This is a genomic window from Pseudooceanicola aestuariicola (assembly GCF_045763785.1).
Lineage (GTDB): Bacteria > Pseudomonadota > Alphaproteobacteria > Rhodobacterales > Rhodobacteraceae > Pseudooceanicola.
In genome coordinates, this window is the sequence record NZ_JBJGSF010000001.1 from 1,589,182 (window position 1) to 1,642,976 (window position 53,795).

A 53,795-nucleotide genomic window follows, 5' to 3' on the forward strand; every position below is an offset into this window, starting at 1 on the left:
CTCGAACCGGAGAGGTATCAAGCGGAAACCGGGGCAACTGTGGGCGTGCAGCTTTTCAACGGTCAGGACTTTGACGGCACCGAACTTAGCTGGTTCGACCGCCGGATCGACCAAGTCACCGTCCATAACGGCGATGAAGCCAAAGATTACAAAGGCTTGCCGGGCGACCTTCCGGGGATCAGCGTTGAGGTTCAGGATGGACTAACCACCATCGCCTACGCGTCAACCATGTCACGGCTGACCTACGACTCTTGGGAAAAAACTCTTTTGTTTGCGGAACATAAAGACTTCCCTTGGTTCCAGAACGCGCATTCCGAACGCGGTCTACCGCAGGAAAACGTCACAGAAGGCTACTGGCGCTTTTCAAAAACCCTGATCGGCAGCAGCAACAGCGATGGTCAGGATGTTGAGGTTGGGATGCCGACGGAATTCGTGTTGCAAACCAACCCCTTCGCCGATGATATTGATACCGTATCGGCCGTTCTGCTTTACAAAGGTACGCCGCGCGCCGACGTGCAGGTGGAGATGTGGGAAAAGGCGGATGACGCCGTCACACGCACCTTGCACCGCACCGACGCTGACGGGGTTGTGACCCTGCCGGTCAAGCCGGGCCACTCCTATCAGATCGATTCAGTCGTGTTGCGCGAACCGGAAAGCGACGCCGCGATCAAGGCAGATGTGATGTGGGAAAGCCTTTGGGCCAACACGACCTTCGCCATCCCCGGCTGACCCGGCGATATCTCTTGCCCCGTCCCGACGGGACGGGCACATAGGTCGCATGACAAAGACCCCGGATATCCTGTGCATCGGATCGGTCCTTTGGGACATCATCGGACGTTCTGCCAGCGTCATGCGGCAGGGCTCTGACGTGCCGGGGCGCATCACCCGTCTACCCGGCGGCGTGGCCATGAATATTGCCATGGCCGTCGCGCGGTTTGGCCTGACCCCCGCGCTGCTGACCGCCGTTGGTCGCGACGCCGAGGGCGAAGAACTGGTCAAAGCCTGCGCCGATATGGGGATGGTGACGGATCACATCTATCGCTCTGACGATTTGCCAACCGATCGCTACATGGCGGTCGAAGGGGCGAACGGCCTGATCGCCGCCATCGCAGACGCGCATTCGCTTGAGGCTGCGGGCGATAAGATATTGAAACCGCTGACAAATGGTGATTTCGGAACGGACGTTTCGCCGTATCAGGGCAAGATCGCGCTAGATGGTAACCTTACCCGGCAATTGCTTGATAAGATTGCAACTTCGCCCGCCTTTGCGGCCGCCGATCTGCGCGTCGCCCCTGCCTCTCCGGGCAAAGCAGAACGATTGATTCCCTTCCTCGATCACGGGCGTGCCATGCTCTACGTGAACCTAGAAGAGGCCGGGATCCTGTGCCAGAACACCTTTTCAGATGCGCCTAAGGCTGCGGAAGCATTGATAAAACGCGGTGCGCGGCGAGTGATCGTCACCGACGGCGGCAAATGCGCCGCCGAAGCGGACGCGACAGGCACCGTTATCGGAACCCCGCCCGAAGTGCTGGTTACCCGCGTCACCGGCGCAGGCGATACCTTTATGGCCGCCCATATTGCCGCCGAAGGCGACGGCGCCAGCCGGCAAGACGCGCTGGACCGCGCGCTGACCGCAGCCGCACGGTATGTTTCTGGCGACAACGCCCTTTGATTTTTGCCCTCTGACGAACGAAAGACCCCCGATGCAAATGACCATGTCCCCAGAGGTGCGCGACGCGCTGGACCAGAACCGCGCCGTCGTCGCGTTGGAAAGCACGATCATCACCCATGGGATGCCATACCCACAGAACCTAGAAACCGCGCGGCAGGTCGAAGACGACGTGCGTCAGGCCGGAGCCACGCCCGCCACCATCGCGGTGCTGAACGGGACATTGCACATCGGCCTGACGGATGACGAATTGGCGACGCTGGCGCAGGCCAAGGACGTCGCCAAGCTGTCCCGCGCAGACATGGCCGTTTGCATGGCCATGGGCGGCACTGGCGCCACGACCGTCGCCGCCACGATGATCGCCGCACGGCAGGCAGGGATCGAAGTCTTTGCTACGGGCGGCATCGGCGGTGTGCACCGCGGCGCGGAAACCACGATGGACATTTCGGCCGACCTGCAAGAGCTGGCGCAAACCCCGGTGACGGTCGTCTGTGCCGGAGCCAAAGCAATCCTTGATATCCCCCGCACGCTGGAGGTTCTTGAAACGCTTGGCGTGCCGGTCATCACCTTCGGCCAACCTGCCCTGCCCGCATTCTGGAGCCGCGACAGCGGCCTGCCTTCGCCCCTGCAGATCGACACTGCGGGCCAGATCGCCGCCGCGCATCGCACCCGCGCCGCGCTTGGCCTGTCGGGCGGTCAGCTGATTGCCAACCCGATCCCCGAAAGCGATGAAATCCCTAAGGACGAAATCGACCCGATCATCGAACAGGCGCTGAGCGATGCAGAGGCGCAGGGGATCACCGCCAAAGAGGTCACGCCCTTCCTGCTGGACCGTATTTTCCGGCTGACGACGGGCCGTTCTCTTAGCAGCAATATCGCGCTGGTACGCAACAACGCGCGGCTGGCCGCAGAGATTGCCCAAGAATTGGTCCAATTGCCTGTCAAAACGGCAAAATAAACGGGGGGTGCCATTGCTGTCGCGCCTGTGACCCCATAGATTTCGGTGACCCCGATGCTCGGGGCGCATGCACACGGACCTTACATGAACGACCCCCTGATTGATCAGCCAACACCGCGACGCGGCCTTTTTACCCGTTTGCGGTCCAGTTTTCTGACCGGGATCGTCGTCATTCTGCCGGTGGGCCTGACGATCTGGCTGCTGTGGACGCTGGCCGGTTGGGTCGATGGCGTTGTGCTGCCGCTGGTGCCGCAGACGTTCCAGCCGGAAAAATACATTGGCATCAATCTGCGCGGCGTGGGCATCATCTTTTTCCTGATCTTCACGATCATCGTCGGCTGGATCGCCAAAGGGCTGATCGGGCGGTCGCTGATCCGCTATGCCGAAAGCCTGATCGTGCGGATGCCCGTCGTCCGGTCGATCTACAACGGCGCGAAACAGATCGCCGAAACGGTCTTTGCCCAGACCGAACGCAGCTTTGAAAAGGCCTGCCTGATCCAATACCCGCGCAAAGGCATCTGGGCCATTGGCTTCGTCTCGACCGAGGCGAAAGGAGAGGTCGCGCGCCGGGCTGAAACCGGGTCGGACCTGATGTCGGTCTTTGTGCCCACGACGCCCAACCCGACGTCAGGGTTCCTGCTGTTCTTCCCCAAGGAAGATGTGATTGAGCTGGACATGAGCGTGGAAGACGCCGCCAAGCTCGTCATCTCGGCCGGGCTGGTTTATCCCAACGCCAAGGACCCCAAGCAGCCACCCCTGCCGCTGGAGTCCTGAGCCTTAGTTCAGCATGGCCTGCAGATCGATGGTCGAGGCCTTGCCAAGCGACGCATGGTGATCGGCCAGAAACTGGTCCGCCGCCTTCTGACCGGCCAGCTTCAGCGATTGCAGGATCACCGGATTGGGCACCATCTTGGTCGCCACGGACAATTCGCGCATCAGGTCGTCATCTGCGATCATATGCACCAGAACGTTCTTCATCGCGCCCTTCTTGACCTGACCGGCCCCGATCAGCCGCTGCACAAAGGCGATGGCCCGCAACTCGCGCAAAAGCGATGAGTTGAAGCTGATCTCGTTCACGCGGTTTTCAATCTGCTGCGGGGTAAAGGGCACCTCATCCCGTTCCAGCGGATTGATGTTTACGATGACCACGTCATCCGGCAGGTCCGGTTCAAACAGCGGAAACAGCGCCGGGTTGCCCGAATAGCCGCCATCCCAGTATGCCTCGCGGCGTCCGGTCTTGGGATCGTCGATTTCAACCGCTTGGAACAGCGACGGCAGACAGGCAGACGCAAGGATGGCGTCGGTGGTGATTTCGTCCTTGGTGAAGATGCGGACCTTGCCGGTGCGCACGTTGGTCGCGCAGACAAAGAGGCGTGGTCCCTCGGCAGAACAGACGCTGTCATAATCAAAGCCTTCGACGACCGATTCCAGCGGATTGCGGTACAGTGGGCCGTAGTAATACGGCGAAGTAACCTGATCCAGCATCGACGCCGCAACAAAGGGCGGCGCGTATTCCATCAGCGTGGCGACATCACGGGTGGGCGGGGTAAAGAACTTCTCCATCGCGGTGAAGGGTCCGGCCATCCACCCCGGCAGACGCATGTCGTTGACAGCACCCATGCGGTTCCAAAGCTCGTTCAGCGTTTCCCGCGCGCCTTCACGCCCGCCACGCAGCCAGCCCGCCTTATAGGCCGCGCCGTTCAGCGCCCCGGCAGAGGTGCCGGAAATTCCCGCCACCTCGATCGTTTCGTCGTCCAGCAGCCGATCCAGCACGCCCCAGGTAAAGGCCCCGTGCGCACCACCGCCCTGCAGTGCAAGGTTGATCTTGGTGACCATGGCCTTAGGCCGCCGTCCAGCCACCATCCATGGCAATGGCCTGCCCGGTCAGCTGCTCTGCCGCGTCAGAGGAGAGGAACAGCGCCATATCGCCCAGTTGTTCGACCGTGACGAATTCCTTGGACGGCTGCTTGGCCAGGATCACCTTCTCGATCACCTCGTCCTCGGACATGTCGTATTCCTTGGCGGTGTCGGGGATCTGCGATTCCACCAGCGGGGTCAGCACGTAGCCGGGGCAGATAGCGTTGCAGGTGATCGGTTCCTTGGCCGTCTCAAGCGCGACGGTCTTGGTCATACCGACGATCCCGTGCTTGGCCGTCACATAGGCCGATTTGTAGGGCGAGGCGCGCAAACCATGGGCCGAGGCGATATTGATCACCCGGCCCCAGCCTGCCTTGCGCATCATCGGCAGCGCGACGGCGGTGGTGTGGAAGGCCGAGGACATGTTGATCGCGATAATCGCATTCCACTTGTCCACCGGGAAGTCGTTGATCGGCGCCACGTGCTGGATCCCTGCGTTGTTCACCAGAATATCGCATGCGCCTGCCTTTTCGATCAGCGCCCGCGCATCGTCGCCTTTGGACATGTCGGCCTGAATGTAGCGCACGTCTGTGTCGAACTCTTTGGCCAGATCGGCGGCAAGGCTGTGATCTTCTTCGTTGTCGGAGAAGGAATTCAGGACGACGGACGCCCCGGCCCCCGCAAAGGCCCGCGCCACCCCAAGGCCAATGCCCGAGTTCGATCCGGTGACGACGACAGTTTTTCCAGTGAGTGACATGACAGCCTCTTAAGTAATCTCTGGGTGCCAGCATACGTGCTGCACCTGCGAAATAAACTCATTCATTTAACCCCGGTTCCAAGTCCGGGTCGAAAGGTCGCGAAGGCCGATAAGACCGTCCCGCAAGCCACGGTGATTCTTGGACTTATGAAAGCCGGGTTAAGGAATGGGCGGTTTTGCGTAAAACCCAACATGCGTTGACTTTCCGCAAAAAAAAACGCCAGCACGAAGCTGGCGTTAAGTTATTGAGGCAGGTTTCATACAGGCAAGAAACCTATCGAGCAGTGACTTCTTTATAATCCCAACACGGTCACGTTCCAAGCTAAAAGTTTGATAAGACGTAAAAGCCTCGGTACCGTTAGGGCCAACAAAGACAGGCAAGACAGGGATTGTTGCCAATATGAGGCCAGTATTTTTCATCACTCGAGTTCAGAAATTCGCGATGATCGCGGCGCTGCTTTGCGGCACCGGGGCCATGGCAGAGCCTCAGCATGGTCTTGCCATGTACGGAGAGCCCGCCCTTCCCCCTGATTTTGCTGCACTTCCCTATGTAAATCCCGATGCGCCCAAGGGCGGCCGGTTAATTTCCGGCAATGAAGGCGCGTTCGACAGTCTGAACCCTTACGTCATCACGGGCAATCCGCCATGGCAGTTAAGGTTCCTGATCTCCGAAAGCCTGATGTACCGCAGTCAGGACGAACCCTTCACCGTCTATGGCTTGCTGGCCGAATCGATTGAAGTGCCCGAAGACCGATCCTGGGCGGAATTCACCCTGCGCGAAGGGGCCCGATTCTCTGACGGTAGCCCGGTGACCATCGAAGACGTCATGTGGTCCTACGAGGTGCTGGGGACCGAAGGCAACGCGCGCTACCGCGGCATATGGGGCCTGATCGACAAGATGGAACAGACCGGCCCCCGGTCGGTGCGGTTTACCTTCAATAAGGAAGACCGTGAATTGCCGCTGATCGTCGGCATGCGCCCAATCCTGAAGAAAGCGCAGTTCGCGGACCGCAGCTTTACCGGCCTCAGCCTAGAAGAGGCGCCGATTGGATCGGCCCCCTATTCCGTCACCGCGTTTGAGCCGGCGCGCTCTGTCACCCTGACCCGCAACCCGGATTATTGGGGCAAGGACCTGCCGATCCGTCAGGGCACCAACAACTTTGATGAGATCAAGATCGAATTCTACGGCGACAGCGCGGTGTTGTTCGAGGCCTTCAAGGGCGGCGAGCTTAGCTACCTGCGCGAATTCAACGCCGAAAAATGGGCGCGCGATTACAACTTCCCCGCCGTCCAGAATGGCGAGATTGAGTTGAGCGAGATTCCCACCGGCCGCCCGTCGGGCATCACCGGGTTCGCCATGAACACCCGCCGTCCGCCGTTTGACGATATCCGCGTGCGGGATGCGATGATCCATGCGTTCAACTTCGAATACATCAACGAAACGCTGACCGGTGGTCGTCAGAATCGGATCACGTCGTATTTCTCTGGCACACCGCTGGGGATGCAGGACGGCCCCGCCACAGGCCGCGTGCGCGACATTCTTGAACCCTTTGCGGACGCCCTGCCCTATGGCGCGCTCGACGGCTACACCCTGCCCGTGTCGGATGGATCGCCCCGCAACCGCGCGAACATCCGCAAGGCACTGGCCCTGCTGGAAGACGCGGGCTGGACCGTGCAGGACGGCATGTTGAAGAACGCGGATGGCGTACCGTTCCGCTTTAAGATCCTGCTGCGTCAGGGCGCGACCGAACTGCAGACCATCGCTGATCTCTACCTCAAGGCGTTGGAGCGGCTGGGCATGGACGTGGAGCTCGAGGTCGTGGACAACGCCCAATACCAGCTGCGCATGACCAGCTTTGACTATGACATGACCGATATCCGGCGTCAGTTTTCCCTGTCGCCCGGCAATGATCAGCGCACTTACTGGGGGTCTGACAACGCGGATATCCTTGGGTCGCGCAATATCATCGGCGTGAACAGCCCCGCCATCGACGCCAGCATCGATGCCATGCTGGCCAGCGAGACGACCGAGGATTTCAATGCCGCCACCCGCGCGCTGGATCGTCTGCTGACCGCGGGGCGCTACGTGATCCCGACCTACAGCTATGACGTGGGTCGGATCGCCCATGTGGCCGACATCACCTACGCAGAAGACCGGACACCGATCTACGGCGACTCGGTCTATTTCCTGCCAGAGGTCTGGTGGCACGAGCCTGAATGATGGGCTGCAACCGGGCGCGCCAACCGGTAGAATGGAACTGATCTGGGCTTGGCTCCGTTGGTCTGACAACAAGACTGACGGAGTATCCCATGCAATGGACTGATATCGCCCGCGACTGGGCGGCTTTTACCCCCGCCATCCAAGACCGCTGGCCCGAGGCCGAAGAAGAGGACCTGCTGGCCCTGAACCCGACCGAAGATGCGCTGGCAGGCTACCTGTCGCAGCAAACCGGCGAAGAATTTCGGGACGTCAAAGCGCAGGTGCGCGAATGGCAGATGGGTCAGATACCCACGGATGTTGCCATGGATCCACTGCGCGACAACGCCAACATTTCGGACTCGCACCGACACTTGGCCCCGGGCGAAGACCCGTCCGATCGTGACGACCTTTTTGGTGACGACGATCAGGCAGAAAACCCGGTGGGTCGCGACGTCTGATCTGCGCTTTTGCACCGACGATTGACCTGACAATGGCCCTTGCGCACGCCCGCGCAGGGGCCTACCCCTTGGCCCATGCTGTCGATCTTTGACCACGGGGCCTACCCCGACTGCCCCACACCCTTTAATCTGGCCGCCTATGTGATGGCCCATGCGGACCGTCTGTCCGACAAGGTCGCGCTTTCGATTGTCGGCCTCTCCGGCGCGGAACGCTGGTCTTATGCCAAGCTGGAACAAGCGATCCGTGGTACCGGTACCGGGCTGCTGAACGCGGGCTTCAAACCCGGCGACATTCTGTTGATGCGCCTTGGCAATAGCGTTGAATTCCCGATTGCTTATCTGGGCGCCATCGCCGCCGGACTGGTGCCTGTGCCCACCTCATCACAGCTGACCGCACGCGAGGTCGGCAAGATGGTGGACAGCCTGAAGCCCGCTGGCATCCTGCATGACCCAAGCGTCGCGAGCGCCGATACTGACCTGCCCGTTGTGACGACGGACCAACTGGAACAGATGCGCGACCTGCCGCCCGTGGACTACCACATGGGCGATCCGAACCGGCTCGCCTACCTCGTCTATACCTCTGGCACCTCTGGCAACCCGCGGGCGGTCATGCACGCCCATCGCGCCATCTGGGCGCGTCAGATGATGCATGACGGCTGGTACGGGCTGGGTGAAGACGACCGCCTGATGCACGCAGGCGCGTTCAACTGGACCTATACACTGGGCACCGGATTGATGGATCCGTGGTCCGTTGGCGCCACCGCCGTGATCCCCGCCGAAGGCGTCGATCCCGAAGCATTGCCCCTGCTGATGAAACGCCATGAGGCGACGATTTTCGCCGCAGCACCCGGTGTGTTCCGCAAAATCCTGACCAAACATGACCGCATCGACCTGCCCAAACTGCGCCACGGCCTGACCGCTGGCGAAAAGGTGTCCGACCAGATCCGTAACGATTGGCGCGACGCTGGCGGGGGCGAGATGTACGAGGCCTTCGGCATGTCCGAATGTTCGACCTTCATTTCGGGCTCTCCATCCACGCCCGCGAAACCCGGGGCGCTTGGCAAGCCGCAAGAAGGCCGGCGGGTCGCCATCGTTGGCCCCGACGGCCCCGTGCCACTGGGCGAAGAAGGCGTGATCGCCGTGCATCGCGACGACCCCGGCCTGATGCTGGGTTACATGGGGGCCGAGGATGAAGCAGCCGCCCGGATGCAGGGCGATTGGTTCCTGACCGGGGACCACGGGCGCATGGATGAAGACGGCCAGATCACCTATATGGCCCGCGCCGATGACATGATGAACGCTGGCGGTTATCGCGTGTCCCCGATCGAGGTCGAAGGCGCGCTGTCCGACATCCCCGGCATCACCGAAATCGGCGTCACGGATTGCGAAGTAAAGGCAGACACCCGCCTGATCATCGCCTTCTATACCGGCCCCGAAGAACTTGACGAAGCCGCGCTGCTGGCACAGGCCCAAGACCGTCTGGCCCGCTACAAACAGCCGCGGTCCTTCGTCTACCTGCCGCAGATGCCGCGCAACCCCAATGGCAAACTGTTGCGCAAGGCCCTGCGCGACCACTGGCCCAAGAGCTAACCAAGGGACTGGACCACCCGGTCCACCCCTAGGAGAGGAGACCCCGATGGAAACCGGAAACGCCGTGAAACTCGACATTGTGTCGGACCCGATCTGCCCATGGTGCTATATCGGCAAGACACAACTGGATCGCGCCTTGGCGCAGCGGCCCGACCATCCCTTTGTGATCGAATGGCACCCCTTCCAGCTGAACCCCGACATGCCCCGCGAAGGGGCCGACCGCAAAGCTTATCTGGCATCCAAGTTCGGCGACCGCGCCGATGAAATCTACGGCCAGATCGCCAAGCATTTCAGAGACATCGACCTAGAAGCTGATCTGGATGCAATCACCCGCACGCCCAACACGCTGGACGCGCACCGCATGATCCACTGGGCCGGGATCGAAGGCAAACAGGGTGCGATGGTCAACGCGCTGTTCCGCGCGAATTTCGTCGAAGGCCGTGATATCGGCGCGCATGATGTTCTGGCAGACTTGGCCGACAGCATCGGTATGGACGCCTCGGTCGTGCTGCGCCTGCTGTCCACGGACGAGGACGAGGCAATGATCCGCGACCGCGACACCCATTCGCGCGAAATGGGCATCAACGCCGTGCCGACCTTTATCGTCGCCTCGCAACACGCGGTTCCCGGCGCGCAGCCCCCCGAATTGTGGCTGAAGGTCATCGACGAGATCATGGATCAGACCAAAGACGCCTGAACTTAAGTCACGCGCCTTGGGCAAAACAGGGCTTGAGCCGATGCGCGTCGCTTATGCCGTGGTGCAGCACATCTTGCCGTGCTAGCGAACAGGCATCCCGACCGGAGCGCCGATGTCCACCCGCATATCCCAGTACGAATTCGTGGCCATGATGGCGATGATGGTGGCCACGGTCGCCTTTTCCATCGACTCTATGCTGCCCGCGATGCCCGAAATCGCCGACGACCTGTCGCCGGATGATCCCAACAACGTGCAGTTGATCCTGTCGGCCTTCATGGTGGGCATGGGGCTGGGTACGCTGTTTGCCGGGCCGCTGTCGGACTCATTCGGGCGCAAGACGATGATCAACCTTGCGGCTGCGCTCTACGTTCTGGGCGCGGCGCTGGCTTGGTCTGCCCCGACGCTGGAACTGATGATCGCCGCCCGCCTGATCCAAGGCATCGGCGCAGCGGGGCCCCGCATCATATCGCTGGCTATCGTACGCGACCTTTATTCCGGCCGCGAGATGGCGCGCATCGTGTCGTTCATCATGATCGTCTTCACCATCATCCCGGCGCTGGCGCCCCTGATGGGGTCTGGCATCATGGCTTTGGGCGGCTGGCGGTCGATTTTTCTGGCGTTTCTGATGTTTTCCGTAGTCTCGGTCCTGTGGCTGAACCTGCGGCTTGACGAACCCCTGCCCGAAGACCGCCGCCGCGCCTTCCGCCCCGCCATGTTCCGCAGCGCGGTGAAAGAGATGTTCGCCATCCCCATGGTTCGTAATTCGATCTACGTGCAGACGATGATCTTCGCGGTGCTCTTTACCTCAATCTCTCTGATCCAGCCCACCTTCGACCTGATCTTCGATAAATCCGACGCCTTTGCGCTGTATTTCTTCGTCATCGGCGCGTTCTGCATGACCTCATCGATGGTCAACGCGACGTTCGTGATGAAGTTCGGGATGCGCGCGATCATTTCGCTGTCGGTCATGGTGACTTTCGGGCTGACGATCCTTGTCCTGATCCTGCAACTGACCGGCCTGTCTGAAAACGCGTATTTCTGGATCTACGTGCTGTGGCAGACCGCGCTCTTCTACCAGATGGGCCTGACCGTCGGAAACCTGAACGCCTTGGGGATGGAGCCGTTGGGCCATATCGCGGGCTTTGCCGCATCCATCATCGGGGCCATCGCCACGATCATCGCCGGCATCGTCGCCACCGTCATCGCCCAGTTCTTCAATGAAACCACCCTGCCGCAGATCGGCGGCACGCTGGTGCTTCTGGGCCTCTGTCTGCCGCCTTTGATCCGGATGCGTCGCTTGGATCGCCCCAAAGCGGAGAAAACGGTGGAAAATTGACGTCCTCGTTACGATTCACCCGTAATGAGACACCAGCCGCCGCACAGCCCCTATGCCGCTTGGGCCGAATGGGCTAGCACAGGACGTAACAGACCAAAGACAGGTAAGCGTGATGAGCAAGATCAAGGTAGAGAACCCCATCGTCGAAATGGACGGGGACGAGATGACCCGCATCATGTGGGACTTCATCAAACAAAAGCTGATCCTGCCCTACCTCGACATTGACCTGCTCTATTACGATCTGGGCATCGAAGAACGCGACCGCACCAACGACCAGATCACCACCGACGCCGCCGAAAAGACCAAAGAGGTCGGCGTTGCCGTCAAATGCGCTACCATCACCCCGGACGAAGCACGGGTTGAGGAATTCGGCCTGAAAAAGATGTGGAAATCGCCCAACGGCACGATCCGCAACATCCTTGGTGGCGTCGTCTTTCGCCAGCCCATCATCTGCCGCAACGTCCCCCGCCTTGTTCCCGGCTGGACCAAGCCCATCGTGATCGGCCGCCACGCCTTTGGCGACCAGTACAAAGCGACGGACATGAAATTCCCCGGGCCCGGCAAGCTGACGATGAAATTTGTCGGCGACGACGGGACGGAGATTGAGCATGAGGTCTATCAAGCCCCGTCCTCCGGCGTCTACATGGGCATGTACAACCTTGACGAGTCCATCCGCGACTTCGCCCGCGCGTCACTGAACTATGGCTTGCAACTGGGCTGGCCGGTTTACCTCTCGACCAAGAATACCATTCTGAAACAATACGATGGCCAGTTCCTGCAAACCTTCCAAGAGGTCTACGAACAGGAGTTCGAGGAAAAGTTTAAAGCCGCGAAAATCTGGTACGAACACCGTCTGATCGACGACATGGTCGCCTGCTGTATGAAGTGGAACGGCGGCTTCGTCTGGGCCTGCAAGAACTACGACGGCGACGTTCAATCCGACACCGTGGCGCAGGGCTTCGGCTCTCTCGGCCTGATGACGTCGCAGCTAATGACCCCTGACGGCAAAATCGTCGAAGCCGAAGCCGCCCACGGCACCGTCACCCGCCACTACCGCCAGCATCAGGCCGGAGAGGCGACGTCCACCAACTCCATCGCCTCGATCTACGCCTGGACCGGCGGGCTCAAGCACCGCGCCAAGCTGGACGATAATGCTAAGCTGATGGAGTTCGCGACGACGCTGGAACAGGTCATCGTGTCAACTGTGGAAAGCGGCCATATGACCAAGGATCTGGCGCTGCTCGTCGGGCCGGATCAGGGCTGGCTGACAACCATGGGATTCTTGGAAAAGATCGACGAAAACCTGAACAAGGCCCTCGCCGGATAGAAAAAAGGCAGCCCCGCAAGGCTGCCTTTTCTTTTGTCTCGAAAGGCTTACGCCGCCTTGCGGTCGTGTTCGCCTTCTTCGATCTCTTCGATGATCTTGGCGACAAACGCGTCCAGATCACCGGGGTTGCGCGACGTCACGATGCCCTGATCCGCCACCACTTCGCTGTCTTCCCACTTGCCGCCTGCATTCTTCACATCGGTGCTGATCGACGGATAGGACGTCACAGCACGACCCTTCACGATCCCGGCCTCGACCAGCATCCAAGGCGCGTGACAGATCGCGGCAATCACCTTGCCCGCATCATGCATGTCTTGGACAAATTTCACAGCCTCAGGCTTGGTGCGCAGAATGTCCGGGTTGATCTGACCGCCGGGCAGGACGATCGCGTCGTAGTCGCCGATCTTCACATCGCCAAGCGCGTGATCCACTGCGGCCTCGCGACCCCAATCGCTTTCATCCCAGCCTTTGATGGCCTTGCCATCGGGCGACACGACGTGGACCTCGGCGCCAGCCTCGCGCAGCTTGTCGCGGGGCACTTCCAGTTCGCTCTGCTCGAACCCATTGGTGGCGAGGATAATGATTTTGGCGTTTCCGATCTTGGGCATCGGTCTCTCCTTTCGAATTGGGTGATAAGGCGTCTGCCTCTTGTGGCATCAACCCGCGCGCCCATCGCCCGGTTCCTAGGCATAGCGGGAAATCGCCAACGCTGACGCGGCTTCCCGCTCGACAGGTCACCACTTGTGACCTATCTCAGAGATATGCCCGCACCGATCCCGATACCGACCTTCTACCGCCACAAGCATACGTGGATTGAGGATGTCCAAGGCCTCAGCATCTCATTGCTGGCGGCGGCGGTGGGCGTGTCTTTCCTGACATCGCTGGGATTTCTCACCGGGCAAACGGCCGGCATCGCGCTGCTGATCGCCTATGTCACAGGCTATAGCTTCGGCACCGTGTTCTTTCTGGTGAACCTGCCCTTCTACATCTTCTCGTGGCGGCGTCTGGGGGCAGAGTTCACGATCAAGTCGGCGTTCTGCGTCACCGTCCTGTCAGTGGCCGTCGATTACATCCCGCTTGGCATGACCTTCGAATACCTGAACCCCTTCCTTGGCACGGCCATATTCGGCGTTCTGACGGGCTTCGGCCTTTTGGGCGTGTTCCGCCACAAGGGGTCGCTTGGCGGTCTGGGCGTCATCGCGCTGCTGATCCAAGACCGTACCGGGTTCCGCGCGGGCTATGTTCAACTGATGGTCGACGGGGTGATCTTCGCGATCGCCTTTTTCCTCTTCGACCTCGACATCGTGCTATATTCGCTCTTCGGCGCGGCCGTGCTGAACGGCGTGATCGCATTCAACCACGACAAAGACCGCTACATCGCGGACTGACCCGCGCCCCTGTCTTCTTCTGGTCGATAAATACCCTCGGGGGAGTCCGAAGGACGGGGGCAGCGCACCCAAATCCGCGCAACCTTCAAGGCCGCGACACCTGCCCGCCCCCAACGGCCATCTTCACCCCAGTCGTCGTCGGACAGGAGGTCGGCAGCCCCCGCGCCACCCGCACCGCCAGATAGGCAAAGGCCTGCGCTTCCAGCATATCCCCGTCCAGCCCGACCTCTTCGACAGGGTGGACCGGACAGTCCAGCGACACGCGCAACATCTCCATCAACACCGGGTTCCGCCGGCCGCCTCCGGTCACCAAAAGCTGCGTCGGCGGCTCGGGGCAATGTTCCATCCCGCGCAACACGCTCGCCGCCGCCATGCCCGTCAACGTGGCCGCCGCATCCTGATCGGCCAACTCGCCCACAAGCGACATCATCTCTGGAAAAGCGTTCCGGTCCAATGACTTCGGCGGAATGCGCGAAAAATACGGATCGTCCAGAAACAGCTCCAGCGCGCCGGTTTCGACTTTACCTGTCATCGCCAGCTTACCGTCCTCATCGTAATCCAACCCGCGCCGCGCCTGCATCAGATCGTTGATCGGCGCATTCGCAGGCCCGGTGTCGAAGGCCAACAACGCCCCCTCGCCCTCTGGCCTCGCAACCCGAGGGTCCACCCACGTCAGGTTCCCCACACCGCCCATGTTCAGAAAGGCCACCGGCTCGGTCGCGCCGATCCAGCGCGCACAGGCATGGTGAAAGAACGGGGCCAAAGGCGCGCCCTCGCCGCCTAATTCCACATCAGTGGACCGGAAATCCCACACCACCGGCACGCCAAGCGCACCAGCCAGCATATCCCCATCCCCCACCTGATGCGTCCCCCGTCCGCGCGGATCATGCGCCAGTGTCTGGCCGTGAAGGCCCACGATCTCCACATCGCGAAACTTGGACAACAGCGCCTGATGCGCCTCCATCACCACGCGGGTTGCAGGCGCCACATCGGGATCATTGGGCCATTGCCCAAGCGCCCGGTGCAGCACGCTCCGCTCATCCGCCGTATAGGCCCGATAATCGGTTTCCCCGAACCCAAGAATGTCCACGCCGTCCGTCACGACCAGCGCCGCATCGACGCCATCCAGCGAGGTCCCCGACATGGCCCCCAAGGCGCGCACGGGGCCTTTCTTTGCAACTGCCTTCGACATGGTCTTTTCCTTCGCCCGCCTGCCCCATATAGATGCCCTGCAGAATTAACCGGAACAAGTGATATGACATACCATCCTAAGTCAGAGTTCATGGCAACGATCATGCAGCGCGGCTTCATCGCCGACTGCACCGATTATCAGGCCCTCGACGACGCGCTGAACACGGGGATGGTGACCGCCTATATCGGCTATGACGCCACCGCCAAATCGCTGCACGTCGGCCACCTGATGAACGTGATGATGCTGCGCTGGCTGCAAAAGACCGGCCACCAGCCGATCACGCTGATGGGCGGCGGCACGACCAAGGTGGGCGATCCCTCCTTCCGCGCCGACGAACGCCCCCTGCTGACGCCCGCGCAGATCGACGACAATATCGCCGGTATGCAGCGCGTCTTCTCGTCGTTCCTTGATTACGAAAAAGCCGGCAATCCAGCCCTGATGCTGAACAACGCGGAATGGCTGGACAACCTGAACTACCTTGAGTTTCTGCGCGACATCGGCCGCCACTTCAGCGTCAACCGGATGCTGTCGTTTGAATCGGTGAAATCGCGTTTGGACCGCGAACAATCGCTGTCCTTCCTCGAATTCAACTACATGATCCTGCAGGCCTATGACTTCATGGAGCTGAACAACCGCTACGGCTGTCTGCTGCAGATGGGCGGGTCTGACCAATGGGGCAACATCGTCAACGGCATCGACCTGACGCGCCGCGTGCTGGATCATGAAATCTACGGGCTGACCACGCCGCTGCTGACCACTTCTGATGGGCGCAAGATGGGCAAATCCGCCAATGGCGCGGTCTGGTTGAACGACGAAATGCTAAGCCCTTATGAATACTGGCAGTTCTGGCGCAACTCGACCGATGCGGACGTGGGCCGGTTCCTCAAGATTTTCACCGAACTTCCCGTGGACGAATGCGACCGCCTTGGCGCGCTTGGCGGGTCGGAAATCAACGATGCCAAAGCCATCCTCGCCAACGAGGCGACCACCCTGCTCCACGGGGCCGAGGCCGCGCGCACCGCGGAACAGACCGCGCGCGAGGTATTTGAAAAAGGCGGTGTCGGCGATGACCTTCCCACGTTGGAGCTGACCGCAGCCGAGGTCGCCGACGGTATCTCTGTCGCGCAGCTGATCGTGCGCACAGGGCTTGCCAAATCCGGCAAAGAAGCCAAACGCCTCATCGCTGACAACGGCGCCCGCATCGACGACGCGCCCCTGACCGACGCCGGGCTGATGCTGGACGCCGCGGCGCTGGCTTCTCCGGTGAAACTTTCTGCCGGTAAGAAGCGCCACGCTTTGGTGAAACTCACCGACTAAGGCTTCTTTGGTCCCATAAATATTCCCGGGGGAATTGAGCCGCAGGCTCAAGGGGGCAGCGCCCCCCTCCACCGCCGTCTTTTGCACTGTCTCAGGACTTAGGGATCAATGGCTCATCAGGCCGCCGCGTCTTTCGTAGGGGGCACTGCAATCAATGGTTGGATTGGGCCCCCAATTCCCCCGTTGAAACCCGGTACAACCCCACCTATATCTTCCCTGTCGGGAAACCGACTATGGACATAAACGCGCTCGTAATAAGCGGATCGGACCCGGGGGCGGTACCCGGCGGCTCCACCAAACCTTCCGGCGTCATCCTTCGTTTGGGGATGTCATCAGAACAGAGGGGCCGAAATAGGATCGACGAACGTCTAAAGGGGTTTTGCTTTGTCCCGGTGAGATACCACCGTTATCGGTTCAAACAGTACAATTGCAAACGACAATCGTGCTCCGGTTGCTCTGGCTGCGTAAGCAGTTCGAGGAATCGAAACTTTAAGTCCTTAGGCCTAGCCGTCTAAGGCGGGGTCCGCAGGAACCTGGCAACAGAATCCTGCATTTCCTCCCCTGTTCATTCCCCTGCCAACACCCCCTCCGCGACCGGAAACGCCGCATCAAACGCGCGTCGTCCTTGGGCCGAAAACCGGATCGCCCGGCTGTCCGGGTCGCGCACAGCCCAGCCTTTCGTTAGCACGAACGTCAGCACGGCCTTGCCCAATGGCCCGGCCAGATGCATTCGCCGTTCGGACCAATCCAGACATTCACGGCACAGCGGACCCTTGGCTTGCGACAGGTCGATGCCCATGGCTGTCAGCGCCTCGGCACCCTCACGGCTCAGCCCGATGCCGTCACCGTCCAAGTGGATCCAGCCCTTCGCCCGCAGGCTGTCGTACAACTGCACGCCCAACTCTCCGGCCAGATGGTGATAGCAACTGCGCGCCAGCCTAAGGTCCGCATCGCGCGGGCCGGTGCGCAGGCGTTTGCGCCCCCGGGTTTCCGACAGCGCCAGCAAGGCCGACAGGGCGTCGGCCACGTCCTCTCCGGCCAATCGGAAATAGCGGTGCCGCCCCTGCTGCCCGACCTCTAGCAGCCCACCGTCCAGCAATCGCGCCAGATGGCCGCTGGCGGTCTGCAGGCTGACCCCGGCCTCGCCCGCCAGTTCTCCGGCGGTCAGTGCGCGCCCATCCATCAGCGCCAACAACATGTTCGCCCGCCCCGGAACACCGATCAGCGCGCCCAACTCGGATATATCTGGTCCTTCCTTCATCCCGCCACCTTAGCACCAGCCTGCGCAGAATACTTCGGCCCCGACCGTAACACTTTTGCGGCCCCCCGACCTACTCAAAGGCAGCAAGAAGGAGAGACCATGCTGACCTGTATCATCCGCTACGACATCGACCCGACCAAGCGCGCGCAATTCGAAGAGTATGCCCGCAGATGGGGCCAGTGCATCCCCCGCAACGGGGCCGATCTGGTGGGCTATTTTTCGCCCCGCGAAGGGTCATCCACACTCGCCTACGGTATCTATCACATTGAAAACCTTGCCGCATACGAAGCCTACCGCGCCCGCCTTGCTGCCGACCCTTTGGGCAAGCAGAACTATGACTTTGCCATGTCCCAAGGCTTTATCCGGTCCGAGGATCGCACATGGCTGCAACGCGTCGATCAGGGCGAAGCGCCTTGACATCGCGCTGACATATCCGTCAATTTGACCTCATGGGGACCACCGCGAACGCCCCGTGAGGCGCCAGCCCAAGGTTCGCATGTTTGCCTAATTGCAGGAGACATGCCCATGGCTGCCCCAACAGAAATCACGCCCTCTCAACTGCTGCGGCTGATCGGAACCCCCGATGCGCCGACGATCATCGATGTCACGACCGACGAAGATCACGCGCTGGACCCGGCGCTGATCCCCGGCGCAATCCGATTGCCCCACGATGACCTGCCCCTGATCCACGACCACGCCGGGCCGCGCACGGTCGTCGTATGCCAGAAGGGTCGGAAATTGTCCCATGGTGTCGCCGCGTGGCTGCGAACCGACGGGATTGCTGCCGAGGTGTTGGAGGGCGGCATGATCGGCTGGCGACAGGCAGAGGGACCGGCCGTGCCTGATGCGGCCGTCCCAACCCGGCAGGGTGGCGCGACCCTTTGGGTCACCCGCCACCGACCCAAGATTGATCGCATCGCTTGCCCGTGGCTGATCCGCCGCTTTGTCGATCCGAACGCGCGGTTCCTCTTTGTCCCCCCGTCCGAGGTCACGCTGGTGGCCGAAAAATTCGCCGCCACCCCGTTCGACGTGCCCGATGTCCCCTTCTCTCACCAAGGTGAGGCCTGCACCTTCGACACGATGTGCGATCAATTTGGTCTGACTCTGCCCGCGCTCGATACGCTCTCTCGGGTGATCCGCGGGGCCGATACCAACCGCCACGACTTAGCCCCCGAAGCGGCGGGGCTTTTGGCGATCTCGGTCGGGCTGTCACGGATGTTTCGTAATGATCTGGAACAATTAGAGGCCGGACTGACGCTTTACGACGCGCTCTACCGTTGGGCACGCGATGGTCAGGGCGAAACCCACGATTGGCATCCGGAGGCCACCGCATGAGCCAGAGCTGGACCCAGATGTTCCGCGCCTACGGACGCATCGGCGCGCTGTCCTTCGGCGGGCCGGCAGCGCAGATCGCCCTGATGCACGAAGAACTTGTCACCCGCCGCAAAGCGATGAGCGAACAGGATTTCCTGGGCGCGCTATCCTTCTGCATGCTGCTGCCGGGGCCAGAGGCGATGCAGATGGCCACCTATGCTGGATGGAAGGAACGCGGCGTGCCCGGCGGGTTGTTGGCGGGGCTGCTGTTTACCCTGCCCGGCGCTGTGGTCATCGCCGCACTGGCCTTTGCCTATGCGTCTTTTGGCGACGTGCCGCTGGTGCAGGCTGGCTTTGCCGGTATCAAGGCACTCGTCGTTGTCATCGTGCTGCAAGCCCTGTGGCGGATTTCGAACAAGGCGCTGAAACGCCCCGCCGACTGGGGCCTTGCCGCAGCGGCGTTCATAGCGCTTTTCGCGCTAGGCCTGCCGTTTCCGCTGATCATTCTGGCGGCGGGCATCTTTGGCTATGTCACGGCCCCGCGCGACGCCCCCAAAACACCGCCCGCGCCCCCGGCGCAAAAGGCCAAAACCCTGCGGACGATCCTGATCTGGACCGCCCTCTGGGCCGCGCCGCTGATCCCCCTTCTGATCGCCCGCGACGGCTTTCTGCTGCAGCTCTCGCTTTTCTACGCCAAGCTGGCCGTGGTGACCTTTGGCGGGGCCTATGCGGTCCTGAGCTACATGGCGCAGGCGGTGGTCGAAACCTATGGCTGGCTTAGCGCGGAACAGATGATCGATGCCTTGGGGTTGGCGGAAACCACCCCCGGCCCGCTGATCCTTGTCACCCAGTTCACGGCCCATCTGGCAGGCATGACCCAAGGCGGTCCCCACCTTGCCGCCCTGGCCGGAGTTCTGGCGCTTTGGATGACCTTTGTGCCCTGTTTTCTATGGATTTTCGCCTTCGCCCCCCATGTGGATCGCCTTCTGGCGAACCCACGGCTCAAGGGCGCGCTGGCGGCTATCACAGCCGCCGTCGTCGGGGTGATCCTCAACCTGTGCGTCTGGTTCGCACTGCACGTGATCTTTGCCCAAGTCGACGACACCCGCGCCCTGCCCATTCCGGACCTCTCCAGCATTGATCCATGGGCGATCGCCCTGATCATTTTGGGTGCACTCTTATTGATCCGGTTTAAGTTCGGCCTGCTGCTAACGCTGGCTTTGATGGCATTGGCAGGGATCGGCCTGCACAGCGTGGTCTATAACACGATAGCACCTTCCGTTTCAGCACGAATCCCCTATGCTCAGGCTACGGAGTTCGGAAAGTCATATGTCGAGTTCAATTGATTACGGAAACCTCATGCATCGTGCGATGCGGGGTCTGATCCAAGAGGTTCTTGAGGATGTCGCGGAAAGCGGCCTTCCCGGTGCGCATCATTTCTTTATCACTTTCGACACGACGCATCCGGATGCCGCCTTGGCCGATTGGCTCAAGGACCGCTATCCCGAGGAAATGACCGTTGTTCTGCAACATTGGTACGACAACCTCGAGGTCGGCGACGACGGCTTTGGCATCACCCTGAATTTCGGCGACAGCCCCGAAAGCCTTTATATCCCCTACGATTCGATCCTGACCTTCGTTGACCCCTCGGTCGAGTTCGGGTTGCGCTTTGAAACCCAAGGCGACAAGGCGTCGAAATCCGATGGCGATCCCCTGCCCGAACCGCTGCGCGCGCTGCGGGACGAGGCCAAGGAAAAGTCCAAGGACAAGGGCGACGATGCGCCCGCCGCCGATAAAGAAGGCGAAGTGGTTCAGTTGGACAAGTTCCGCAAGTAACCGCCGCGCCCCTGCGTTCTGTGAAGTTTTGGTGAAATCTGATCCGGCCATCTTGTGGCTGGCGGCGGTTGGGATTTGATCCCTGCGACGCCAGTTGAAAGGGATCAGCACATGGCCAGCGAGTTCACCGTTTTCTTGGGCGAAATGATACGCCACCCCGGAGAGGTCCGCGCCATTGCGCCGTCATCGGCCCGGGTGGCCCGCATGATGACCGCGGGCGTCGAACGCGTCACCGGCCCCATCGTCGAAATCGGCCCCGGCACCGGCAGTTTCACCAAGGCGATCCTGGATCGCGGTATCGCCCCCGAACGTCTGATCCTGATGGAGCTGAACCCAAGGTTCTGCGACGCGCTTTCGCGCCGGTTCCCCGGCGTGACCGTGCTGAACAAACCTGCCCAAGAGATCGAGGCGTTAGGATTGCAGAACGTCGGGTCTGTCATTTCCGGTGTGCCGATCCTGGCGCAGGCTGATTTGCAGCGCGCGGTTGTCGGCAGCGCCTTTAAGGTACTGGCAGATCGGGGAAGTTTCGTGCAGATCACCTATTCCCCGAACTCCCCGATCTCGGCCGAGAGGCTGGCAGAGATGGGACTTAGCGTGCGGAAACGCGGCACAGTCTGGGCCAATCTGCCGCCCGCACGGGTGTTCGAATACCGCCGTAAACTTCAGTAACGTATCGGCCTGCGACTGTGCGGCGCGGAAGGGCAAAGCCCCGCCGCATAGTGCCGGGGTTCAGTCTAACACCATCCGGCGATACGTCCTACTTTACGCGGTTTTCCAGCATATCAAGGAAGACCGCCACATGCTGACGCAGGACCTCTGGGTTGTCCGTGCTGCGGGACGCGGTCCAGATACCCGCCGAAAAGATCGCGATGATCCGGGCCAGCGCCTTGCGATGGGCCAGCGGCAGGGTCGATTGCTTTTCCCGCTGCAGCGCCATGGTAAAGGCGTTTTCCAGCTTGGTGTTATGCTCTGCCACCTTCTTGGCGACCTCTGGATCGTGCGGCGCAGTTTCCGTCGCCGCATTAGCCACGAAACAGCCCGGCCCCGGCAGTCCGATCCCTTCGGCCATTTCAATCAGCCGTCCAAAATAGCTGGTGATCGACGCCAAGCCGTCCTGAGAGCTGAAGACAGGGTTCAGCACCGGCGCGACCACATGTTCATGATAACGCGGAAAACACGCCATATAGAGCGCATGCTTGCTGCCGTAATCGGTGTAAATGCCGTGACGGCTCACTCCGGTCTTCTTGACCAGAATATCCATCGACGTGGCCTCGTACCCCCCGTACCAGAACTGGGCAAGGGCACTGTCGGCCAGAGACTCGGGGGTATGTGAGGGCTTGCGTGGCATACTCCATATATGTCGGAACGCATATTCTGACACAAGATGTAAACATCTCCCATAGGCGCTTTTTCGCAAGATTGCACCAACAGCCCCAACCGCGTATAGCAAACCGCGACATCACCTAGGAAAGAGTGCCACGATGACCAACACCCGCACCGAAAGCGACAGTTTCGGCCCGCTGGAGGTTCCCGCCGACAAGTATTGGGGCGCGCAAACGCAGCGTTCCATCATGAACTTCCCCATTGGCTGGGAAAAGCAGCCCGTCGCCATCGTGCGCGCGCTAGGCGTCATCAAGAAAGCCTGCGCCATGGCCAACAAAGCCAACGGCGATCTGGACGCGAAACTGGCTGACGCGATCATTCAGGCTGCAGGCGAAGTGATCGACGGCAAGTTCGACGACAACTTCCCGCTGGTCGTCTGGCAGACCGGATCGGGCACGCAAACCAACATGAACTCGAACGAGGTCATCGCGAACCGCGCCATCGAAATCCTGGGCGGCACCATCGGCTCCAAGGACCCGGTGCACCCGAACGATCATTGCAACATGGGCCAGTCGTCCAACGACACCTTCCCGACCGCGATGCATATCGCCGCCGCGATGACCGTACGGGACGTTCTGCTTCCCGGTTTGAACAAGCTTCTCAGTGGCTTGGACGCCAAAGCGGAAGAATTCAAAGACATCATCAAGATCGGCCGGACCCACACACAGGACGCCACGCCGCTGACCCTTGGTCAGGAATTCTCGGGCTACGCCATGCAGATCCGCAACGGCATCAAGCGGATCGAGGCCGCTCTGCCCGGCATCTACGAACTGGCACAAGGCGGCACCGCCGTCGGTACTGGTCTGAACACCAACAAGGGCTGGGGCGAACAGGTGGCGGCGAACATGGCCGAGATCACCGACCTTCCCTTTGTCACCGCGCCCAACAAATTCGAAGCGCTGGCCGCCCATGACGCCATGGTCTTCATGTCCGGCGCTTTGGCCACCGTCGCAGGCGCGATGTACAAGATCGCCAACGACATCCGGTTCTTGGGCTCCGGCCCCCGTTCTGGTCTGGGCGAATTGATCCTGCCGGAGAATGAGCCCGGATCGTCCATCATGCCCGGCAAGGTCAACCCGACGCAGGCAGAGGCGATGACCCAAGTTGCGGCCCACGTCATGGGCAACGACGCAGCGATGAAGTTTGCAGGCTCTCAGGGTCACTTTGAACTGAACGTCTACAATCCCATGATGTCTTACAACCTGCTGCAATCCATGCAGCTTCTGGGCGACGTCGCCGACAGCTTCACCGAACGCATGCTGAACGGGATTGAGGCGAACAAGCCTCGTATCCAGAAGCTGATGCAGGAATCGCTGATGCTGGTGACCGCTCTGGCGCCGACGATCGGCTACGACAACGCGACCAAGGTGGCGAAGACCGCGCACAAGAACGGCACGACGCTGAAGGAAGAGGCGATTGCGCTTGGGTTTGTGGATGAAGAGACCTTTGACAAGGTCGTGCGTCCGGAACAGATGATCGGCCCGAAAGGCTGAAGTTTTTGATATGAATTAAAGAAAGGGCGGCCCTCGGGTCGCCCTTTTGCTTGATAGCCTCCAACAGCTCCGCCTCGTGATTAGGGCAGCGCCGACCCGGGGTGGCGCAATAGCGCCGCCCATGGGGCGGGTCGGCGCTGCCCGGCGTAAACGCCGGGCGGGACTGATTTCATAGGTTGAGCAAGAAACTCGGCGGGCCTGCGGCCTCGATTCCGCGCTTGTGGCACACCCGATCCAACCACTACCATCCCACCATGTCCAAGGTCGTCAACCTTAACCAGTTCCGCAAATCCAAGGCCCGCGCCGACAAGCGCGCCAAGGCCGACGAAAACGCCGTGACCTTTGGTCTGACCAAGGATCAGAAGGCGCGCGCACGCAAAGCGGCGGAAACGGATAAGAAAAAGCTGGATCAGCACAAGATCGACGATCAGGGCTCTGACGATCCGACGACATGAGCGCACGTCCCGAAAAACATTCGCTGACCCTGCACGGCCATCGCACGTCCGTGTCACTCGAGTCAGAGTTCTGGGCCGCGTTCCGCGCCATTGCGCGCGAAAAGGATATCCCGCTCAACGCACTCGCGGCCGAGATTGACGAAGCGCGCGGAACCGACGCCGGGCTGGCCTCGGCCATCCGGGTCTACGTTCTAAACTATTACAAAGGCTGATTACTCAGCAGCGGCCGGGTTGCTGTCGCCAGCAGGCTTGTCGGCCTGACCGTCCTGATTGTCGGACTTCTTGGCGCGCGGCTTACGGTTGTAGGTGCGCTTGGGTTTCGCCCCCTGCTCCGCACCGGCGTCTTTCGACTGCTCGGGCGTCTCGACCAGCGTACTATCACCCGCAGCCTGTTCGACAACCTCTGGCTGATCACCTGCACCGGGGTCTTTCGCATCTTCGCCCAGCTCATTGTCCTGAGGCTTGGAGCGATCGCGTTCAGACTGACGCTTGCGGTTTTCGTTTTCCTGCTGCTCGCGCTGCTTTTCCTGTTCCTTCTGGGCGGTGCCCAGCATGCGCAGGTAATGTTCGGCGTGCTGCTGAAAGTTTTCCGTCGCGACACGGTCACCAGACAGCTGCGCATCGCGCGCCAGCTGGTTGTACTTGTCGATAATCTGCTGCGGGGTACCGCGCACTTTACCTTCGGGACCGGAGGAGTCGAACACCCGGTTAACGATATTTCCGACAGATCGGTTGCGGTTCGACTTATTACGCGAACGGGATTTAGAAGATCTCATGGGCCTCTTGTGAGCCTTGCTGATTTGGCGGTCGTTCAGCCCATCCAGCGCAATCTAACAGCGCGGCGGGCGAATGACGTTTTGGGCTTACCTTATGTCCGGGCAATAGCGTAAACGCGGGTGCCATCTGGACATGCATAACGACTAACCATGTCCATCCGGTGAATACAAGGGCTAAGTCGCAAAGTTTCGTGACCATGCGTCACCAAGGGGTTTTATTGTGGTTTTCGCGCCGCGACGACCCGGTCGCGCCCGTCGATATCGCGAAAGGTCACCACGTTAACCAACCCGGCGCTCACGAACAGATCACTGACGGCTGCCGATTGGGTCGGCCCGATTTCAACCATCAGCCGGCCTCCGGGGCTTAGATGCGCCACGGCACCATCGGCGATGACGCGGTAACAGGCCAGACCGTCGCCCCCATCGCTTAGCGCCATGGCCGGTTCATGATCACGCACTTCGGGCGCCAGACCCGCCATTTCGGACTGCGCGATATAGGGCGGGTTGGACACGATCAGATCAAAGGTGCCAGACACCTTGTCGAACCAGTCAGACGGATACAGGCGCAACCGGTCACTGACCCCGATCTGGTCGGCGTTGACCTGCGCGATGGCCAGCGCCTTGTCGGATAGATCCACCGCTTCCCCCTGCGCCTCTGGCCGATCCGCCAGCAGCGAAATCGCGATGCAGCCGGATCCGGTGCCAAGGTCCAGAAGACGCGAAAAAGGCTCCATAAGCGCTTGTTCCACCAAGGTTTCCGTATCGGGCCGGGGATCCAGAACATCGCCTGTCACGACAAAATCATGCCGCCAGAAGGCGCGTGAACCGATGATCTGGCTCACGGGTTTGCGGGCAATCCTCAGGTGCAATGCGGCCTCGAAATGTTCCAGCGTAATGTCGTTTGGGGTATCGCGATCCTGCGGCAGGTCGGCCTCTTGCCCGCGGGCATAGGCCCAGTCAAACAGCCGCCGCGCGTCGCCCGCAGGGTCGGGCACGCCCGCCTGCTCCAGCGCCGCTATGGCAGGCCGTAGGGTCATCCGTCCATTTCAGCCATCAGGGTCGCCTGATGGTCCGCGATCAACGCGTCGATCACCTCGTCCAGATCGCCTTGCATCACCTGATCCAAACGGTAGAGCGTCAGGTTTATCCGGTGATCCGTCACGCGCCCCTGAGGGAAGTTATACGTCCTGATCCGCTCACTCCGGTCGCCCGACCCGACCTGCGCCTTACGGTCCGCAGCCCGCTCATCCGCCGCGCGCTGGCGTTGTTCGTCGAACAGACGGTTGCGCAGCACCTGCATGGCGATCGCGCGGTTCTGGTGCTGAGACTTCTCGGAACTCGTCACCACGATGCCTGTGGGGATGTGTGTGATCCGCACAGCCGAATCGGTGGTGTTGACGTGCTGCCCGCCCGCACCGGACGACCGCATGGTGTCGATACGGATGTCATTGGGGTCGATGTGGATGTCGACCTCTTCTGCTTCGGGAAGAACCGCCACGGTCGCAGCCGAGGTATGGATACGCCCGCCGCTTTCCGTTTCCGGCACGCGCTGCACCCGATGCACGCCGCTTTCGAACTTAAGGCGCGCAAAAACATTATCGCCCTGAATGTTGCCAACGACCTCTTTGATGCCGCCCAGTTCAGACTCGCTCAACTCGACAATCTGGAATTTCCAGCCCCGCGCCTCGGCATAGCGCTGGTACATGCGCAGCAGATCACCGGCAAACAGCGCAGCTTCGTCGCCACCAGTGCCGGGGCGGATTTCGATCATCGCGGGGCGCGCATCCGCCACGTCCTTGGGCAGCAGCGCCAGTTGCACCGCATGTTCCAGATCGGGCAAGTCCTTGGACACGCGCGCAATTTCTTCGTCCGCCAGATCGCGCATTTCGGGGTCGTCGCGCAGCGCCTGCGCCTCGTCCAGCGAGATCACCGCATCCTGCCAGTCGCGGATTGCGCCGACGACGGGCCGCAATTCAGCGTATTCCCGCGACAACGCCGCGAAATCGCCGCCGCCTTCGGCCATCCGGGCCTCTAGGTATTCAAAGCGTTGGGTAATCTGGGAAAGGCGGTCGGGGGAAATCATGCGAATGCTGTCCCTTATTCGCCGCGCTTGGTCAAGAGGCGGGGCCGTGCTACCCTATGTCTTATGGGACGATTGCTTGCAGTGCTTCTGGTACTTCCCCTGCCCGCCTTGGCGGATGTCACGCAGGGCGGCAAGACGATTGACTGCTATTGCACCGACAAAACCGGATCGCGGATCGAACTGGGCCAGACCATCTGTATGGAGGTCGGCGGCCGCGTGTTCATGGCGCAATGTCAGATGTCGTTGAACGTGCCGATGTGGCGCGAATTGCAAGAGGGCTGCCTGTCCTCGAACGCGGAACACTACAGCCCTCTGCCGTCTTCAATTATCCCGTCGGACGTTCCCGCGCACCAAGGCTGATGCCGTTCTGGCCCGCGTTGGGAAACCACGAATGATCAATCAGGTCATGCCGGTTGGTATATCCGGCGATTTCCTTCAGCACATCAGGTTGCAGCAGACGCACGTAAGGACGCTGAATTTCGATCAGATGTTCGTCGGTAAAGGCCTTGAGCATGCGGTTCACATAAACCTTGGTCAGGCCCAGCACCTCACCGATATCGACCTGGCGCAAGGGCAGACGGAACCGGCGACCGATGTCGGGGTTCACGACCAGCAGCCGTTCGTGCAGATCGACCAAGAAATGCGCCATGCGTTCACGCGCCGTGCCGGACCCCATCAGGGCCAGACGGTCACCCATTGTCACGCTGTCCAAGCCGGTGATGGCGGTGAACAACGCCGACAGGCGCGGCGCCTTATGATAGACGGCAGTCATATGATCCTTGGGGAACGGGCAGACCACCCCTTCCGTCGCCATGACAACATCGTTGCCAGCAAGGCGAACGCCAAGGTTGGATAGGCCGACCACTTCACCCGGAAGGATGATGCGGAGCGATTGCTGACGTCCGTTGCGGGCGCGGCTGCGCTCAACTGCCCAGCCTTCTTTCACCACGAACAGCTCGTCCAGTGGTTGATTGGCTGGCAGGATCACTTCGCCCTTTTTGACGCGACGCTCGGATTCTTCCATCCGGGCGACAAATTCCTGTTCTTCCACGCTTAGCGTGCCATACCGGGCCAGCCGGCTGGCAAAACAGCTGTTGGAGCGTGCGGCACCACTAACAGGGCCGGTGTCCAGAATGTGCGTTGTCGTACGCATAGCTCTCTGCTCACTTTCTCTTCGACGCCTTTTGCGCCGGGTGTACTGGGTTAACCAAAACACCGGGGGGCAGGTTCCGCCGACGTAACGGAAAACCCCCTGATGCAACGCGGTACTGACAACCGCAACCCACTGAAAAAGATCAGATTTCTATAGCGGCACAGGTTTTTCACTGTTTTGCCGTCAGATCGTGCGCAAAGGGTTTAAACAAGCAATCCAAACTGGGCGACGTCCTATCGAGAAACCGTTTCCATTTCGTTCCGAAGGGCCAAGTAAGCAGATGATTTTGGGGTGGCCAATTGACGCAGATGAAAAAACAGCGGCTTTGGCCCAAGAAAATATGGGAAAATCGAAGCAGTTTACTTGGGTGGCAGATTGTTCTGCACATGTTGGTGACACTGCCGTCAGGTAACCTGCCCGTAATTCTTCGCAATTAGACCTTCGAATTGCCCACGCCCGACCATCTGTTCGCTTTGTTGTCGGTGCACATCAGCAAAAGCTATAGGCAATGAAGGCTGAAACCATGACCCAACCGCACCTGCACGGCGCGCAATCGCGCCACCGTAAGTTGTTCGAACTGCTGCGTCAGGAAAATCTGGCTGCGCGCAACATCACCGTCAAAATGATGCAGCGCGCCGCGCCCCCTGCCCCCAAAGCCAAGGCAGATCTGGCGCAGATCGCCAAGATGGCAGAAGAATCGCTGATGGTCTGACCGTTCGGTCACGGCCACCATCACACAGTGACCGGCGGGGGGCGTTACTTGCGATACCCGCTGGCCACCACGAATTTCTCGGAACTGTCGGATCGCGACGACGGCGGCTTGAAATTGGCCACCTTGTCGAATTTCTGCTTCAACAGCTTCTGCAATTCGCCCTCGGCCCCGCCGGCCAGAACCTTTGCGACGAAGGTGCCCCCCGGCGCCAGCACGTCAAAGGCAAAGTAGGCCGCCGTTTCGCACAGCGCGATGATCCGCAGGTGGTCTGTCTGCTTGTGACCCGAGGATGCGGCGGCCATATCCGACATGACCACGTCGGCCTCCCCGCCCAGCCATTCCTTCACCTTCTCGTCCGCGTCGTCTTCCATGAAGTCGAGCTGGTGGATCTCGGCCCCCGGCAGCGGCTCGACCTCTTGCAGGTCGACGCCGATGATGCGGCCCACAGCTTTGCCCTGCTTTTCCCCAAGCGCGTTGATCCGGGGCACAGCCACCTGCAGCCAGCCGCCCGGCGCACAGCCCAGATCGACAACCCGCGCGCCCGGCACCAAGAACCGGTACTTGTCATCAATCTCCATGATCTTGAATGCGGCGCGTCCGCGATACCCTTCGTTGCGTGCGCGCTGGACATACGGGTCGTTCAACTGCCGCTGCAGCCACCGCGTCGAAGACAGTTTACGTCCCCGAGCCGTCTTGACCTTGACCGTCAGGTCGCGCTGGCCGCGGCCAGAGGTATTCTTTCCTGTCGGTTTCTTGGCCACGTGGTGCCCCTTTCATCGCTTACTGTCCCATAGCGCAAAGCGCGCCCCCGGCTCAAGCGGCGCGGCAGATGGCCAGCGCATCGTCATATCCGCAAGCGGACGGCGCGACACGCGATCCCCACTCACATTTTCTTGATGGCTTGGCGGTTTTGCGAATGATGGTCGCATTAGCCCTCGTGGCACCGATTATTTTTAAAATTGAGGATACCCCATGCTGCGCAAGTTTGCCTGCGTCTTATTGATGACGCTTCTTCCTATGACAGCCTACGCTGATTGTCGTGACACCGTCCTTGGACCGGACGGCAAACTTGGCAAATACAAATGGCAGGGAAACTGTTTCAAACCCTTAAAGGGCGGCTGCAAACCCTGCGGCGGCAAAAACACCTCAGTCATTCCCAAGCGTACGAACGGCGGCGGCATCTGTTCACGCGAATATATCGCCGAAAAACGCGCCGACGGTTGCAGCGTGTTCTTGCAAGCCAATTATCAAAACATCTGGACGAATTCCGCGATCGCTGCGGGCTTGGTGATGTCTAACACCATGCAATATCTAGGCGTGTTTGCAGCCGCCTGCCACGAACACGATATCTGCTACGCCACGCCGGGCCGCACGAAACAAGGCTGCGACGACAAGTTTCGCGACAATATGAAAGCGATCTGCAAGCATCATGAACTGAAATGCGGTGCGGTGGCCGAAGGCTTTTATCAGGCTGTCAAACAGGCGGGGCAGCCCAGCTATGACGACGGCCGGGTGTTCGCCAAAAGCTGCAAAGCTAAGGCCGTGATCCAACACTAGCACGGCCCCACGTTGGGCGCCGCGCCAGCGCCGAACAGTCTGTCGTTTTAGTACAGCACGTCTTCCAGCACGCCATGCGCCGACATCTGCGCATAAAGCAGTCCTTCGCGCAGACCACGATCCGCAACCGACAGGCGGTCCGTCGGCCAGCAGCGCAGAAGCGCCTGCAAAATGGCCGATCCCGACATGATCAGCGCCTGCCGATCCTGCCCGATGCGCGGATCCTTGCGACGTCCCGCAGGACCAAGCGCTAGGTAATCGCGGATCACCTTGTCGATCTGGTCGCTGCTCATCCGCAGGCCATCCACCTTGGTCCGGTCATACCGTTTCAGCCCAAGATGCGACGCCGCGACGGTCGTGACCGTGCCGCTGGTGCCGATGATCTGGAACCCCTCGCGCGCCTGTTCGTCCTTGTAAGGCGCGAACTCGGCCAGCGATTCCTCAAAGAACCACGACATAAGGGCGAACCGCGCAGTATCATCCTGTACGTCGCGAAACTGATCGCGCAGCGTCGCGACACCCAAAGGCACGCTGATCCAATCCACCACCTTCGCCGCGGGAAACGGGCTTTCGGCGGGATGAAACCCGGCATGTAACCGCATGATTGCACGCGGTCTTTCCCGCGCGGGCACTGCCGTCAGGTCAATCCACACCAATTCGGTCGAGCCGCCGCCAATATCCACCACCAGCAACTGATCCGTCCGCGTCGACACCAAGGGCGCGCAGGAGATCACGGCCAGACGCGCTTCTTCCTCCGGTTCGATGATTTCCAGCGACAGCCCGGTTTCGGATCGCACCTGATTGATGAACTTGTCCGCATTCTTGGCACGCCGACAGGCCTCGGTCGCGACCAGACGCATATGACGCACCTTGTGGCGCTTCAGTTTCTGCTGACACACTCGCAGCGCCTGAATGGTCCGCGACATCGACGACCGGGACAATTGGCCAGATCTTTCCAGACCGGCGCCCAGCTGCACCGATTTCGAAAAGCTGTCGACCACATGAAACTGACTGCCCTTCGGTTGGGCAATCAGCATGCGGCACGAGTTCGTGCCCAGATCCAGCGCAGCATAAAGCTCGGCCGGATCCGGCGGATTGGGTACGGGGCTTTCGACCGGTTTCGGGAACGCGCCCGCACCTTTGGGACGCCTGGGCGCCATGATCGCGCCCTCCTGTTACGTGTTGCCCTCAGGCTAATCCAAGAGTCACGTTTCAATCAAGTGTTGGAATGCGTTCGCCACCGCAAAAACGCTTCTGTTCCGCTGCGGTATGGTCTGCTGAACCGCGGGCCTTAGGCGGTGATTCATAACCTTCATGCAGATTACGGGGATTCGCCACCATGGATCGATGATCCACGACGGGATAGACAGGGCTGCGCGTCGCGCACGCGATGCGACATGTCGAAAACGACCCCACGAGGTCTGTCTTTTGCCCGTATCAGGGGATGAGGGACGCAGAGGAAACGCGCAATGGCCACGACTGACATCACCCTTGTTTGCTGGCGGGATATTCCCGCGCAGGTGATCGTTGGAAAGGGCCGAAAAGCGGCCAAGCAGGTTCTGCCGGAACGGTTTGAACAGGCAATTGACCGCGCTGCCATGAAGGTCGGGGCATCTGATACGGATGCCTATCTGGCCGAATGGCGCAAAACCTCTCTGCCCCCCGCCGAAGGGGACCCTTCGGAGATCGCGGCGCGCGAAATCGCGCGTCTGGATGCGGAGTACGATCAGGAGCGTTTGAAAGCCCTGATCGCCAATGATGGCTGGGCATGAAGCGCCTAAGCTGGAGGGATAGACTGATGGGAATTCTGAATTTCGCCCGCCGCGAGGCGAAGACGACCGCGGACGCACGGCTTGAAGCTTTCCTCGAAGGCTATTCGATCGAAGTGATGCCCCGCACCGCTGAAAAGGTCGAAGACTTCCGTGCGCTTCTGCCCGAAGGCACCCGCGTCTACATCGCCCACATCGACGGCACGCCCATCGAAGATATGGTGAACACCGCCGCACGTCTGGCCGATGACGGTTTTGACGTCATGCCCCACTTCCCCGCGCGCATCATCAAGGATGCCGCCACGCTGGAAGACTGGATCAACCGCTACCAGACCGAAGCCGGCGTGACGCAGGGCCTGATCCTTGCCGGTGGCGTTGCCGAACCCCACGGCGAATTCCACTCTGCCATGCAGCTGCTGGAAACCGGTCTGTTCGACCGCGCAGGGTTCAAGCGTCTGCACGTCGCAGGCCACCCCGAAGGCAACCGCGACATCGACCCCGATGGCAGCGACAAGATGGTGATGGAAGCCGCCCGCTGGAAATCCGCCTTTGCCGAGCGCACGGATGCCCAGATGGCCATGGCCACCCAGTTCGCCTTTGACGCGGGCCCCATCGTTGCATGGGCCGACCGTCTCAAGGCCGAAGGCGTCACCCTGCCGATCCACATCGGCGTTGCTGGCCCCGCCAAGCTGCAGACCCTGATCAAATTCGCCATCGCTTGCGGTGTTGGCCCGTCGCTGAAGGTTCTGCAGAAACGCGCCATGGACGTGACCAAGCTGGTTCTGCCTTATGAGCCGACCGAGGTTCTGACCGATCTGGCACAGCACAAGCTGGATAACCCCGACAGCCTGATCGAAAAGGTCCACTTCTTCCCTCTGGGCGGGATCAAGGCGAACGCGACCTGGATTCAGGAAAACGGTGGCGAAAGCGGCCGTCCGGCAGCCGACACCGCAGCCTAATTCTGGGGCCTAATAACGGGTCTTAAGTCTAGGGCTACTCCAGCCCATCGACCGCCAAAGACTCACTGCGATGGCGCAGCATATGCGCCATCCGCGCCTCGTCCGCCCACCAGCCGACGCGATCCAGGTCTTGGTCAAATGCGACCAGCGCACTGTCTTCGAACTGTTCAAACAAATCCCCAACCTCTCACGCCGTGAATTTTGCCCGCTCTTGCGTGGCGATCGCGGCGGCACGATCAATCAAATCCGCCGCCTCTGTCAGGCCAAGCGTCCGGTACCCCTGCGCCGCGGGACCGAAAAAATCCGGGATATTATAAGCCGCCTGCGCAAATCCCCCGTTGCCCACGTCGAACTGCATAATGCGCGACGCGTAATAGTCAGCCACCGGGGCCAGCACGCGGGACAGGGTTTCGGCATCACCGATCACATTGGTCAGTTTCAGGTACACCGCGTCATCCAGCGTGAACGCATCAATCTCGGATCGGTCGAACAGATCGAAGGCCTGCGCCAGTGTGGTGATGGAACTTAGGGAAACCAAACCTGCGCCTCTCCCTGGGGAACGCCCCCAGATCATGTCAAAGATGAAAAGAATTCAAGCCCGCAGACCTCGCCCTGCGGCACGCAATGTCTTAGAAGTCCGTTTCAACGCCTCAGGTGTCGCATCTTGCGATGCAGTTATCCCAGAATCGAATGAAGTGTCGCCAAGTGCAACGCGCGCAGAAGGAACGCCGATGACCCGTACCGTAATCGAATCCAAGACAAAAACCGTCACCATCGGGTTCGACGAACCCTTTTGTGTGATCGGCGAACGCATCAACCCGACGGGTCGCAAAAAGCTCGCGGCCGAGCTTGAGATGGACGACTTCTCGACCGTCGAAAAAGACGCGATCGAACAGGTGGCCTGTGGCGCCATGGTGCTCGACATCAACTCGGGCGCAGTTTTCACCAACAAAATGGCCGACGATCCGCGCTATGCCGACAACAACTTTGTCGAACCGATGCTGATGCCGGAACTGGTCAAGCGTGTGCAGTCTCTGGTTGACGTGCCGCTCTGCATCGACAGCTCCGTCCCCGGCGCTCTCGAGGCCGGTCTGGAAGCCGCCGAAGGCCGTCCGCTGCTGAACTCCGTCACCGGCGAAGAAGAGCGTCTGGAACTGGTTCTGCCGCTGGTCAAGAAATACAACGTGCCGGTCGTGGCGATCTCCAACGACGACACCGGCATCTCTGAGGACCCCGAGGTCCGCTTTGCCGTCGCGAAAAAGATCGTCGAACGCGCCGCCGATTTCGGCATCCCCGCGCATGACATCGTCGTCGACCCGCTGGTGATGCCCATCGGCGCGATGGCTACCGCTGGCCAGCAGGTCTTTACCCTCGTCCGCCGTCTGCGCGACGAACTGGGCGTGAACACCACCTGCGGCGCGTCCAACGTGTCGTTTGGTCTGCCGAACCGCCACGGGATCAACGCCGCCTTCCTGCCGATGGCGATTGGCGCGGGCATGACCTCGGCCATTATGAACCCGGTTCGTCAGGTGGAAATGGAGGCGATCAAAGCCGCCAATATGCTGATGAACCACGACCCAAATGGCGGCAATTGGATCCAGTTCTCGCGGGTTCTGGACGCGGTCAAAGAAGGCGCGACCTTCCCCGAGGCGGCCCAGGCGACCCAAGCGGCTGGCGGTCGTGGCGGACGCCGTCGTCGCCGGTAATTTCGGACCGATATTAACCAAATTTTTGCGAAACGCGGCGCGCCCCTGGGGTTGCGCCGCGTTTTCGTGTCAATCCGATGAATTTAAGTTCGGTAGCGTAACCCCGCCTTAACCTGGCCCCGCCTATCACCTTCCTGAACACTGGACCGGTACGCCCACACGGGACGTCCGGCACCCATTTTTTGAGGAAGGTGAGGATGTCCGAACCCTACACGCTGCCGCCGAAACTCGATCTCTCTGCCGCCTCAGGGCTTGCGGCAGACCTCAGGACTCGCTGCACCGCAGATCTGACGCTTGATGCCACGAACGTCACGCAGGTCGGCGCGCTTGGCGTTCAGATCATCGCCTCTGCCGCCCGCAGCGCGCAGGCCGCGGGCCACAAGGTCCAGTTGATCCACCTGTCGGACAAGGCACTGGAACAGCTGTCTCACCTTGGGTTCACACCGGAAACCCTGACCGCCCCCGAACTGGAGGTCACGGAATGAGCCTGACAATCCTAGCTGTCGATGACAGCCGAACCATGCGCGACATGATCCGCATGTGCCTTGTTCCCGCGGGATTCGATGTGCATCTGGCCGAAGACGGCGTCGACGGAATCGAAGTGCTGGAAGGCCTCGAACCCGATGCCATCATCACCGACATCAACATGCCCCGCATGGATGGCTTTGGCTTTATCGACGCGGTGCGCGCGCAAGAAGATCACCGCGCCACCCCCATTCTGGTTCTGACAACCGAAAGCGCGCCGGAACTGAAACAGCGCGCCCGCAACGCCGGGGCGACCGGCTGGATCGTCAAACCCTTCGACCCGCAAAAGCTGGTCAAAGCGCTGACCATGGTCACGGGATAGGGGCTGAATATGACCGATACCAATGACCCAATGGCCGAAATCCGCGCCTCGTTCTTCATCGAATGCGAAGAACTGCTCGAGGCGCTGCAGGACGGTCTGCAACAACTGGACGACGGCAGCGACGATCCGGAAACGATCAACATCGTCTTCCGCGCTGTGCACTCCATCAAGGGCGGCGCCGGGGCCTTCGGACTGGAAGACCTCGTCCGATTTGCACACCGCTATGAAACCGTTCTGGACGAGGTGCGCAGCGGCAAACTGAATGCCGAGGGCGAGCCGCTCAAGGTCTTCTTTCAGGCGGCTGACCACCTCTCTGACCTCGTCCGTCAATGCCGCGACGATGCAGAAATCGACCACGCCGCCAGCGACGCCCTGATCACCGCGCTGAACGAATTCCTCGGCGAAGAAGAAGAAGAGGTCACGGCAGAGGATTTCCAACCCCTCGGCGTTGCCCTGTCACTGGACCTGCCCGATCTGGATATTCCTGACGAACCGGCCGCCGCGCCGGTGTTTGAAATCACCTTCAAACCGCATCAGGAACTTTTCGCCACTGGCAACGAACCGCAAACCCTGCTGCGCAATCTCAGCGCCTTGGGCGAAGCAACGATCACCTGTCAGACGAACGACTTGCCCGTCCTCGACGATCTCGCACCGGAAACGCCATACTTCTCGTGGTCGGTCACCCTCACCGCCGAGGTGGACGAGGCGGAAATTCGCGATGTCTTTGAATTCGTTGACGGCTTGTGCGACCTGACAGTCACGCGCGTCGGCTCCGATGACACTGCTCAACTGATCGACGTGGCCGAACCCGAGGTGCAGGTCGCAGCGCCGCTTCCGGTCGAACCCGAGGTTGAGGTTGCCGAAGCACCGGCCCCCGCGCCTGAAGAGGTCCCCGCAGCAGCCGAAACCTCCGCCCCGTCGGAGGCCGCAAACAAGCCCGCCGGACCTAAATCCGTCGTCCGCGTTGACCTTGAGCGGATTGAACGTCTCGTCAACTTGGTCGGGGAATTGGTGATCAACCAAGCCATGCTCGCCCAAAGCCTGGATCAGGCCGGTCTGTCGCCCCACTCCGACGCGATGAATGGGCTCGAAGAATTCCAGCGCCTCACCCGCGACATTCAAGACAGCGTCATGATGATCCGCGCACAGCCGGTGAAGTCGCTGTTCCAGCGCATGTCCCGGATCGTCCGCGAATCCTCTGCCGCCGTCCGCAAAGACGTGCGCCTCATCACCGAAGGCGAAGCGACCGAAGTCGACAAAACCGTCATCGAACGGCTTGCCGACCCGCTGACCCATATGATCCGCAACGCCGTGGACCACGGGCTGGAAAAAACCGAAGACCGCGTCGCTAACGGCAAATCCTCGGTCGGTCAGGTCCGCCTGTCGGCGGCACACCGCTCCGGCCGTGTCATCATCGAGGTGTCCGATGACGGCGGCGGTATCAATCGTCCGCGCGTCCTTGGCATCGCGAAGTCGAAGGGACTGATCGCACAGGACGCTGTCCTCAGCGACGGGGAAATCGATAACCTCCTGTTCCTGCCGGGCTTTTCTACGGCTGCCGAAGTCTCCGACCTTTCCGGCCGCGGTGTCGGCATGGACGTGGTCAAGACATCGATCCAGCAACTCGGCGGTCGCATCACCATCACCTCCGAAAAGAACAAGGGCACGACGTTTTCCATCAGCCTTCCCCTCACGCTCGCGGTGCTGGACGGGATGGTCGTCAACGTCGCGAACGAAACGCTCGTTCTGCCGTTGAACGTGGTCGAGGAAACCCTGTCTCTGGGGCGTGACGACGTCCAAATGCTGCGCCCCGGGTTCCACGTCGTGCGCGTGCGCGGCGGCTTTGTGCCGCTTTATGACCTGGGCGTCATGCTGGGCTATCGCCCAGCGCGCGACTCCCTCGAAGGCTCGATCGTTCTGCTGATCTCGCTAGAGGATGGCACACGTGCCGCCCTCGTCATTGATGGCATCCAAGATCAGCGCCAGGTGGTCATCAAAGGCCTCGACGACAGCTTCTACCGCGCGCCGGGCATCGCCGCCGCAACCATTCTGGGCGACGGTCAGATCGCCCTGATCCTTGACCCCGCCGACATCATCGCTGCTGCCGGCACCCCCCGCCACGCCGATTTGGCCATTCCGGAAAGGAAAGCTGTCAATGAATGAACATACGAAACACCAGGGCTTTGAACTGCTGACCTTCCGTGTCGCAGATCAGGAATATTCGCTCGATATCATGTCGGTACGCGAAATCCGCGGCTGGACCCGGACAACGCCAATGCCCCATTCGCCCGAATTCATGCGCGGCGTGATCAACCTGCGCGGCACCGTTTTACCGGTTATGGACCTTGCCCGCCGCCTCAACCTGCCGACGCGCGAAACCAATGATCGCAACGTGATCATCGTGGTGAAAATCAACGGCACGCTCACCGGACTGCTGGTCGACGCGGTATCGGACATCGTCGCGATGACTGAAGACGACCTGCAACCGCCGCCGGAACTGTCGTCCGACCCGCAGATGTCCGTTGTCCGCGCTTTGACCGTGATCGACGATCGCATGATCCGCGTTCTCGACCTGTCCGCCGTGGTCCCCGCCACCACTGAAGAGGCTGCTTAACCATGCCGAACGGCCAGGCTGGCCCCACCACGATCGGCGACGCTGCATTCGCCAAGATCTCTGCCCTCGCCAAGGAAGAGGCCGGGCTGATCCTGCCGACGTCCAAGGTGACGATGGTTCAGTCGCGTCTGCGCACCCGCTTGGCCGCGACCGGTTTAACCACATACGAGGCCTACGCAAAATTCGTGTCCAGCCCGGAGGGGGCCGCCGAACGGCGGATGATGATTTCTTCGCTCACAACGAATGTGTCGCACTTCTTCCGGGAAAATCATCACTTTGAGATCCTGCGCAACGCGGTGATCCCCCGGCTTCTGGCCCGCGCTAAATCCGGTCAACCGGTGCGCATATGGTCAGCAGGATGTTCCAGCGGGCAGGAACCATATTCGATCGCCATGACGCTTTTGGATGCGGCGCCCGACTTTGCAGGCCTCGACACCCTGATCCTCGCCACGGATATCGACACCCGTATCCTCGAAAAGGCCGAAGCAGGCACCTATTCCGCCCAGCAAATCACAGGCGTACCCGAAGCTTTGCGCGGCAAGTTCCTGAAGTGCACCGACCCTGACACCTACACCGTCACCGCCGACGTGAAGCGCATGGTCCGATTCAGAGAGCTCAACCTGCTTCATGACTGGCCGATGCGCACCCGGTTCGACGTCATATTTTGCCGCAACGTGGTGATTTATTTCGACACGGCGACCCAAGACAGCCTTTGGCCCCGGTTCGAAGCCGCCCTCCAGCCCGACGGGTGGTTCTTCCTCGGCCATTCGGAACGCATTTCCGAAGCATCGCAAACCCGTTTCTCATCCGTCGGCATGACGGCCTATCAGCCTGTCGCCACAAGCCCGCAAACCACTACCGCGTGAAGGAATAATAATATGGCATTGCGCGATCAAATTCGCATCATGGTCGTTGACGACATGTCGACCAGCCGGGGGCTTATCACTCAGGCGCTGGACGCCTTTGGAATTCGCAACGTCGCCAGCACTGGCGACGGCCCCTCTGCATTGAAGGCGCTGGAGACAGCGCCTGTGCACCTGGTCATTTCAGATTACAACATGCCGGGCATGGACGGGCTGCAACTGCTGCACAGCCTGCGCACCGGCCCCAAGACCAAAGGCGTCGGGTTCATCCTGATCACGGGTAAGGCCGATAAGGCGATCATCGATCACGGGCGCAAGCTCGGGATGAACAACTTTCTGAAAAAACCTTTTGAGCCCAGAGACCTGCAAGCCTGTATCGAGGCCGTCGTCGGGCGGCTTTGAGATGACGGGGGGCACTGCGCAGCGCCAAGCGGAGGCATCGGACGACATCACGATCGAGGCGTTCGAAACCGTGATGTCGGACCGCCTGTCAGACTTGCTGACCAAGCTTGAAAAGGTCGAAGCGGCGTTGTCCGACGCGTTGAACTCAGGGCAACGTCTGACCGATGAAACTGCGCAAACGCTTCAAAGCCTTGATCACGCGCGCCAGAATGCCAAAGACCTTCTGGCCATCGTGACACATGTGACCGGCAAATTAGACTGGTCCACCACCGCCCACGTCTCTCTGGCAGAGCTCTACGCCATCGTGGATATGAAAGACACACTTGCCGCTTTGTCGGAAGGACCGGGTGCTCCCGGTCCGTCCGAAGATTACGAAATGTGGATGTGAACGCCAGACGCGGTTCTTAGAACAGCTCCACACCATTGCGCTCTGGTTCTGCCCGCACCGGCTGCTCTTTGGCCTCTGTGGCCGCCACAAGCTTCTGCATAACGCGCCCCTCTGCCGGGAAAAACTTGATGTGACGCGCCGCAGTGCCGCCAAGAGAATGGCCCAGGCAATCAATCCCTTCGCGCTTCAAGAACTCCAGCACGAACGCACCGTTTTTGCCGCCGATGTCCGAAAGACCCGCCACCATTTTGGCGCCGCCGAAGACTTTGGCCTTCAGACGCGACCGATCCGCCCCACGACGTACAAGGCCGTTGATCAAAAGCTCCATCGCGTTGACGCCAGCGAAGTCGCTAAGGATGCCGCCCACGTTGGTTTGGGCCACGAGAATATGGTTCATCCCGCCCACATGCGCTTCGTCATCCCAAAGGCAGGTCGCCACGCAGGAGCCCAGGATCGTGCTGATCTGTTCGCCCGGCGTATTGCTGACCGCAAACTCACCCTGAGTGATCGTCGTGCCGCGCGAAGCGGCGCCTGATTGTGTCGCCATTAAGCAGTCACCATGGATTTATCCGTCAATCTGCAGATTTGACGCGCTATGGCATCGATCGGCAGCTGAGTATCAACTGCCCCTATCTCGAACGCGGCTCTTGGCATCCCGTAGACCGTGCTTGTGTTTTCGTCTTGACCTATGGTCGACGCGCCGGCGTCTTTCAGCGCCTTCAAACCGGCCGCGCCATCACGGCCCAAGCCAGTCAGCAAAGCGCCAACGACAAGTTCGCCAAAGGGTACGGCAGAATGAAACAACTCATCCACCGATGGATAGTGTCCGTTTGTCTTCGGCCCGTGTTTATCGGCGCAGACGAAGGTCTTCCCGCGCTGTTCAACAATCGTGTGGCGATCGCCGCCGGGGGCGAGGTAGACGTGCCCCTGCTTCAGCACGGTGCCATCGGTCGCAACCTGAACATTCATCGCGTTTTTCTGGTGTAGCCGTTCCGCAAAGCTGCGGAGGAAAACTTCGGGCATATGTTGCGAAACGACGATGGGAGGCCCGTCAGCAGGCATCGACCGCATCACGGTCTCTAATGCGGACACGCCGCCGGTCGAGGCCCCGATTAGCACGATTTTTCCATTCCAGCGTCCAAACCCCGCGGTGTTCGCCGGGGCGGCAATCGCCCGAAGACCGTCGAGCGGTTGTACTGGGCGTGATCGGGACCGGGCGGCAGCCACAACACGTGCGGCAAAGTCTTTCATGAACGCGGCGTTGAAGCCTCGGCTGGGTTTGACCTGCACGTCGACGGCCCCAAGCGACAAGGCGCGCACTGCGGCGGCGCTGCCTTCAGGCGTGACGCTGGAGAGCATGACGACCGGCATGGGGCGCAAACGCATCAGGCGCTCAAGAAAATCCAGACCGCTCATTCTGGGCATCTCTACATCAAGCGTGATGACATCCGGATTCAATGCCTTGATCTTTTCACGTGCGTCATAGGCATCCTTGGCGGTGCCTACGACCTCGATCTCCTGATGGTTGGCAAACCCTTTTTGGAGGAGCGACAGGATCGATGGGGAATCGTCCACCATCAGCACCTTGATCTTCGCGCCGTGTCCACTGTGCATCACAATTCCCTCCAGTCGGAAAAGTCAGTCGTTGAAGCCCCCTCGGTGCCCGTCGCGCGCGGCGAAGACCGGTCCCGAAGTTGCAGAATATCGGTGTAGCTTGCCGGCTGATCGCGCAGGGAAGACGCGCCTTCGATCTGGAACTGCTGGATCGTTCCAACGAGGCCTTCGACCCGTTGCGCCAACGCATGAGCCGCGGAGGTCGTTTCCTCAAACATGGCGGCGTTTTGCTGGGTGTTGTGATCGATCTCGTTCACGGCCTGGTTGATCTGGCCAAGTCCTTTGCTCTGTTCTTCTCCGGCGCGGGCGATTTCATCGATATGCCCTGCGATTTCGGTGATGGAGCCGACGATTTCCTTAAGCGCGGCGCCAGTTTTTCCCACGAGTTCAACACCATGTGACACATGTTGGCCTGAACGGGAGATCAGCGACGAAATCTGCGCGGCCGCATTGGAACAGCGTTGCGCCAGCGCGCGAACTTCGGTGGCGACGACGGCAAACCCGCGCCCGGCCTCGCCTGCGCGCGCGGCTTCGACACCGGCATTCAGCGCCAGCAGGTTTGTCTGAAACGCGATGTCGTCGATCAGGCTGATGACCTCGACCACCTCTTCGGAGGAGGCGGCGATTTCCGACATGGCCTTTTCGGCGGCATCCACCACGGCACCAGAGCTTTGGGCGCTGCTTTTCGCCTCTGCCACCAATTGGTTGGCGCGCACGGTGCCAGCGGCGGTAGACGACACACTTTGCGTCAGCTCATCCAGGCTGCTGGCGGTTTGCTGAAGGGTCGATGCCTGCATTTCGGTCCGACGCGCCATATCGTCGGCAGCCTTCACGATTTCAGCCGTTTCCTGACGCATCGCGCCGGTTTCGTCAAAAACGGCAGCAATCGCGTCGCTGAGCGTGTCCATGGAATGGTTGAAGTCATCGCGCAGCTGTTCGTATTCGGCGCCAAGCGCCTGATTCAGACGATGCGTCAGATCACCGCTTGAGATCGCGTTCATGCCAACGCTGAGCGTTTCAACCACAAGGCGCTGCGCGGCCTCTGCCTCTTGCCGGAAGGTTTCGGCGCGGGACATGGCCGCATGAGCGTCGGTGATATCCTTGCCGATGAAGAGCACGCCCGAGGTCTTGCCGTTGCGGTCGCGGATCGGGAAGACGCCGCCGTCCAGCACCGCGCCAGAGCCCGCGTGGCGGAAGACGCCAGTGCGCGCCGTGCCGCGTTTGAGATCGTCGAGCAAGGGCTGCTCATCCCCGTCCAGCAAAGCGAAGTCCGCATCGATCGTGACGGCTTTGCCCGTATTGCAGGCTTTCTCGAATATATCATTCGCGCCGATCATGCGGCCGCCCGTGTCGAATTCGGCTTTGGCTTGGTGCAGATGGATCGCGTTCAAAACGGCCTGATTGCGGCGCAGATCGGTGACGTCGACCCATTCCAGCACCAGGCCCGAATGGCTGTCATCCCCCCCGCCGATCGCGTCGACCTGAAGCTGCACGAAGGCCTTGCCGACAGCGATGTCGGTGGTGAACGGCAGGTTCTTGGGGTCGGCCAGACGCTTGCGGACCATTTCGGGGATCTTATGGAAACGGTCCATGTTCACGCCGACCAGCTGGTTTGGATCGAACTCCGGATCGACCTGACGGAAGTCGTCAAGACGATTGGTCAGAATCTCGACCACCGCGGCGTTCAGATAGGTGATGTTGAAATCACTATCCGTCATCATGATCGCGGCAGAGGTCGAGGCTAGCGCCGCGCTTTTCCGAACGTTTTCAACCGCATGCTGCTGACCTTCGAATAGCTTGGAGCGGAGGCCTTCCAGTGCTTCGCCCATCATCTGAAGTTCATCCCGCGACCGGGTGGATGGGACGCGCGTTTCGTAATCACCGTCACGCAGACGTTGGGCAGCAAGGGTCAACCGATTGACTGGACGCAGCAGAACGCGCGACGCGACATAGGCCAATGCAGCGGCCAGAGCGATCAAAAGGGCACCGCGCCAAGTGGTGGCCTGTCGCAGGGCGACCGCGTCGGCGACCAGGGCGGTTTCCGACGCCTCGATGATGACCGCAAAGCTTTTGCTGAAAATACGGACAGGTGCATAGGCCACGTAGCTGGGCGTATCCGACATCAGCTTTTGTGTGCCACGTTCACCAAACAACGCGGCAGAGCGGACATCGCCTTCGCTTACTTTGGTCTGGCCGGACAGGTCCGGGCCACCTGCAAGGATATGGCCGGCCGCGTCCATTACATAGGCCTTAGACGCCTGATCGGCGGTCTGACCGACGGCGATAATCTCACTTAGTCGTGCGGTGCCAAGCTGAACGATCAACGCGCCCGCGACGCTGCCATCCGCAGCCTTAATGGCCTGCCCGGCATAGCCCGTCAGGGCCCCGTTGATGGTTTCAAAATCGGTCAGCTGAGCGCCGCGCCCGGCGCCGGCAAGGACCTGAGCCGCCAGTCCCGAGGCCAGCGTGGGCAGGTCAGACAAGGGCCGGCCCAGACGGTCGGTATCGCGCATCGCGTAGACGATCGCACCCTCCGCATCCAATACCAGCAGATCGAGGAACCGCCCCTTGCGGGCAAAGCGTTCGAAATCGTCGGCATAGCGATCGTAGGCGGTTTTATAGGCCGAAGGCGCGGCATCGGGTGCAAGGGAAACCGTATCAGGCGCCGCACGCAGCCCTGCGCTGAGCGCGCGGAGCGCGAAACCAACGGTGGGCGATTGCACCTGATAGGTCAGGTCATCCTGAACACCGCGCCCCCATTCGGTAATCATCGCGGCCCGGATCGCTGCATCCTGCATCAGTTCTGACCGGCCATCGTCCACCAGCCTGTCGCGGGCGTCGATATAAACCATCGCCCCCATACCGGCGATCATCGCCCCGCTGAGCAAGATAAGCGCACCAACGATTTTGGCAGCAATTCCGACACGTAGCATCATGGACAAGCCCCTTTTCAAAGCCAACCGAAGGCTTTTCTGGGGTTATCGCGCAGCCAAATGAAAATAGACTTAACTGCGACGCCGCATTGACGTGAATTTTAGAAGAAGGCCTTAGACCAGCCCCAGATCGCGCGCGCGCATCGCCGCGTGGGTGCGATTGCGGGCCTCAAGCTTGCGGGACAGCGTCTTGACGTGCAGCTTGACCGTGACCTCTTGGACGCCCAGATCGCGCGCGATTTCTTTGTTCGACTTGCCCGCCGCGATGGCGCGCACGACCTCGACTTCTCGGGGGGTCAGGCGATAGGACATTTTGGACACGGCTTCGTCCGGCAGCACCGAACCGCCCGCAATCAACGTGTTCACAGCGTCGATCAATTCAGCAGGTGCCAGCGTTTTGGGCAGAAATCCCGCCGCGCCCTGATCGATCGCATGCAACGCGATATCTGGCCCCGCCGCGCCGGAAATCAGCGCCAGCGGCGTGTCGGGATAGCGGTCGGCGACGGTTTTGAGACCTTCCAGCGCCTCCATCCCCGGCATGCGGTAATCCAGCATGACAAGATCGAAGCTGGCCCCGTCCAGCGCCACCATGGCATCATCGAATGTTCCGACCGACTGCACCTCATGCGCACCATTCTGGGTCAGGTACGCGGCAATCGTTTCGCGCACCAGTTCGTGATCGTCAGCAAGTAACACTCGGCCCATTCTAGGCTCCTTCAAGTCGCAACCAGACACCCTATCCTAAAGAACAGGAAACATTCCAAAAACTTGCTATGGCGTTTACGAACCTGCAAGACACCAAGCATAACACTAAAAGACGCAAATAGAGTTAACATTGGAATAATATCAAGATGCGCTGGTTCATGATTGCGATTCTATCGCTGTTCGCCCTTCCGGCCTTGGCCGATGAACTGCCGACCAAACCCGACCCGACCCCTATTCTGACGGTCGAAACGGACACCGGCAGCTACCATTTGACCCGCGAAACGATTGCGAAACTGCCATCGCATAGCTTCACGACATCGACCATCTGGACCGACGGTCCGCAAGAGTTCGTGGGCATCCGCGTGGCAGATCTTTTGAACCTGCTCGACAAAGACGCGACCACGCTGCAGCTGACCGCGGCGAACGGCTATCAAATCGACGTACAGGCCGCGCATTTCCACGATTTTGACGCAATAATCGCCTATCTCCGCAACGGAGAGCCGATGACCCTGCGCGACAAAGGTCCGCTGTGGATCGTCTATCCTTACGATTCCGATCCGCGCTATAAGGCGGAAATCATTTTCGCCAATTCGATCTGGCAGCTGGAGCGGATCGAGCTGAAACACTGACGGAGGTTTCTCCTGCCCTCTCAGCCCGCCCCCCAAGTTGACGACACCGGCTCTGCCATCCTGTCTCGTGGACGGGAATGGTATCGGTTTGTCGTGCTGGGCGTGCTGTTTCTGCTGTCCGCCGTGGTGGTTGCCTACCTGCTGACCGACGTGCGCGCCAAGATGGCAGAGCTTGAATCCTCGCCGCAGGATAACGTGCAATGGACGCTGACCCAGCTAGAGGTCGAATACCTAACCCTGATGATCCTTGCGGAACGGGTGGATGCGCAGAATAAATCCGACCCGATCCCCCCGGACGTCAGGGAGCTGCGGCGCAAATACGATATCCTGTATTCCCGTGTGAACACGATCCGCGAAGGGTCGCTCTATGATCCCGCGGTGTCGGGCGGCGATATCGAAGACGACTTTACCGAGATCGCAAATACGATCTTTGCCCTTGCCCCGCAGATTGATCAAAACGATGCGGCGCTGCTGGCGGACCTGCCGGAGCTTAAAGCGACGCTGGACGCACTGCACCCTCAGATCCGGCGCATTCTGACCATCGGCAACCGCGGCCTGGCCCGGTCCGAGGACGCGGCACGGCAGGATGTCTCTGACGTTCTGATCCGCGTCGCCGCCGCCACGACCGTTCTGCTGGTGACGCTGCTGGCGATGACCCTGCTGTTCCGTCGCGAGGCGGCGACATCTGACAAGCGGCTGCGCGAAAACCTTGCCACCTCGGCCCGGCTGGAAGCGATCTTTTCCACATCTCGCGACGCTATTCTGGTGATGAACCAAGGGGGCAAAATCCTGCGGATGAACGACGCGGGAGAGATGATGTTCAGTCATGGTGAAGGTGGTCCGCCGGATCAGGTTGCCCAGCTTCTGGCTTACAACGATGACCAGACGCCGGTGCAGGGCAAACACCTGTTCGACGCCGCCGCATCCGGCGCGCACACGCGGTTGCGGATGACGGGCCGACGCGGTGATGGGGCGCGGTTCCCGGTGGAACTGACAGTCGGCACATCGACCCTGCCAGAACTACCGATCTGCGTGGCCGTGGTGCGGGATATTACCCATCTGGTTCAGGCCGAAGAAGACCTGAAAACCTCGCGTGACAAAGCCCGCGCGGGTGAACGGGCCAAGGCGCGGTTCTTGGGCGTGATCAGCCACGAAATGCGCACGCCCCTGAACGGCATCCTTGGGGCCATCGACCTGATCGAAGATGGCCGCGACACCCCTGATGACACGTTGGACGAATACCTGCCCGTTTTGCGCAATGCCTCGCAATCCCTGCTGAACCTCGTCGAAGACGTGCTTGACCTGACGCAGATCGAAGACGGGCTGAAACTGTCGCCCCGGGTGTTTGATCTGGATGCTTTGCTGACGGAAATCGTGCTGACCCTGCGGCCTTCGGCCCAACAGGCGGGCAACACGCTGAACCTGTCGACCGCAGGCTCTCTGGGTTACGTCACGGGCGATCCCGACCGTCTGCGCCAGATCATCGGCAACCTGATCGCCAACGCGATCAAGTTCACCACCGACGGCGATATCACGCTCGACGTCAGTCGCGGTCTTGGGGCCACGGTGGAAATTCAGGTGATGGACACCGGCCTTGGCATGACCGAGGCAGAGCTGGCCCATGCCTTCGACGATTTCTACCGCACGGACGAGGCGATCGACCATCAGATCAAAGGCACCGGTCTGGGTCTGGGCATCGCCCGCACGCTGGCCAAGGCGATGGGTGGAGAGATCGGGGCCGAAAGCGAAAAGGGCGAAGGATCGGTGTTTTGGCTAGCGGTTCCCCTGCCCCGCGCCGCACAGCCGGATCATCGGTCCAAGTCAGACCCGCGTCCCGACGTCCCCTCGGCCCGGATCCTGCTGGTAGAGGATAATGCGACCAACCGCCTGATCGCGCGCAGGCTGTTGGAAAACGATGGCCACCACGTCCAAGAGGCGACCAATGGTCAGGTCAGCCTTGATCACTGCGGACAAGAGGCGTTCGACCTGATCCTCATGGACGTCTCGATGCCGGTGATGGATGGCCCCACCGCCGCCCGGCGCATCCGTCAGACCGACGGCCCGAACCAATCGACCCGCATCGTCGCGCTGACCGCGCATCTGGCCGAAGGGCTGGACAACGAAGAGATGCAGGAAACCTTCGACGCGGTTCTGCACAAGCCGATGAACCGGGCCCTACTGAACGATCAGATCGCGCTGGCCCTGGGCGTGGCACCGGCGCAGGCGGCGCCCTCTGCCGCCGATCCGCTGGCCAGCCTGCCAGAGGCGACACGGCAGAAACTGACCAACGCCTTCGTGGCAGAGGCCGATCGCGACCTGCCGGACCTGATGCAGCAAGCCACACAAGGCCCCGACGCCCCACATGCACCGCTGGCCGATGCGCTGCACCAGTTGGCCGGTGCTTCGGCCAGTATCGGTCTGTTATCTTTGCACAAAATTCTGATCAATGCCGAAGAACAGGAACGTTCGGGCGATCGATCCGCGGTGACCCAAGGCATCACTCAGGCCCTGAACGACTGGCCAGAGATGCGCAATCGCCTGATCGGTGACGTCACGCCACAGGACGCTCTGCACGGTTGACCCAAACCATCACGCCTCCATACTAGACCGATCGGTCTATATATGGGAGGCACCCGATGTACGATTGGAACAACCCCGCGCTTCTGGCGCGGTTGAACGGCAATTCCGCAGCCGATGGTTTCAACAAATGGTTCGGGGTACAGGGCCTTGCCGCAGGCGACGGGAAGGTTGAAATCATCGTCCCCATCCGGGCAGAGCTGCGTCAGCATCACGGGTATGTCCATGGCGGCTGCATCGGCGCGTTGGCGGATATGGCCTGCGCCTGGGCGGGCGCGGCGGCCTCGGGTCAGGACGTGGTCACATCGAATTTCACGCTACATTTCCTGTCACCCGCCGTGGGCGACAAGCTACGCGCCAAGGCGCGGACCATCCGGTCAGGCCGCAGCTTGGCCACGGTCGAGGCAGAGGTCTGGTGCGAAGCTGCCGACAAAGATCCGAAACTGGTAGCGACGGCGCTGGCATCAATCGCTATACTACCCGAAAGGAGACCCCGTATTTCATGACGCGCCAAGGTACAGAAACCCGCACAAGGCTGATCCGCGCCGCCGTGGCGCTGTATCAATCGCAGGGCTATCACGCGACGGGTGTCGCCGCGATCTTGGCCCATGCAGGGGTGCCCAAGGGGTCGATGTACCACCACTTTCCCGGCGGCAAACAAGAGCTGACGGTGGCCGCCGTCGACTGGCTGTCAGAAGAAATGGCGGGACGGTTTGCGCGCGCCATGTCCGGGGATATCCCGGCTTCCAGACAGGTGGCGCGGTTGTTCTCCGACACCGCCGCATGGCTTGAGGGCCACGATTACACTCAAGGCGCGCTGCTGTCTTTGTTGGCACAAGAGGTCGAGCCGTCGGAAACCGCGCTGCGCGCCCGCATCGCCCAAGCCTACCGTGACGCGACCACGCAATTGGCTACCGCGCTAGAGGCCGGAGGGGCCGAGATGCCGGAAGAACTGGCGACGACTGTATTGGCGGCGTTAGACGGTGGTATTGCACGCGCAAGGGCGCAAAGGTCGACAGTGGGGCTGCACCGCGCGGGGGATGTGTTGTCGCGGGTTGTGTAAACCTGAAACACTCGGATTGTGATCAGAGACAGGGGTAGCGCCGACCATTAAAACGGCCCCTTCTCGGACACGCTTCGCTATCCCCTGTCAGGGCAACGGGACGCTGTCTGGCGTTGCCGACGGGCGTTACGTTTGATCAATGTCGAACGATAGGACGACGACAAATTCAAGCAAACAGATCGTGCGCCAGTTCCAGCGCCTCGACCAGCTTATCCACGTCATCGCGGGTGTTATACATCGCAAAGGACGCGCGGCAGGTGGCGGAAACGCCAAGGAAATCCATCAAAGGTCCAGCACAATGCTGGCCGGCCCGCACCGCGACCCCCTTTTTATCAAGGATGGTGGACACGTCATGCGCATGCGCCGCCCCGTCCAACGTAAAGGAAAAGATCGCGCCTTTCCCCGGCGCTTTGCCCTGCACGTTCAACCAGTTAAGGCTTTGCAGCCGGTCACTGGCATAGGTCGCCAGATCGGCCTCATGCGCGGCGATATTCTCCATCCCCAGACCCATCATATAGTCCAGCGCAACCCCCATACCGATCATCTGGACGATGCCGGGGGTGCCTGCCTCGAACTTCATCGGGGGATCGTTGTAGGTGACCGCGTCGCGCGTGACCTCTCGGATCATGTCGCCGCCACCCATAAATGGGATCATCTCGGCCTGACGCTCGGCCCGGGCATAGAGCGCCCCGGAGCCAGAAGGACCGTAAAGCTTGTGCCCCGTAATCGCGTAGAAATCCGCACCGATCTCTTGCACGTCCACGGGCCCATGCACCGCCGCCTGAGAGCCGTCGATTACCGACACTATGCCCCGGTCCCGCGCAGCGGCGCAGATCGGGGCCACGTTGACCTTGGTGCCCAGCACGTTGGACATATGGGTGATGCAGACCATGCGCGTCTTGGGGCCCATGGCATCGATCACCTTCTGCGGGTCCAGCGAGCCATCGGGTTCAACCTCTACCCACTTCAGCACCGCGCCATGACGGTCACGCAGGAAATGCCACGGCACGATATTGGCGTGATGCTCCATCACCGTCAGGATGATCTCGTCCCCCGGGTTCAGGTTCGGAACACCCCAGCCGTAGGACACGAGGTTCAGCCCCTCGGTCGTGCCGGAATTAAAGATGATCTCATCCTCAGACCCGGCATTCAGGAACCGCGCGATGATGCCACGGACGCCTTCGTAATTTTCGGTGGCGAGGTTCGACAGAAAGTGCAAGCCGCGGTGAACGTTGGAATATTCCTCGGCATAGGCCTTGGTGATCGCGTCGATCACGACCTGAGGCTTTTGCGCCGAAGCGCCACTGTCCAGATAGACCAGCGGCTTGCCGTTCACCTCGCGCGACAGGATCGGGAAATCCGCGCGGACCTTGGCGACATCAAACATCAAATCTCTCCTGTCGGGGTGCCCAGCCCCAGAATGGCCGAAAGGATCGACAGGGCGAAAATGGCCGCGACAAAGGTGCCAAGCAGCGTGCCCAACCCTTTGATCGGCGTGAAATTATGTGCGGTTGCGATAAAGACGATCATCATCCACAGCCCCCAGACGCCGACGGCCATAGCCACCAGCCAGCCCAAAGGCGGGATCGCCAGCGACAGGACGGAAATCACGACCTGCGCCAGCAGGCGCAGCCCCTGCAGCCAGACGACGACCTTCAGCATCGCGTCGATGGTTGCCGTGCCACCCAGAATGCGACCGGTAAAGACCAGCAGATGCACCATCAGCGCAAGGATGATCAGGATCGCGCCGGTGACGACAAACGGCGCATTGGCCATGCCAGCGGGGATCACCCCGGCCTGCGCCGCACCGGGCAGGATCATCCCGTAGTACATGCCGTTCAGCACGCCCAGCAGGGTCAGTGCGGTCCACAGCGCGGCGCGCGGCAGATCAACGGACAGCACCTGTTGCGCCCCGATCGCGGGCGTCTTGATCGACGCCACGATCATGGATTTCACCTGATCAAAGGTCATACCCGACCCCTTTCAACAGCCACCAGACCGGCCAGCCAGAACCACAGAAAGACCACCATCGCCAGCGCCCCGGTGATCGACGCCTGCACGCCCGGCCCGATAAAGCCCTGCGTCAGCCCGTTCAGCAAAAACACCGGTGCCGCCGCCAGCAACGCCCAGAACAGCGCCATCCGCGCCTGCAACGGCGTGGCCTTCCCGCCCAAGGGCTTGGCAATCAGATGGGATACGGCCGCAAAGGCGTAAAGGATCAGCGGCAGGATAAAGACCAGCGCCAGCAATGCGCCGCCGATCATTACCTGCAGCTCTCCGCCTTCCAGATAGGCTTCGCGCGACAGGCGCGGCCATTGCGCGATGAACAGCAAGACGCAGCCCGCCATCAGGATGGCCAGCGCCTTGTCTTCGCCCGCGCCCGCCAGCCTGCGCCGCAAAACGGTCGCAGGCCCGCGATAGGTGGCCACGATGTCCGCCATGACCGACATCAGTCGCGCCGACGCTCCAGCCAAGCCTCGACACGGCTCAGAACTTCGCCTTGCAGGGCCTCGTCCTCGATCTCGGTCACGGCTTCGGCGATGAAGGCGATGGTCAGAAGATCCGTCGCCAGACCTTCGGGCACCCCGCGCGAGCGCAGGTAGAACAGCCCCTCTTCGTCGATCGCACCCGAGGTCGAGCCATGCGAACAGGCCACGTCATCGGCGTAGATTTCCAGTTCAGGCTTAGCAAGGAACTGGCTGTCGCCGTCCAGCAGAAGCGACTGGCTGATCTGATAGCCATCGGTCTTTTGCGCGCCTTCCTTCACAAGGATCTTGCCTTGGAAGACACCCACCGCGCCGTTGCGCAGAACCTTCTTAAACACCTGACGGCTTTCACAATTTTCCGCGTCATGCGTGATGAAGACCGTATCGTCGTGGTGGAAATCGCCGTCACCCACACAAGCGCCCGCGACATGCGCGATGGCGTCGTCGCCGGTCAGTTCCAGCACGCATTCGTTGCGCGTCAGTTTGCCGTTGGCGGTGAAGGTAAAGCTTTTGAACGCGCTTTCCGTGCCAAGGCGGGCAAAGATATGCGTGATAGCCTGACGTTCGTGGTCGCGGCCCTGTGCACGGACATGGTGGAAGGACGCCTTGTCGGCGATATCGACCTCCATCACCTTGTTGAACCGGGCGGCCGCGGGGCCGTTTTCCAGAACGGTCAGTTCGGCACCCTCGTCCAGCTTGATCACGTGATGCAGCAGGGCGTCGCTGTCCGCCGCGTCGTGCCGATAGATCAGCGACACGGGGCGGTCCGCCTTACCCGTCACGTGGATCAGCACGCCGTCGGTCGCATAGGCCGTGTTCAGCGCGGCCAAGGGGCGTTCGACCGGGGTCTGACCGCGCGCTTCCAGCGTGCCGTACAAGTCTTTCGCCCAGTGAATATCGGCGCTTGTCGCTTCGGCCAGCCGCTCGATCTTGACGCCAGCCAGCTCGGGCGCATCGGACTCTTCTTCGCTGAAGACACCGTCGACAAAGACCAACTTAACACGGTCAATTTCGCCAAAGATCGGCGCTTCGTGGGCGACGAAAGCCTCGGCCGCGGCCGGGGTCGCGTCCGTAAGGCCCTGAGGCTTGGTGAATTTCCAGTATTCGTCACGCGGATGCGGCAGGCCCTGCTGGACCACACGGTCCAGCGCCTCTTTCCGCGCCGCGGCGGTCCAGCCAGCGGCCGGAACCGCGCCAAGGCTGTCCAGCCGCGCCTGCGTCACGCCCGCTTTTTGATCCATCAAAGGTTTGCGTGCAGCAGACATTACGCGCTCTCCTCCAGCAGATCGGCGTAACCGTTCTGTTCGACTTCCAGCGCCAGCTCGGGCCCGCCGGTTTTGATGATGCGACCGTTCGCCATGATGTGCACAACGTCGGGTTTGATGTGGTCCAGCAGACGCTGGTAGTGCGTGATGACAAGGAACCCACGCCCTTCGTCACGCAGAGCATTTACGCCGTCGGACACCAGCTT

General features: G+C 60.8%; 60 protein-coding genes and 1 other RNA gene (2 of these 61 only partly in view). 38 read left to right on the plus strand and 23 right to left on the minus strand.

What is annotated here, in order from left to right; genetic code table 11:
- The 4 genes from ACI3GR_RS07280 to ACI3GR_RS07295 form a co-directional block, all read left to right on the plus strand.
- Nucleotides 1–729, plus strand: the 3' portion of a protein-coding gene (locus ACI3GR_RS07280; RefSeq protein WP_407493420.1) for a DUF4198 domain-containing protein. Its footprint begins 75 nt before the window's first position; only the last 729 of its 804 coding nucleotides appear in the window; its start codon lies beyond the left edge, outside the window; the stop codon is at nucleotides 727–729.
- Between the two features lie 49 nt (nucleotides 730–778).
- Complete coding sequence (locus tag ACI3GR_RS07285) at nucleotides 779–1,672, plus strand: PfkB family carbohydrate kinase (protein WP_407493421.1); 894 nt, start codon at nucleotides 779–781, stop codon at nucleotides 1,670–1,672.
- A gap of 31 nt (nucleotides 1,673–1,703) precedes the next feature.
- A complete protein-coding gene (locus tag ACI3GR_RS07290; protein WP_407493422.1) occupies nucleotides 1,704–2,627 on the plus strand; it encodes a pseudouridine-5'-phosphate glycosidase in 924 nt (307 codons plus the stop codon).
- Between the two features lie 84 nt (nucleotides 2,628–2,711).
- On the plus strand, nucleotides 2,712–3,401 hold the full coding sequence (locus tag ACI3GR_RS07295) for a DUF502 domain-containing protein (protein ID WP_407493423.1): 690 nt from the start codon (nucleotides 2,712–2,714) through the stop codon (nucleotides 3,399–3,401).
- Between the two features lie 3 nt (nucleotides 3,402–3,404).
- Here ACI3GR_RS07295 and ACI3GR_RS07300 read toward each other — a convergent pair whose 3' ends face one another.
- Together ACI3GR_RS07300 and ACI3GR_RS07305 are read right to left on the minus strand one after the other, a co-directional pair.
- Entirely contained in the window at nucleotides 3,405–4,463 is a 1,059-nt protein-coding gene (locus ACI3GR_RS07300; protein WP_407493424.1) for a patatin-like phospholipase family protein, read from the minus strand.
- Nucleotides 4,464–4,467: 4 nt separating this feature from the next.
- Entirely contained in the window at nucleotides 4,468–5,241 is a 774-nt protein-coding gene (locus ACI3GR_RS07305; protein WP_407493425.1) for a 3-hydroxybutyrate dehydrogenase, read from the minus strand.
- Nucleotides 5,242–5,641: 400 nt separating this feature from the next.
- Here ACI3GR_RS07305 and ACI3GR_RS07310 point away from each other — a divergent pair, with 400 nt between their 5' ends.
- From ACI3GR_RS07310 to ACI3GR_RS07335, 6 genes are all read left to right on the plus strand, one after another.
- On the plus strand, nucleotides 5,642–7,462 hold the full coding sequence (locus ACI3GR_RS07310) for an extracellular solute-binding protein (RefSeq protein WP_407493426.1): 1,821 nt from the start codon (nucleotides 5,642–5,644) through the stop codon (nucleotides 7,460–7,462).
- Between the two features lie 89 nt (nucleotides 7,463–7,551).
- Nucleotides 7,552–7,899, plus strand: a complete 348-nt coding sequence (locus ACI3GR_RS07315) for a hypothetical protein (RefSeq protein ID WP_407493427.1) — start codon at nucleotides 7,552–7,554, stop codon at nucleotides 7,897–7,899.
- Nucleotides 7,900–7,974: 75 nt separating this feature from the next.
- Nucleotides 7,975–9,489, plus strand: coding sequence for a class I adenylate-forming enzyme family protein (locus ACI3GR_RS07320; protein WP_407493428.1), 1,515 nt, complete (start codon nucleotides 7,975–7,977; stop codon nucleotides 9,487–9,489).
- Nucleotides 9,490–9,535: 46 nt separating this feature from the next.
- A complete protein-coding gene (locus ACI3GR_RS07325) occupies nucleotides 9,536–10,186 on the plus strand; it encodes a DsbA family oxidoreductase (RefSeq protein WP_407493429.1) in 651 nt (216 codons plus the stop codon).
- A gap of 94 nt (nucleotides 10,187–10,280) precedes the next feature.
- Nucleotides 10,281–11,522 carry an MFS transporter gene (locus tag ACI3GR_RS07330; protein WP_407493615.1) on the plus strand — a complete coding sequence of 414 codons (1,242 nt, stop codon included), beginning with the start codon at nucleotides 10,281–10,283 and terminating at the stop codon, nucleotides 11,520–11,522.
- A gap of 112 nt (nucleotides 11,523–11,634) precedes the next feature.
- Nucleotides 11,635–12,849: an NADP-dependent isocitrate dehydrogenase gene (locus tag ACI3GR_RS07335; protein WP_407493430.1), complete on the plus strand. Its 1,215-nt coding sequence runs from the start codon at nucleotides 11,635–11,637 to the stop codon at nucleotides 12,847–12,849.
- A gap of 47 nt (nucleotides 12,850–12,896) precedes the next feature.
- On the opposite strand, the gene ACI3GR_RS07340 is transcribed toward ACI3GR_RS07335, so the two are convergent.
- Nucleotides 12,897–13,457 carry a type 1 glutamine amidotransferase domain-containing protein gene (locus ACI3GR_RS07340; protein WP_407493431.1) on the minus strand — a complete coding sequence of 187 codons (561 nt, stop codon included), beginning with the start codon at nucleotides 13,455–13,457 and terminating at the stop codon, nucleotides 12,897–12,899.
- Nucleotides 13,458–13,610: 153 nt separating this feature from the next.
- Between ACI3GR_RS07340 and ACI3GR_RS07345 the strand changes: the two genes are divergently transcribed.
- Nucleotides 13,611–14,237, plus strand: a complete 627-nt coding sequence (locus tag ACI3GR_RS07345) for a YitT family protein (protein WP_407493616.1) — start codon at nucleotides 13,611–13,613, stop codon at nucleotides 14,235–14,237.
- 85 nt (nucleotides 14,238–14,322) lie between these two features.
- On the opposite strand, the gene ACI3GR_RS07350 is transcribed toward ACI3GR_RS07345, so the two are convergent.
- The gene (locus ACI3GR_RS07350) at nucleotides 14,323–15,429 is read right to left on the minus strand and encodes an anhydro-N-acetylmuramic acid kinase (RefSeq protein ID WP_407493432.1); all 1,107 of its coding nucleotides are present in this window, start codon (nucleotides 15,427–15,429) and stop codon (nucleotides 14,323–14,325) included.
- A 63-nt stretch (nucleotides 15,430–15,492) separates the two neighbouring features.
- On the opposite strand from ACI3GR_RS07350, the gene tyrS reads away from it, so the two are divergent.
- Both tyrS and ssrA read left to right on the plus strand, forming a co-directional pair.
- Nucleotides 15,493–16,746, plus strand: coding sequence for a tyrosine--tRNA ligase (gene tyrS, locus ACI3GR_RS07355; protein ID WP_407493433.1), 1,254 nt, complete (start codon nucleotides 15,493–15,495; stop codon nucleotides 16,744–16,746).
- A gap of 179 nt (nucleotides 16,747–16,925) precedes the next feature.
- Nucleotides 16,926–17,300: a transfer-messenger RNA gene (gene ssrA / locus ACI3GR_RS07360) on the plus strand.
- Nucleotides 17,301–17,311: 11 nt separating this feature from the next.
- Here ssrA and ACI3GR_RS07365 read toward each other — a convergent pair.
- Entirely contained in the window at nucleotides 17,312–18,007 is a 696-nt protein-coding gene (locus ACI3GR_RS07365) for an ArsR/SmtB family transcription factor (protein WP_407493434.1), read from the minus strand.
- 99 nt (nucleotides 18,008–18,106) lie between these two features.
- Here ACI3GR_RS07365 and ACI3GR_RS07370 point away from each other — a divergent pair, with 99 nt between their 5' ends.
- The 5 genes from ACI3GR_RS07370 to ACI3GR_RS07390 all read left to right on the plus strand — a co-directional run bounded on the left by ACI3GR_RS07370 (nucleotide 18,107) and on the right by ACI3GR_RS07390 (nucleotide 21,826).
- On the plus strand, nucleotides 18,107–18,424 hold the full coding sequence (locus ACI3GR_RS07370; RefSeq protein ID WP_407493435.1) for an NIPSNAP family protein: 318 nt from the start codon (nucleotides 18,107–18,109) through the stop codon (nucleotides 18,422–18,424).
- A gap of 108 nt (nucleotides 18,425–18,532) precedes the next feature.
- Complete coding sequence (locus ACI3GR_RS07375) at nucleotides 18,533–19,342, plus strand: chromate resistance protein ChrB domain-containing protein (RefSeq protein WP_407493436.1); 810 nt, start codon at nucleotides 18,533–18,535, stop codon at nucleotides 19,340–19,342.
- A complete protein-coding gene (chrA, locus tag ACI3GR_RS07380) occupies nucleotides 19,339–20,667 on the plus strand; it encodes a chromate efflux transporter (RefSeq protein WP_407493437.1) in 1,329 nt (442 codons plus the stop codon). Before ACI3GR_RS07375 ends, chrA begins: the two co-directional genes overlap by 4 nt.
- Nucleotides 20,651–21,157, plus strand: a complete 507-nt coding sequence (locus tag ACI3GR_RS07385; RefSeq protein WP_407493438.1) for an SspB family protein — start codon at nucleotides 20,651–20,653, stop codon at nucleotides 21,155–21,157. The genes chrA and ACI3GR_RS07385 overlap by 17 nt, the downstream gene beginning before the upstream one ends.
- A gap of 111 nt (nucleotides 21,158–21,268) precedes the next feature.
- Complete coding sequence (locus ACI3GR_RS07390; RefSeq protein ID WP_407493439.1) at nucleotides 21,269–21,826, plus strand: class I SAM-dependent methyltransferase; 558 nt, start codon at nucleotides 21,269–21,271, stop codon at nucleotides 21,824–21,826.
- 88 nt (nucleotides 21,827–21,914) lie between these two features.
- Here the strand turns inward: ACI3GR_RS07390 and ACI3GR_RS07395 are convergent, their stop codons facing one another.
- Nucleotides 21,915–22,505, minus strand: coding sequence for a TetR/AcrR family transcriptional regulator (locus ACI3GR_RS07395; protein ID WP_407493440.1), 591 nt, complete (start codon nucleotides 22,503–22,505; stop codon nucleotides 21,915–21,917).
- 133 nt (nucleotides 22,506–22,638) lie between these two features.
- Between ACI3GR_RS07395 and fumC the strand changes: the two genes are divergently transcribed.
- The 3 genes from fumC to ACI3GR_RS07410 all read left to right on the plus strand — a co-directional run bounded on the left by fumC (nucleotide 22,639) and on the right by ACI3GR_RS07410 (nucleotide 24,700).
- Entirely contained in the window at nucleotides 22,639–24,033 is a 1,395-nt protein-coding gene (gene fumC, locus ACI3GR_RS07400; protein WP_407493441.1) for a class II fumarate hydratase, read from the plus strand.
- A 176-nt stretch (nucleotides 24,034–24,209) separates the two neighbouring features.
- Entirely contained in the window at nucleotides 24,210–24,488 is a 279-nt protein-coding gene (locus tag ACI3GR_RS07405) for a DUF4169 family protein (protein WP_407493442.1), read from the plus strand.
- Complete coding sequence (locus tag ACI3GR_RS07410) at nucleotides 24,485–24,700, plus strand: ribbon-helix-helix domain-containing protein (protein ID WP_407493443.1); 216 nt, start codon at nucleotides 24,485–24,487, stop codon at nucleotides 24,698–24,700. The genes ACI3GR_RS07405 and ACI3GR_RS07410 overlap by 4 nt, the downstream gene beginning before the upstream one ends.
- On the opposite strand, the gene ACI3GR_RS07415 is transcribed toward ACI3GR_RS07410, so the two are convergent.
- The 3 genes from ACI3GR_RS07415 to prfA form a co-directional block, all read right to left on the minus strand.
- Nucleotides 24,701–25,264, minus strand: coding sequence for a DUF4167 domain-containing protein (locus ACI3GR_RS07415; protein WP_407493444.1), 564 nt, complete (start codon nucleotides 25,262–25,264; stop codon nucleotides 24,701–24,703). It lies immediately after the preceding gene.
- A 215-nt stretch (nucleotides 25,265–25,479) separates the two neighbouring features.
- Complete coding sequence (gene prmC, locus ACI3GR_RS07420; RefSeq protein WP_407493445.1) at nucleotides 25,480–26,301, minus strand: peptide chain release factor N(5)-glutamine methyltransferase; 822 nt, start codon at nucleotides 26,299–26,301, stop codon at nucleotides 25,480–25,482.
- Nucleotides 26,298–27,347: a peptide chain release factor 1 gene (prfA, locus tag ACI3GR_RS07425; protein ID WP_407493446.1), complete on the minus strand. Its 1,050-nt coding sequence runs from the start codon at nucleotides 27,345–27,347 to the stop codon at nucleotides 26,298–26,300. The genes prmC and prfA overlap by 4 nt, the downstream gene beginning before the upstream one ends.
- Before the next feature lie 63 nt (nucleotides 27,348–27,410).
- On the opposite strand from prfA, the gene ACI3GR_RS07430 reads away from it, so the two are divergent.
- Complete coding sequence (locus ACI3GR_RS07430; protein ID WP_407493447.1) at nucleotides 27,411–27,707, plus strand: hypothetical protein; 297 nt, start codon at nucleotides 27,411–27,413, stop codon at nucleotides 27,705–27,707.
- On the opposite strand, the gene ACI3GR_RS07435 is transcribed toward ACI3GR_RS07430, so the two are convergent.
- A complete protein-coding gene (locus ACI3GR_RS07435; RefSeq protein ID WP_407493448.1) occupies nucleotides 27,673–28,500 on the minus strand; it encodes a Crp/Fnr family transcriptional regulator in 828 nt (275 codons plus the stop codon). The genes ACI3GR_RS07430 and ACI3GR_RS07435 overlap by 35 nt on opposite strands.
- Nucleotides 28,501–29,023: 523 nt before the next feature.
- Here ACI3GR_RS07435 and ACI3GR_RS07440 point away from each other — a divergent pair.
- Nucleotides 29,024–29,212: a hypothetical protein gene (locus ACI3GR_RS07440; protein WP_407493449.1), complete on the plus strand. Its 189-nt coding sequence runs from the start codon at nucleotides 29,024–29,026 to the stop codon at nucleotides 29,210–29,212.
- Nucleotides 29,213–29,256: 44 nt separating this feature from the next.
- Here ACI3GR_RS07440 and ACI3GR_RS07445 read toward each other — a convergent pair whose 3' ends face one another.
- Nucleotides 29,257–29,973: an RlmE family RNA methyltransferase gene (locus ACI3GR_RS07445; RefSeq protein ID WP_407493451.1), complete on the minus strand. Its 717-nt coding sequence runs from the start codon at nucleotides 29,971–29,973 to the stop codon at nucleotides 29,257–29,259.
- A 211-nt stretch (nucleotides 29,974–30,184) separates the two neighbouring features.
- On the opposite strand from ACI3GR_RS07445, the gene ACI3GR_RS07450 reads away from it, so the two are divergent.
- Nucleotides 30,185–30,769 carry a phospholipase A2 family protein gene (locus ACI3GR_RS07450; protein WP_407493452.1) on the plus strand — a complete coding sequence of 195 codons (585 nt, stop codon included), beginning with the start codon at nucleotides 30,185–30,187 and terminating at the stop codon, nucleotides 30,767–30,769.
- 47 nt (nucleotides 30,770–30,816) lie between these two features.
- Here ACI3GR_RS07450 and ACI3GR_RS07455 read toward each other — a convergent pair whose 3' ends face one another.
- A complete protein-coding gene (locus ACI3GR_RS07455; protein WP_407493453.1) occupies nucleotides 30,817–31,929 on the minus strand; it encodes a Ppx/GppA phosphatase family protein in 1,113 nt (370 codons plus the stop codon).
- Nucleotides 31,930–32,238: 309 nt separating this feature from the next.
- Between ACI3GR_RS07455 and ACI3GR_RS07460 the strand changes: the two genes are divergently transcribed.
- Together ACI3GR_RS07460 and ACI3GR_RS07465 are read left to right on the plus strand one after the other, a co-directional pair.
- Nucleotides 32,239–32,541 carry a virulence factor gene (locus ACI3GR_RS07460; RefSeq protein ID WP_407493454.1) on the plus strand — a complete coding sequence of 101 codons (303 nt, stop codon included), beginning with the start codon at nucleotides 32,239–32,241 and terminating at the stop codon, nucleotides 32,539–32,541.
- A 26-nt stretch (nucleotides 32,542–32,567) separates the two neighbouring features.
- Complete coding sequence (locus tag ACI3GR_RS07465; RefSeq protein ID WP_407493456.1) at nucleotides 32,568–33,497, plus strand: methylenetetrahydrofolate reductase; 930 nt, start codon at nucleotides 32,568–32,570, stop codon at nucleotides 33,495–33,497.
- 34 nt (nucleotides 33,498–33,531) lie between these two features.
- On the opposite strand, the gene ACI3GR_RS07470 is transcribed toward ACI3GR_RS07465, so the two are convergent.
- Complete coding sequence (locus ACI3GR_RS07470) at nucleotides 33,532–33,672, minus strand: hypothetical protein (RefSeq protein WP_407493457.1); 141 nt, start codon at nucleotides 33,670–33,672, stop codon at nucleotides 33,532–33,534.
- Nucleotides 33,673–33,684: 12 nt separating this feature from the next.
- Nucleotides 33,685–34,035 (minus strand): DMP19 family protein, encoded by a 351-nt coding sequence (locus tag ACI3GR_RS07475; protein WP_407493458.1) that lies wholly within the window; start codon nucleotides 34,033–34,035, stop codon nucleotides 33,685–33,687.
- Nucleotides 34,036–34,228: 193 nt separating this feature from the next.
- On the opposite strand from ACI3GR_RS07475, the gene ACI3GR_RS07480 reads away from it, so the two are divergent.
- From ACI3GR_RS07480 to ACI3GR_RS07515, 8 genes are all read left to right on the plus strand, one after another.
- A complete protein-coding gene (locus ACI3GR_RS07480) occupies nucleotides 34,229–35,203 on the plus strand; it encodes a methyltetrahydrofolate cobalamin methyltransferase (RefSeq protein ID WP_407493459.1) in 975 nt (324 codons plus the stop codon).
- Between the two features lie 197 nt (nucleotides 35,204–35,400).
- Nucleotides 35,401–35,688: an STAS domain-containing protein gene (locus tag ACI3GR_RS07485; protein WP_407493461.1), complete on the plus strand. Its 288-nt coding sequence runs from the start codon at nucleotides 35,401–35,403 to the stop codon at nucleotides 35,686–35,688.
- A complete protein-coding gene (locus ACI3GR_RS07490; protein WP_407493464.1) occupies nucleotides 35,685–36,050 on the plus strand; it encodes a response regulator in 366 nt (121 codons plus the stop codon). The genes ACI3GR_RS07485 and ACI3GR_RS07490 overlap by 4 nt, the downstream gene beginning before the upstream one ends.
- 9 nt (nucleotides 36,051–36,059) lie before the next feature.
- Nucleotides 36,060–38,213, plus strand: a complete 2,154-nt coding sequence (locus ACI3GR_RS07495; protein ID WP_407493466.1) for a chemotaxis protein CheA — start codon at nucleotides 36,060–36,062, stop codon at nucleotides 38,211–38,213.
- Nucleotides 38,206–38,664 (plus strand): chemotaxis protein CheW, encoded by a 459-nt coding sequence (locus ACI3GR_RS07500; RefSeq protein WP_407493469.1) that lies wholly within the window; start codon nucleotides 38,206–38,208, stop codon nucleotides 38,662–38,664. The genes ACI3GR_RS07495 and ACI3GR_RS07500 overlap by 8 nt, the downstream gene beginning before the upstream one ends.
- A 2-nt stretch (nucleotides 38,665–38,666) precedes the next feature.
- Nucleotides 38,667–39,530, plus strand: coding sequence for a CheR family methyltransferase (locus ACI3GR_RS07505; RefSeq protein ID WP_407493470.1), 864 nt, complete (start codon nucleotides 38,667–38,669; stop codon nucleotides 39,528–39,530).
- Nucleotides 39,531–39,542: 12 nt separating this feature from the next.
- A complete protein-coding gene (locus ACI3GR_RS07510) occupies nucleotides 39,543–39,929 on the plus strand; it encodes a response regulator (RefSeq protein WP_407493471.1) in 387 nt (128 codons plus the stop codon).
- A 1-nt stretch (nucleotide 39,930) separates the two neighbouring features.
- Entirely contained in the window at nucleotides 39,931–40,317 is a 387-nt protein-coding gene (locus ACI3GR_RS07515) for a hypothetical protein (RefSeq protein WP_407493472.1), read from the plus strand.
- Nucleotides 40,318–40,333: 16 nt separating this feature from the next.
- Here the strand turns inward: ACI3GR_RS07515 and ACI3GR_RS07520 are convergent, their stop codons facing one another.
- From ACI3GR_RS07520 to ACI3GR_RS07535, 4 genes are all read right to left on the minus strand, one after another.
- Nucleotides 40,334–40,864 (minus strand): chemotaxis protein CheD, encoded by a 531-nt coding sequence (locus tag ACI3GR_RS07520; RefSeq protein WP_407493474.1) that lies wholly within the window; start codon nucleotides 40,862–40,864, stop codon nucleotides 40,334–40,336.
- Entirely contained in the window at nucleotides 40,864–41,931 is a 1,068-nt protein-coding gene (cheB, locus tag ACI3GR_RS07525; protein WP_407493475.1) for a chemotaxis-specific protein-glutamate methyltransferase CheB, read from the minus strand. Before cheB ends, ACI3GR_RS07520 begins: the two co-directional genes overlap by 1 nt.
- Nucleotides 41,931–44,867: a methyl-accepting chemotaxis protein gene (locus ACI3GR_RS07530; protein WP_407493477.1), complete on the minus strand. Its 2,937-nt coding sequence runs from the start codon at nucleotides 44,865–44,867 to the stop codon at nucleotides 41,931–41,933. The genes cheB and ACI3GR_RS07530 overlap by 1 nt, the downstream gene beginning before the upstream one ends.
- Before the next feature lie 111 nt (nucleotides 44,868–44,978).
- Nucleotides 44,979–45,569 (minus strand): response regulator transcription factor, encoded by a 591-nt coding sequence (locus ACI3GR_RS07535; RefSeq protein WP_407493479.1) that lies wholly within the window; start codon nucleotides 45,567–45,569, stop codon nucleotides 44,979–44,981.
- 158 nt (nucleotides 45,570–45,727) lie between these two features.
- Between ACI3GR_RS07535 and ACI3GR_RS07540 the strand changes: the two genes are divergently transcribed.
- From ACI3GR_RS07540 to ACI3GR_RS07555, 4 genes are all read left to right on the plus strand, one after another.
- A complete protein-coding gene (locus tag ACI3GR_RS07540; RefSeq protein WP_407493480.1) occupies nucleotides 45,728–46,198 on the plus strand; it encodes a putative pterin-binding protein in 471 nt (156 codons plus the stop codon).
- Between the two features lie 93 nt (nucleotides 46,199–46,291).
- Nucleotides 46,292–48,778 carry a hybrid sensor histidine kinase/response regulator gene (locus ACI3GR_RS07545; RefSeq protein WP_407493481.1) on the plus strand — a complete coding sequence of 829 codons (2,487 nt, stop codon included), beginning with the start codon at nucleotides 46,292–46,294 and terminating at the stop codon, nucleotides 48,776–48,778.
- Between the two features lie 56 nt (nucleotides 48,779–48,834).
- Nucleotides 48,835–49,281, plus strand: coding sequence for a PaaI family thioesterase (locus ACI3GR_RS07550; RefSeq protein ID WP_407493482.1), 447 nt, complete (start codon nucleotides 48,835–48,837; stop codon nucleotides 49,279–49,281).
- Nucleotides 49,278–49,838 carry a TetR/AcrR family transcriptional regulator gene (locus ACI3GR_RS07555; RefSeq protein ID WP_407493483.1) on the plus strand — a complete coding sequence of 187 codons (561 nt, stop codon included), beginning with the start codon at nucleotides 49,278–49,280 and terminating at the stop codon, nucleotides 49,836–49,838. The genes ACI3GR_RS07550 and ACI3GR_RS07555 overlap by 4 nt, the downstream gene beginning before the upstream one ends.
- 166 nt (nucleotides 49,839–50,004) lie before the next feature.
- On the opposite strand, the gene ACI3GR_RS07560 is transcribed toward ACI3GR_RS07555, so the two are convergent.
- The 5 genes in view from ACI3GR_RS07560 to sufC are tightly spaced (each overlapping or abutting the next) and all read right to left on the minus strand, a layout consistent with a single transcriptional unit that may run on beyond the window.
- A complete protein-coding gene (locus ACI3GR_RS07560; RefSeq protein WP_407493484.1) occupies nucleotides 50,005–51,225 on the minus strand; it encodes an aminotransferase class V-fold PLP-dependent enzyme in 1,221 nt (406 codons plus the stop codon).
- Nucleotides 51,225–51,809 carry a YIP1 family protein gene (locus tag ACI3GR_RS07565; RefSeq protein ID WP_407493485.1) on the minus strand — a complete coding sequence of 195 codons (585 nt, stop codon included), beginning with the start codon at nucleotides 51,807–51,809 and terminating at the stop codon, nucleotides 51,225–51,227. The genes ACI3GR_RS07560 and ACI3GR_RS07565 overlap by 1 nt, the downstream gene beginning before the upstream one ends.
- On the minus strand, nucleotides 51,806–52,288 hold the full coding sequence (locus ACI3GR_RS07570) for a YIP1 family protein (protein WP_407493487.1): 483 nt from the start codon (nucleotides 52,286–52,288) through the stop codon (nucleotides 51,806–51,808). The genes ACI3GR_RS07565 and ACI3GR_RS07570 overlap by 4 nt, the downstream gene beginning before the upstream one ends.
- Nucleotides 52,288–53,589, minus strand: a complete 1,302-nt coding sequence (gene sufD / locus ACI3GR_RS07575; protein WP_407493489.1) for a Fe-S cluster assembly protein SufD — start codon at nucleotides 53,587–53,589, stop codon at nucleotides 52,288–52,290. Before sufD ends, ACI3GR_RS07570 begins: the two co-directional genes overlap by 1 nt.
- Nucleotides 53,589–53,795: the 3' end of a Fe-S cluster assembly ATPase SufC gene (sufC, locus tag ACI3GR_RS07580; protein WP_407493490.1), read on the minus strand. Its footprint extends 549 nt past the window's final position; 207 of the gene's 756 nt are visible here — the last part of the coding sequence; its start codon lies beyond the right edge, outside the window — the gene reads right to left on this strand; it ends in the stop codon at nucleotides 53,589–53,591. Before sufC ends, sufD begins: the two co-directional genes overlap by 1 nt.

What these genes read in the sequence shown, in the direction of transcription:
- ACI3GR_RS07285 (WP_407493421.1), top strand. Translation starts at nt 779, where the DNA reads ATGACAAAGACCCCGGATATCCTGTGCATCGGATCGGTCCTTTGGGAC.
- ACI3GR_RS07290 (WP_407493422.1), top strand. Translation starts at nt 1,704, where the DNA reads ATGCAAATGACCATGTCCCCAGAGGTGCGCGACGCGCTGGACCAGAAC.
- ACI3GR_RS07295 (WP_407493423.1), top strand. Translation starts at nt 2,712, where the DNA reads ATGAACGACCCCCTGATTGATCAGCCAACACCGCGACGCGGCCTTTTT.
- ACI3GR_RS07300 (WP_407493424.1), bottom strand. Translation starts at nt 4,463, where the DNA reads ATGGTCACCAAGATCAACCTTGCACTGCAGGGCGGTGGTGCGCACGGG.
- ACI3GR_RS07305 (WP_407493425.1), bottom strand. Translation starts at nt 5,241, where the DNA reads ATGTCACTCACTGGAAAAACTGTCGTCGTCACCGGATCGAACTCGGGC.
- ACI3GR_RS07310 (WP_407493426.1), top strand. Translation starts at nt 5,642, where the DNA reads ATGAGGCCAGTATTTTTCATCACTCGAGTTCAGAAATTCGCGATGATC.
- ACI3GR_RS07315 (WP_407493427.1), top strand. Translation starts at nt 7,552, where the DNA reads ATGCAATGGACTGATATCGCCCGCGACTGGGCGGCTTTTACCCCCGCC.
- ACI3GR_RS07320 (WP_407493428.1), top strand. Translation starts at nt 7,975, where the DNA reads ATGCTGTCGATCTTTGACCACGGGGCCTACCCCGACTGCCCCACACCC.
- ACI3GR_RS07325 (WP_407493429.1), top strand. Translation starts at nt 9,536, where the DNA reads ATGGAAACCGGAAACGCCGTGAAACTCGACATTGTGTCGGACCCGATC.
- ACI3GR_RS07335 (WP_407493430.1), top strand. Translation starts at nt 11,635, where the DNA reads ATGAGCAAGATCAAGGTAGAGAACCCCATCGTCGAAATGGACGGGGAC.
- ACI3GR_RS07340 (WP_407493431.1), bottom strand. Translation starts at nt 13,457, where the DNA reads ATGCCCAAGATCGGAAACGCCAAAATCATTATCCTCGCCACCAATGGG.
- ACI3GR_RS07345 (WP_407493616.1), top strand. Translation starts at nt 13,611, where the DNA reads ATGCCCGCACCGATCCCGATACCGACCTTCTACCGCCACAAGCATACG.
- ACI3GR_RS07350 (WP_407493432.1), bottom strand. Translation starts at nt 15,429, where the DNA reads ATGTCGAAGGCAGTTGCAAAGAAAGGCCCCGTGCGCGCCTTGGGGGCC.
- tyrS (WP_407493433.1), top strand. Translation starts at nt 15,493, where the DNA reads ATGACATACCATCCTAAGTCAGAGTTCATGGCAACGATCATGCAGCGC.
- ACI3GR_RS07365 (WP_407493434.1), bottom strand. Translation starts at nt 18,007, where the DNA reads ATGAAGGAAGGACCAGATATATCCGAGTTGGGCGCGCTGATCGGTGTT.
- ACI3GR_RS07370 (WP_407493435.1), top strand. Translation starts at nt 18,107, where the DNA reads ATGCTGACCTGTATCATCCGCTACGACATCGACCCGACCAAGCGCGCG.
- ACI3GR_RS07375 (WP_407493436.1), top strand. Translation starts at nt 18,533, where the DNA reads ATGGCTGCCCCAACAGAAATCACGCCCTCTCAACTGCTGCGGCTGATC.
- chrA (WP_407493437.1), top strand. Translation starts at nt 19,339, where the DNA reads ATGAGCCAGAGCTGGACCCAGATGTTCCGCGCCTACGGACGCATCGGC.
- ACI3GR_RS07385 (WP_407493438.1), top strand. Translation starts at nt 20,651, where the DNA reads ATGTCGAGTTCAATTGATTACGGAAACCTCATGCATCGTGCGATGCGG.
- ACI3GR_RS07390 (WP_407493439.1), top strand. Translation starts at nt 21,269, where the DNA reads ATGGCCAGCGAGTTCACCGTTTTCTTGGGCGAAATGATACGCCACCCC.
- ACI3GR_RS07395 (WP_407493440.1), bottom strand. Translation starts at nt 22,505, where the DNA reads ATGCCACGCAAGCCCTCACATACCCCCGAGTCTCTGGCCGACAGTGCC.
- fumC (WP_407493441.1), top strand. Translation starts at nt 22,639, where the DNA reads ATGACCAACACCCGCACCGAAAGCGACAGTTTCGGCCCGCTGGAGGTT.
- ACI3GR_RS07410 (WP_407493443.1), top strand. Translation starts at nt 24,485, where the DNA reads ATGAGCGCACGTCCCGAAAAACATTCGCTGACCCTGCACGGCCATCGC.
- ACI3GR_RS07415 (WP_407493444.1), bottom strand. Translation starts at nt 25,264, where the DNA reads ATGAGATCTTCTAAATCCCGTTCGCGTAATAAGTCGAACCGCAACCGA.
- prmC (WP_407493445.1), bottom strand. Translation starts at nt 26,301, where the DNA reads ATGACCCTACGGCCTGCCATAGCGGCGCTGGAGCAGGCGGGCGTGCCC.
- prfA (WP_407493446.1), bottom strand. Translation starts at nt 27,347, where the DNA reads ATGATTTCCCCCGACCGCCTTTCCCAGATTACCCAACGCTTTGAATAC.
- ACI3GR_RS07430 (WP_407493447.1), top strand. Translation starts at nt 27,411, where the DNA reads ATGGGACGATTGCTTGCAGTGCTTCTGGTACTTCCCCTGCCCGCCTTG.
- ACI3GR_RS07435 (WP_407493448.1), bottom strand. Translation starts at nt 28,500, where the DNA reads ATGCGTACGACAACGCACATTCTGGACACCGGCCCTGTTAGTGGTGCC.
- ACI3GR_RS07440 (WP_407493449.1), top strand. Translation starts at nt 29,024, where the DNA reads ATGACCCAACCGCACCTGCACGGCGCGCAATCGCGCCACCGTAAGTTG.
- ACI3GR_RS07450 (WP_407493452.1), top strand. Translation starts at nt 30,185, where the DNA reads ATGCTGCGCAAGTTTGCCTGCGTCTTATTGATGACGCTTCTTCCTATG.
- ACI3GR_RS07455 (WP_407493453.1), bottom strand. Translation starts at nt 31,929, where the DNA reads ATGGCGCCCAGGCGTCCCAAAGGTGCGGGCGCGTTCCCGAAACCGGTC.
- ACI3GR_RS07460 (WP_407493454.1), top strand. Translation starts at nt 32,239, where the DNA reads ATGGCCACGACTGACATCACCCTTGTTTGCTGGCGGGATATTCCCGCG.
- ACI3GR_RS07465 (WP_407493456.1), top strand. Translation starts at nt 32,568, where the DNA reads ATGGGAATTCTGAATTTCGCCCGCCGCGAGGCGAAGACGACCGCGGAC.
- ACI3GR_RS07480 (WP_407493459.1), top strand. Translation starts at nt 34,229, where the DNA reads ATGACCCGTACCGTAATCGAATCCAAGACAAAAACCGTCACCATCGGG.
- ACI3GR_RS07485 (WP_407493461.1), top strand. Translation starts at nt 35,401, where the DNA reads ATGTCCGAACCCTACACGCTGCCGCCGAAACTCGATCTCTCTGCCGCC.
- ACI3GR_RS07490 (WP_407493464.1), top strand. Translation starts at nt 35,685, where the DNA reads ATGAGCCTGACAATCCTAGCTGTCGATGACAGCCGAACCATGCGCGAC.
- ACI3GR_RS07495 (WP_407493466.1), top strand. Translation starts at nt 36,060, where the DNA reads ATGACCGATACCAATGACCCAATGGCCGAAATCCGCGCCTCGTTCTTC.
- ACI3GR_RS07500 (WP_407493469.1), top strand. Translation starts at nt 38,206, where the DNA reads ATGAATGAACATACGAAACACCAGGGCTTTGAACTGCTGACCTTCCGT.
- ACI3GR_RS07505 (WP_407493470.1), top strand. Translation starts at nt 38,667, where the DNA reads ATGCCGAACGGCCAGGCTGGCCCCACCACGATCGGCGACGCTGCATTC.
- ACI3GR_RS07510 (WP_407493471.1), top strand. Translation starts at nt 39,543, where the DNA reads ATGGCATTGCGCGATCAAATTCGCATCATGGTCGTTGACGACATGTCG.
- ACI3GR_RS07515 (WP_407493472.1), top strand. Translation starts at nt 39,931, where the DNA reads ATGACGGGGGGCACTGCGCAGCGCCAAGCGGAGGCATCGGACGACATC.
- ACI3GR_RS07520 (WP_407493474.1), bottom strand. Translation starts at nt 40,864, where the DNA reads ATGGCGACACAATCAGGCGCCGCTTCGCGCGGCACGACGATCACTCAG.
- cheB (WP_407493475.1), bottom strand. Translation starts at nt 41,931, where the DNA reads ATGCACAGTGGACACGGCGCGAAGATCAAGGTGCTGATGGTGGACGAT.
- ACI3GR_RS07530 (WP_407493477.1), bottom strand. Translation starts at nt 44,867, where the DNA reads ATGATGCTACGTGTCGGAATTGCTGCCAAAATCGTTGGTGCGCTTATC.
- ACI3GR_RS07535 (WP_407493479.1), bottom strand. Translation starts at nt 45,569, where the DNA reads ATGGGCCGAGTGTTACTTGCTGACGATCACGAACTGGTGCGCGAAACG.
- ACI3GR_RS07540 (WP_407493480.1), top strand. Translation starts at nt 45,728, where the DNA reads ATGATTGCGATTCTATCGCTGTTCGCCCTTCCGGCCTTGGCCGATGAA.
- ACI3GR_RS07550 (WP_407493482.1), top strand. Translation starts at nt 48,835, where the DNA reads ATGTACGATTGGAACAACCCCGCGCTTCTGGCGCGGTTGAACGGCAAT.
- ACI3GR_RS07555 (WP_407493483.1), top strand. Translation starts at nt 49,278, where the DNA reads ATGACGCGCCAAGGTACAGAAACCCGCACAAGGCTGATCCGCGCCGCC.
- ACI3GR_RS07560 (WP_407493484.1), bottom strand. Translation starts at nt 51,225, where the DNA reads ATGTTTGATGTCGCCAAGGTCCGCGCGGATTTCCCGATCCTGTCGCGC.
- ACI3GR_RS07565 (WP_407493485.1), bottom strand. Translation starts at nt 51,809, where the DNA reads ATGACCTTTGATCAGGTGAAATCCATGATCGTGGCGTCGATCAAGACG.
- ACI3GR_RS07570 (WP_407493487.1), bottom strand. Translation starts at nt 52,288, where the DNA reads ATGTCGGTCATGGCGGACATCGTGGCCACCTATCGCGGGCCTGCGACC.
- sufD (WP_407493489.1), bottom strand. Translation starts at nt 53,589, where the DNA reads ATGTCTGCTGCACGCAAACCTTTGATGGATCAAAAAGCGGGCGTGACG.